This is a genomic window from Desulfitobacterium dichloroeliminans LMG P-21439 (assembly GCF_000243135.2).
GTDB lineage: Bacteria > Bacillota > Desulfitobacteriia > Desulfitobacteriales > Desulfitobacteriaceae > Desulfitobacterium > Desulfitobacterium dichloroeliminans.
Genome location: NC_019903.1, coordinates 3,442,544 through 3,500,214, shown reverse-complemented (window position 1 = coordinate 3,500,214; position 57,671 = coordinate 3,442,544). Strand labels below are relative to the sequence as shown.

Here is a 57,671-nt window from a genome sequence, read left to right as displayed (position 1 = left end):
TCCGGGAAACTGTGGATATGTTTGGTGCCCAAAGCCCCTATCCAGAAGAATGGGATCTCAACAGCTTCCTCGAGTATGTGGAGAATCTCATCTTACCTAACCATGATATTACCTTTGATCAAGTGGCCAACATGGAGAAGGAAGAAATTGTTGAGATGCTGCTCGAAAGAGCGCGTGCACATTATAAAACCCGGGAAGAAGCCTTCGGCGAAGAGATAATGCGGGAAATCGAACGGGCTGTTATGCTCCAAGTTGTGGACAAAAAATGGATGGATCACCTGGATGCGATGGATATGCTCCGAGAGGGTATTGGCTTACGGGCTTATGGACAGAAGAATCCCTTGGTAGAATATCGCCATGAGGCTTATGATATGTTCCAAGGTATGATTAGCTCTATCCAAGAAGATACGATTCGCTATATCATGAGAGTAACTCCGCAAGTGACAGAGCAAAAACAGGAAGAACCTCAGCATGTTCGTACGAATCGAGATGAGGAACAAGCTGCCCGCCCAGTCCATAATGAGGGACCTCAAATCGGACGTAACGATCCCTGCCCTTGTGGAAGTGGGAAAAAGTATAAGAAATGCTGCGGAGCGTGAAGGGTCTAAACTATGTAGGATTAGAGATGAAGTAGATTAGAAAGAGTTGAGGGCGAAGCACCAGCCGAGGCTGTGCATCGCCCTGCCTTATTGAAAGCTGTAAATTAATTGGGTGGTGAATGTTTAAGTGATATTCGAATGGAAAAAGGAACTAGAAAACTTAGAAACGCGCTTGGCAGATTTGAGGGACTCTCTTTGACGTCGCTCAGCGAACAGATAAGATTAGCGTATTAGAGATTGAATTGCAGCGACCGGATTTTTGGGATCACCCGGAATCCGCCCAGAAGGTGATGCAGGAAATTTCTTATCATCAAGAGAAATTGAAAACCTACACCTCCTTGAGACAACAGTTGGATGATCTATTGACCCTCTATCAGCTGGCAGTGGAAGAAAACGATGAATCCTTGGAGCCGGAGATTGAAGAAGGGGTGAAGGCACTCCAACAAGTTCTTGAGGGTTTAGAATTAGAAATCCTTTTAAGTGGCCCTTATGATCGCAATAATGCTATTTTGACCCTCCATGCAGGGGCAGGGGGGACAGAAGCCCAAGACTGGGTCTCCATGCTCTATCGAATGTATGTCCGCTATGGGGAACGCCATGGGTATAAAGTAGAAACCATGGATTTACTGCCAGGGGATGAAGCGGGAATTAAGAGTGCTACCCTCTCTATCTCTGGGGAAAATGCCTACGGCTATTTGAAATCGGAAAAAGGGGTTCACCGACTCGTGCGAATTTCCCCCTTTGATGCTTCGGGGCGCCGCCATACTTCCTTTGCTTCAATGGATGTTATTCCTGAAGTCATGGATGATGGTGAGGAAGTCCCAATTCCCACGGAGGATCTTAAAGTAGATACCTACCGGGCTAGCGGTGCCGGAGGGCAGCACGTCAACAAGACGAGCTCTGCAGTTCGCATAACCCACTTACCCACGGGTATTGTCGTTCAATCGCAAAGTGAGCGTTCGCAAATCCAGAACAGGGCCTATTGCATGCGCATCTTGCAGGCCAAGCTCTTGGAGCTTAAACGCAAACAGCAAGAAGACGAGATCTCAGAGATTCGTGGGGAGCAGCAGGAAATTGCCTGGGGTAGCCAGATTCGCTCCTATGTCTTCCATCCTTACAATATGGTTAAGGATCATCGGACGAACGAAGAGACATCGAATACCGGAGCGGTGATGGACGGCGAGATTGATCAATTTATTGCCTCCTACTTGCAAAAAACTAAAGTTGTGAAATAATAAAAGGCTTGGCGCAAGCCAGGCCTTCTTAGAACCCAAGTGCCGAAAAATGTAGATAGTTAGGATTTTTGAGTAAGTAGGCTTTTATTAGGTCGTAAAATGTTAATAATAGAATCTAGGAGGGATTAGCGTGACAATTCTTGAACTGAAACGGATGGCCAACCAAATACGCCAAGATATTATTACCATGCTGTTGCCGGCCAAATCAGGTCATCCCGGGGGTAGCTTGTCAGCAGCGGACATACTTACGGTTTTGTATTATCATGAAATGAACGTTAAACCAGAAGATCCCCAATGGGCAGAGCGGGATCGCTTTGTCTTAGCTAAAGGACATGCCGCCCCAGTACTCTATGCAGCACTTGCGGAAAAAGGCTACTTCCCAAAGGAGGAAATTCTGGGACTTAGACAAACGGGTCGGATCCTCCAAGGACATCCGGATATGAAAAAGGTGCCCGGAGTGGATATGTCTACTGGTTCTTTGGGCCAAGGATTATCCGCAGCCAATGGTATGGCGCTGGCAGGGAAACTCGACAAGAAGGATTTTCGCGTCTATGTGGTACTAGGAGACGGGGAAATGGCGGAAGGCCAAGTTTGGGAAGCGGCTATGGCTGCAGCTCATTACAAGCTAGACAATGTAACCGCCATTCTCGATTACAATGGCTTACAAATTGATGGAACCACAGAATGCGTTATGTGCTCCGATCCCCTGACTGATAAATGGCGGGCCTTTGGTTGGCATGTCATCGAAGTAAATGGTAATGATATGGTCGAGCTTTTATCTGCCTTAGCAGAAGCTAAAAAGATCAAAGGAAAACCCACCATTCTTATTGCCCGAACCATCAAAGGCAAAGGGGTATCCTTTATGGAAAACCAAGTAGGCTGGCATGGTAACGCTCCTAATGCGGAACAAGCAGAGCAGGCCTTAAAGGAATTAAGAGAGGAGGCGGCTCACCTTGGCTAAACAAGCGACACGGGATGCTTATGGTAAGGCTTTAGTAACCTTAGGGGCAGAAAATGAAAATATTGTCGTCCTGGATGCGGATTTATCCAAGTCCACGAAGACTGCAGATTTTGGCAAACAGTATCCGGACCGATTTTTTAACATGGGGATTGCTGAAGCGAACCTGATGGGCACGGCGGCCGGTCTAGCAGCTGCTGGGAAAATTCCTTTTGCCAGTACTTTTGCTATCTTTGCCACGGGTCGGGCCTTCGAGCAGATCCGCAATTCGATTGCCTATCCCAAACTAAATGTCAAAATCGCTGCCACTCATGCCGGGGTTACCGTCGGTGAAGACGGGGGCTCCCACCAAGCGATAGAGGATGTAGCGATCATGCGGGCTGTTCCGAATATGACAGTTTTGGTACCGGCTGACGGAGAAGAGACACGGCAGGTCATTCGAGCTGCAGCTCAATATAAAGGACCGGTCTATATCCGTATGGGACGCCTCGATGTTCCTATACTTTTTGATGAGAATTACCAGTTTGAGATTGGTAAGGCCAATATCCTTCGGGAGGGCTCTGACTGCGTAATTTTTGCTAACGGCGTCATGGTGGCAGCTGCTTTGGAGGCTGCTCAAGAGCTAGAGCAAGAAGGTTTGAAAGTAGCTGTCGTCAATGTGGCTTCAGTCAAGCCCATCGATGTAGAAACCGTTGTTGCCTGTGCTAAAAAAGCAGGTGCAGTGGTCACCGCCGAAGAACATAATATTATCGGTGGCTTGGGAAGTGCAGTGGCTGAGGTTTTAGGCGAAAATGCGCCAACTCCCATGGTACGAGTGGGCCTCCAAGATACCTTTGGAGAATCCGGTCGTCCCCTCGAGTTGTTAGAGAAATACGGTTTAACTAAGAAGGAAGTCTTAGCAGCCGTAAAAGCAGTTATGGCGAAGAAATAAATAGTCACTATATTCGATGGAGTCTCGTTCAATAAGACCAACCGGCCTGTTCTTTTTTAGGACAGGCCTGTTTTTGCTTCCAACCTCATGCTGTCCGTAAGTTTTTAGCTTGCTTTTCGTCATTAATAACAGGAAATCCACACCTCATGTCGAATAGTCTTATAGATTTGGATAAGGAAACTGTAGGCAATATTCAAGGAGGACTTGGGAAAAAATGATCCAATTGACCAATGTATCGAAGATATATCCGAATGGCTCACGAGCCCTTGTCGATATTAGTCTAAAAATAGACAATGGTGAATTCGTTTTTTTGGTTGGGCCCAGTGGGGCTGGGAAATCAACCCTCATTCGCTTGCTCTACCGTGAGGAATTGCCAACTCGTGGTCAAGTGACCATGAATGGTAGGAGTATGATTCGCGTGCGTGAACGAGAGGTTCCGCAACTACGTCGAAACGTTGGCGTTATTTTTCAGGATTTCAGGCTGTTGCCCAATAAAACGACATTTGAAAATGTTGCGTTTGCCTTAGAAGTGATTGGGGTGGGCAGGCGGGAAGTGAGAAGCAGAACCAAGAAGGCGCTTGAGTTAGTGGGTTTGGCGAATAAAGAAAATTGCTTTCCCCATCAGTTATCAGGTGGGGAACAACAACGGGTGTCTGTGGCTAGAGCGATTGTCAATAATCCAGCCCTTTTAGTCGCGGACGAACCAACCGGTAATCTGGATCCAGAGACTGCCTGGGAGATTATGGAGCTTCTCTATAATATTAATCGCCGCGGGACTACCATTGTAATGGCTACCCATGCTCGCGAAATCGTTGATCAGATGCAGAAACGAGTTATTGCCATCGAAGATGGTAAAGTGGCACGTGATCAGAGGCAGGGGGCCTATGGGTATGGGACTTAATTCAGTAGGGTACATATTTCGTGAAGTGGGCAATTCAATCCGCAGGAACGTGTGGTTGAGCCTTGCTTCGGTGTTGACGGTTACCATCTCCATGGTGATTTTAGGTGCATCCGTTTTCTTTTTATTGAATGCCTCCAATCTAGCATCTGATTTCGAGTCAGAATTGGAAATAGCTGTTTTTGCCCAAGATAGACTAGGTACTCAAGAGATTGAAGCTCTAGGAGAAAAGATAAAAGGCTTGTCCGGGATAGATACCGTTGAATTTGTTCCCAAGGAGCAGGCATTAAAAGACTTCGCTAAGTCCATGAATTCAACAAGCATTGTCGAGGATATTGGAGATATCAACCCTTTTCCAGATAAGTATACTGTCCATGTGGTAGATCCTCAACAAGTAGAGAATGTAGCCGATCGCATCACGAAGCTGACCGGTGTGGATAATGTGGTGTATGGTAAAAATGTCGTCGAGCCCTTGCTCAAGTTCACAGAATGGTTGCGCTGGGCTGGAACGATTATTGTCGCACTATTTGCCATAGCCTCCCTTGTCTTAATCTCTCTCAATATCAAGATGAATGTGTTCTCACGTCGCAAGGAAATAGAAATAATGAAGCTGGTAGGGGCGAGCAACGCCTTTATTCGCTGGCCTTTTATTCTTGAAGGACTACTTTTAGGATTAGTCGGAGGGCTACTGGCGATTTTTGTTGTTGGTTTTGGTTATGGTTGGCTAGCGAAATACATTCAAGACACCCTAACCTTTATGCCCGTAGTTTATGAATCCGGACTGATTGGGAAGGTTCTCGGTTCACTTGTTCTTGTGGGGATGGGAATCGGTGCCTTGGGGAGTGCTATTTCTTTGCGCAGATTTCTTAAGGTTTAATTAACGCAATGAAGAGGAGGAAAAAGCATGGCCAAGAGAAAGGGGTTGTTAGCCCTTTTACTCACAACCGTATTGTTGGCTGGTTCAGTCATTCCACTTCAGGCTGGGGAATTAGAGGATGCCATCAACAAACAGAAAGAATTGCAAAAGAAAGAGGAACAAGCTCGTAGCCAGCTAAATAAACTCACGTATACAGCGGATAAACTCCAAGGCCAGATTAAAGATTTAGCTACGCAAATTTCCGTAGCTAAGAACACACTGGACTCGACCCAAGTGGCCTATAATCAGGCAGCAGAAGCAGTCTCATTGTCTGAGCAAGAGCTAGAAGAGCGAGAAGAAGAGCTGGCTAATCGCCAAATCGTCTTGCGTCAGCGTGTCCGGGAAATTTATGAAGCAGGTCAAGTTAGCTATCTGGAGATAATTTTTGAAGCGGAGGACCTCAGCGATTTTATCACTCGCTTGGAGTATTTTAATCGCTTGGTTACCAATGATCAAAAGATTCTTACCGATATTAGCATAGAAAGAGCCAAAATCGAAGAAGAAACCAAACTTCTTCAAGTGCGTCGTGATGAGGCAGCCCAATTGAAAGTAGCAGCTGAACAAGCAAAAGCAACGCTGGATGGGAAGAAACGAGAACATCAGGTGGCGCTAAATTCTAATAAAAAAGCTCAAGAAGATATTTTTGAACAAATTGAACGAATGGAAGCAGACTCGAATGACATTGCTGATAAAATCCGCAAATTAACGGCCAATTCCGATGTAGTTCATGGAACAATCAGCACCTATCCCTTGCCAGGGTATAAAGAAGTGAGCAGTTCCTATGGTTGGCGGATTCATCCTATCACGAAAAAGAAAAGCTTACATACAGGAACGGACCTTCCTGCTCCCACAGGGACGAAGGTTTTGGCTGCCGGCAATGGTGAAGTGATTATGGCCAGCTGGTATGGCGCCTACGGAAATGCCGTTATCGTCGACCACGGGGGCGGGTACACCACCCTTTATGGGCATAATTCTAAGCTTGCAGTTAAGGTGGGAGATAAGGTCAAGGCGGGTGATGTGGTGTCTTATGTGGGTTCAACAGGCTGGAGTACGGGTCCGCATCTCCATTTTGAAGTTCGTCTCAAAGGGGAAACAACTGATCCTCTGCAATTTTTTCGCTAGGTAGGAAAATATACGTCTGTCTGCGAAGGCAGAAAGACAACAACAAGGGTCGAGTTACTGCCTTCGTTGCGCAAGCTAAGTTTTCTTTGAATAAGTATGTCCCGAAGTGGATAGGCATATAATAAAAGAGACTTGCTTCTGATGGACATTCATCAGAAATTTAGCAAAGTGAACGAGTCGCCGCCACTTATCTCCTACCAAAGATCAAGAGGTGAGTCAGGTGTTGCTAAAATAGGGATCAGAGTAGGAAGGGGATATCGCTTTGCAGGAGAGCAGATGGAAAGAATATTTGAGAAATTTCGGATGGGTTGTCGCGATTGCCAGTTTGCTGTTTACAGTAATCGTCGGAGGATTCATCGTCACTAACTTAGATCATGTGGGCCGTTTAGGTCGGGTGTTACAGCTCATCCAAAGTGACTATTTAGAAGATGTGCCAGTAGATACCCTGATTGATGGAGCCACGAAAGGAATCGTGGACTCCTTGGGAGATCCTTATTCAGCCTATATGAATGCTCAAGAGAACGCAGAGCTCATGCAGCAAATCGAAGGAAAATTTGGCGGTGTCGGAATTATCCTTAGTCTCAAAGATCCCCAGAAACTCGTGGTGCTAAGACCCATCAAGAATACCCCTGCGGCCAAGGCGGGGCTGCAACCCGGTGACGTCATCGTCAAAATCGATGAGGTGGATGCTGCCACGATCGACCAAGAAAAGGCGGTGTCCTTGATGCGTGGAGATCCGGGGACGCAGGTCACTCTAGTAGTGTATCGTGAAAGTATCAAAAAAAGTGTGACCGTACCGATAACCCGAGAGCATATTACGGTTCCCACGGTGGAAGGCATGCCCTTGCCGGGGAATCCAGATATAGCCTACATCGGCATCTCGCAGTTCTCCTCCAATTCAGCCTATGAGCTGAATGAAGTTCTTACAGGCATGAATATCAGTAAATATAAAGGGGTTATTTTGGATTTGCGCTATAACCATGGCGGCGAACTGGAATCTGCCGTGGGAGTATCTAGCTACTTCGTTCAACCAGGTCCCATTGTCTATATTGTTGAAAAAGATGGCAATACTATAACCAAAGCTTCGGAAGGTAACTACTTAGGCATTCCTTTTGTGGTATTAGTCAATGAAGAAAGTGCTTCGGCAGCGGAAATTGTTTCCGGAGCGATTCGAGATCGCGGGACGGGGACACTGGTCGGGGTGAAGACGTTCGGTAAAGGGATTGTCCAAACGATTTATCAGCTAGATAAAGGAACCAGTGTAAAGTTGACCACAGCGAAGTACCTTACTCCTAATAAGATAGATATTCATAAGAAAGGTATCGAGCCGGATGTAGCTGTGGAGTTAAAGGAAGGGGAAGAAGCAACTCTTTCTCCTACAACGTCGGAATTTGATACACAGCTTAGAGAAGCACTGAAGGTGCTTCGTCAACAGCTTTAAATCTTAGGAGCGGGACAGGTTATCTGTCCCGCTTTTGTGAACTGGGGACAGGTCCCTCTTTTCAGAGAGGGATCTGTCCCCAGTTCACATTTTTTTTGGTTGTGCATACACTACACCGCAAGCGAAATTCAAGGAGGAAAGGGCATGGGGAATAAACCCAATGGGCGACATTACTTTGCAGAGGGAATTACCAACCGCGGCTACATATCACTCTTGCCCAATATGATGTCAGAATGGGAACGTACTTATGTCCTGATGGGTGGGCCGGGAACTGGTAAATCTACTTTAATTAAAATGATTGGGCTGGAGCTACTGGACCGGGGGCATGACGTAGATTTCTTCCGCTCTGCTTGGGATTCGGACTCGATGGCCGGTGTGCTTATCAGGCGCTATAACTGGGCCATACTGGATCAGTATGAGATAGCCCCTTTACACTGGCGTGTTCCTGGAGTGATAGAACACTTTATTGATTTTTCTAAGTTTTGTGATCAAGCAAAGCTGAGACAAAAGAGGCCAGTTATTCTTGAAGTTGAAGCTAAGATTAATAAAGGACAGCAACAGATAAGTGAAATTCTCGCTGAGGAATTTGGCGAACGAATGCGCGAAAAAAAATATTCATCTGCTCAAAATGAGGGGCGACCATGGTTGCCTAAGCTCCATGCTGCAGATCTCTTCAAGGATGCAAAAGGACCTTGGACTAAGGCCCAAGATGCGCTAAGAAAGATACAGAAAAGCGCGGTCCAATCTTATTTTCTCCACGGATTTCATACTGAGGGTTGGCTAAATCTTGCACCTTATTTTTTAATGGATTATGATCAGATCCGTTTTAGCGGGGAAGAAGCCTATGAAGCTATGGAATGGGTTCTAAAAGAATCGGAATCACTAGGTCAGGTCATTGATATTGTTTTACACCCCCTTTATCCCGATGAGATACTAGGCATTGTATTTTCTGAGCGGAATTTAGTTATATGGCAGGGTGACCCAGAGTGTCTCGGAGATCAAGGCTTAGGTCGTCCTTTTAGTCATGATTTAAAGGAGGCCCTCCTTACTACGCAGAGCTTCAGAGATCAGTTGAAAAAAATGTATACCGAAACGGTTGATTTTGACCAAGTGGATGGAATAAGAGTTGACTTAATAAATTCTATCCTTAGAGATATGACCTAAGGTGTTAGGCAATCGATTTTCAATACTAGTGTTTGACAACATTTAGCTTTCATATTTATGCAAATCAAGGGAAAACTAAATTTACGCAAAAGCACCATAGAAAAGGTGCTTTTTTGTTACCAGAAAAATGGAGTAGGTTAAGATAAAAATGGATCGAACCTGGAAAGGAGCGTGTTCCATGAAAAGATATCTATGGCTTGTCCCTTTCATCATCTTGAGCGTGATCTTGACTGGTTGCAATATGCAAAACATGCTAGGTAACTTAATGGGAAACAAAGAAAAGACCTCAAGCAAATCCTCGCAACAGCAAGAAGAGAAAAAAATTATTGCAGTTGCCTTGAATGAGGAAGACCCTAACAAAGCCATGTTTCTGCTTGGTATTCAGGAAATGGCTGCGAAAGAAGAAATAGAAGTTAAAGTCCTCACTGAAAAAGAATTAGGGGACTCAGAGGCTCTGAAAGAGGCCAAAATTCTCATTTATCAAGATGGCGAACAGTCCTTTTTAAAGGATGCCGAAAAGAATGATATTCCGATTTTAGCCCTGAACAGTTTACCCCCGGGAGTTAAGGCGCAAGGGGTTATTCTTCCGGACCCAAATCAGGTAGGTACCTTAATGGCGCAACAAATTCAAGGGAGGATTTCGGAAGGACAGGTAGTTTACTTGCAAGGAGAGTCCGAGGATCCACTAGCCCAGACGAGCTTAGCCGCCCTCAAACAAGAATCCGGGAAAAACTCAAAGATCACCATACATAGCTTCGCGAACCCCCCGGAATCAGAAGCAATAGCTATTCAAGGCCTCAGAGAGCACTTGCAAAAAAATCCCGGACAAGTGAAGGTCATCTGTGCCCAAAATGAAAAGTTAGCATCCCAAGCCTATGAACTGCTCAAGTCCCTGCAACTCACTGAGAAGATTTATCTCATGGGTGGACAAGCCAACCCCAAGTCGCTACAGCGGATTGCCTCAGCCGGCCAGATTGCCGATATTGATACGGCGCCCTATGTTCAAGGTGTCAATGCTTTACAATGGGCTCAGAAAATTATAAACAAAGAATCCATCGACATCACGCAATCCATTACCGGAGACCAAGGGGAGGTAGCAGCGAAGATCATCCCTGTAAAATCCGTCACCGCAGAAAATTTATCCTTAATTCAAAAAAGCTATACCAAGGCGGCCCAAGCACAGAAGGAACTGGAAAAGAAGCAAGAAGAATCTCAAGAGAAGAGTGCAGGAAGTAAAGGAGATAAGAAAAGTAAAAGTAATGGAGATGGTGAGAGTAGCGGAGATGAGAAAAACAGTAAGAGTAAAGAAGGAGATTCCCAGAGCCAAGAGCAGGAAGGCGCATCCTCTCAAGGAAAAGAAGGAAGTCATGGTGTTATGCCTGAAGGGGTAAAGAAAGTGACAGAAAAGGTACATACAGAGATTACCCGTGAGTACCTTGATGAACAAGGTAAGGTTCTGGGAATAGAGAAGAGTGCCAATGACCAAGTTCGAACGATTCCGCCGGAAATGCTACTTAAAGAGCAGCAAAAGCAGCAAGACGGGCAGCAAGGACAACAAGGGACACAAGGGACACAAGGGACACAAGGTGAAAAGTCTTCGGGCGCAGAAAAGAGTGGTAATAAGAAGTCCTAAAATTTCCATTGAAAATTACAAAAAAACCGAACATATTTTCGGTTTTTTTGTTTGTTTCCCGTACAAGAAGTGGTATAATTTTGTTTAGAATGATTAAAAGATTGCCGAAGTACTCATGAGAAACAGTTATGAATAGTGTATTTGGAAAGGAGATTGGGGCACCCCATGGAGTTTCGTTTACATTCACCCTATAAGCCCTCCGGGGATCAGCCGCAGGCGATTGATGCTCTGGTCGAAAGTATAAATACAGGCAGACGTCATCAAACCTTGTTGGGGGTCACTGGTTCCGGTAAAACCTTCACAATGGCCAATATTATTGAAAAAGTGCAGCGCCCTACACTTATTTTGGCCCACAATAAGACCTTAGCCGCTCAACTCTACAGCGAGTTCAAGGAATTCTTCCCTGAGAATGCTGTGGAGTATTTTGTGAGTTACTATGATTATTATCAGCCGGAGGCCTATGTTCCCTCCAGTGATACTTATATAGAAAAGGATTCCTCGATAAACGAAGAGATTGATAAAATGCGCCACTCTGCTACGGCGGCCTTGTTTGAAAGGCGAGATGTAATTGTGGTGGCCAGCGTATCCTGCATTTATGGTTTGGGTTCTCCCGAGGAATATCGTGATCTAATGGTTTCCCTGCGACAAGGACAAGAGATTGATCGCAATGAGATCTTGAAAAGGTTGATTTCAGTCCAATATAATCGCAATGACATAGCTTTTGAACGAGGGACCTTCCGAGTCCGTGGCGATGTCGTTGAAGTCTACCCTGCTGGATCCAGTGATCATGCCGTGCGCATCGAAATGTTTGGCGATGAAATCGAACATATTTACGAAATCAATGTGCTTACGGGCGAGATTATCGGCGAACGGCGCCATATCTCCATTTTTCCGAACTCACACTATGTTACTGCTCGTGATAAAGTTTTGCTAGCTGCCGAGAATATCGAGCAGGAATTGGAATCGCGACTCAAGCTCTTCAAAGAAGAAAATAAGCTACTGGAAGCTCAGCGCTTAGAGCAGCGAACACGCTATGATCTGGAGATGCTGAGAGAAATGGGTTTTTGTAATGGCGTGGAAAACTATTCGCGACATTTGACTTTTCGTGAGCCAGGAGACACCCCCTATACCCTGCTTCACTTTTTTCCTGAGGATTATCTTCTGATGATTGATGAATCCCATGTGACTCTGCCCCAAGTACGTGGAATGTATGAAGGGGACCGCTCCCGTAAGTCCACCTTGGTGGAGTTTGGCTTCCGACTTCCTTCAGCCCTAGATAACCGTCCGTTAAAGTTTGAGGAGTTTGACAAGTTAGTCCCCCAACGGGTGTATATCAGTGCTACCCCTGGCCCCTATGAGTTGGAGCATTGCCCGCAGATTGTGGAGCAAATCATTCGCCCCACAGGACTACTGGATCCGGAAATTTCTGTCCGGCCGACGAAGGGTCAAATTGATGATCTGGTGGGTGAAATCAACCGAAGAATTGAGCAGGATGAGCGGGTCCTGGTCACCACACTTACCAAGAAAATGGCTGAGGATTTAACGGATTATCTGAAAAATCTTAATTTGTCGGTTAAATATCTCCACTCCGATATTACGACCCTTGAACGGGTAGAAATACTTCGGGAACTGCGCCTAGGGGCAATTGACGTCATTGTCGGGATCAACCTTTTAAGGGAGGGGCTAGACCTTCCGGAGGTTTCTCTAGTGGCGATTCTTGATGCGGACAAAGAAGGCTTCCTGCGTGCCGAGCGCTCCCTCATTCAGACAATCGGACGCGCCGCCCGAAACGCCCAAGGGAAAGTTATCATGTACGCCGACCAAATGACACGATCTATGAAAGTAGCCATTGAAGAAACCGATCGACGCCGAGAAATCCAAAAAGCCCATAACGAGAAGAACGGAATTACCCCGCAAAGCATTCGCAAAAAGATCTACGAAGTCCCCGAAGCCACCAAAGTTGCGGAAAGGAAAGCAGCCTACGCTGCTAAATTGCCTGCCGAAGAACTGAAAGAGCTGCTGAAGAGCCTTGAACAAGAAATGCGCTTGGCTGCCAAGGATATGGATTTTGAGCGAGCAGCTCAAATTCGTGACGCCATCATCGAGCTCAAAGGGGAAGAAAACAAATACAAGCGGCCGTCCCAAGGACGCGCTCGTAAGAAGAAGTAAACGACTCCTGGGGCTCGGAAGAGGGGCGAGGAAGCAAGGCATTTGGCTTTGTCGATGACATCTAGTCTCCAGGATTTTGAGTTACACCGTTCGCTCAGTAAGCTGCGCGGTGCCAAACTAACGCTCAAGCTCCCCGCTCCGAAAGGTGCCCGGCCAAATCGCTCCTGCTCTGAAGGCATTGAGCAGCTTTTTGGACCAAGTCCCTCCAATCCTAGCAGACAGCTCTTATTGAGCCCAGATTCTCCTGTGCCTAAAAGCTATCCCTAAGCATAATCAGAATAAAACAGCCCAAGGGCTTTGCTTTACAGCAGAGAACGGATTTAAGCGAGCAGGTAAGCAATCTTCGCGAAATGTCTGCAGCGGAGTCGGGTTGGAAACAGGACGTTTCCAACCGGCTACGAGGCAGGAGCCGATTTAGCCGGGAACCCGACGGAGCGAAGGATATGAGCGATTAGATTGCTCCGCGCAGCTTATAGAGTGAACGCGTAAAGCAAAGCCCTGGAGACAGACTCTGACAATAGAGAAATACCCAAAGCGCCCCATATATGTCCCACAGCAAACTAACCTGAGGAGGACCACAATGACCCAGAACTTCATCAAAGTACGCGGCGCCCGCGCCCATAACTTGAAAAATATTAACGTCGATATCCCCAGAGACCAGCTCGTCGTTGTCACCGGTCTATCCGGATCGGGAAAATCCTCGCTTGCCTTTGATACTATCTATGCGGAAGGTCAACGACGCTATGTAGAATCTCTCTCCGCTTATGCCCGGATGTTCCTCGGACAAATGGACAAGCCTGATGTGGACTACATCGAAGGGCTTTCTCCGGCTATCTCCATCGACCAAAAGACCACTAATCGTAACCCCCGTTCTACTGTGGGAACGGTTACTGAAGTATACGATTATCTGCGTTTGCTTTATGCACGGATTGGCCATCCCCATTGCCCAAAATGCGGCATGGAAATTAGTCAACAGACCGTACAGCAGATGGTGGATCAGATTATGACGTATCCGGAGCGGACCAAGCTTCAGATTCTAGCGCCCCTGATCAAAGGAAAAAAAGGGGAGCATGCCAAAGTGTTTGACGATGCCCGCAAAGCGGGCTATGTGCGGGTGCGCGTGGACGGCGAGGCACGGGATTTAAGTGAAGAGATTCAACTGGAAAAGAACAAAAAGCATTCGATCGAAGTCGTGATTGACCGTATAGCCCTTAAGCCCGAAAGCGCCGTTCGCTTGGCGGATTCCTTAGAAGTGGCATTGAAACTGGGGGAAGGTAATGTCCTCGTGGACATCATCGGGGAAACGGAGATCCTCTTTAGCGAGAATTTTGCCTGCGCGGAATGCGGCATTGCCCTTGAAGAAGTCTCCCCGCGGCTTTTCTCCTTTAATAGCCCCTTTGGAGCCTGCCCTGATTGCACAGGCTTAGGTGCTAATTTAGAAGTGGATATAGATTTAATCATTCCTGATAAAAAGCTGACCCTTAAGGGAGGAGCCATCGCGCCTTGGGCCAAATCTCAATCCAATTATTATCCTGCTCTGCTAGCCGCTGTTAGCGAGGCTCTCGGTTTTACTATGGATACTCCTTTGGAAAACCTCTCAGAGGAACAATGGAAGGGTCTGCTTCATGGTATAGAAAAGCCGATAAAGTATAAGTTTATGAGCTTCTTTGATGACAAGCCGAAAGTACACTCAGGACCTTTTGAAGGTTTGATTTCTTATTTTGAGCGCCGCTACAAGGAATCGTCTTCAGATTATGTGAAGAGCGATATAGAAAGCTTTATGAGCGAGCGAGCTTGTCCCGCCTGTAAGGGAAAACGTCTGAAGCCGGAGGCTTTAGCCGTCACAGTGGGGGATTCTTCCATCGATGATTACACTCGACTGCCCATCACTGAAGCACTGGAGTTTATCAACCAACTGCAACTCAGTGAAAAGGAAGAAACCATTGCCCGGCAAATTCGCAAAGAGATTCGTGATCGGTTGGGATTCTTAATCAACGTCGGCCTCGATTATTTGACCCTACATCGAGCTGCAGGGACACTCTCCGGAGGTGAAGCCCAGCGGATTCGCCTTGCCACCCAGATCGGCTCGAGCTTAACGGGAGTCCTCTATGTCCTAGATGAGCCCAGCATCGGCTTGCACCAGAGAGATAATGAAAAGCTTTTGGTTGCCTTAGAGCATTTAAGAGATCTAGGGAATACTCTCGTGGTGGTTGAGCATGATGAAGATACCATGATAGCTGCCGATCATATCATCGATATCGGCCCGGGAGCGGGAGTTCATGGAGGGCAAATTATTGCCGAAGGGACCATCGAAGATATCAAAGCTAACCCCGCTTCGATCACCGGCCAATACCTGACCGGTACGCGCAGAATTCCCGTTCCGGAGGCGAGAAGGCAATTCAACGGCAAGTGGCTGGAAGTGAAAGGTGCCCGAGAAAATAATCTAAAGAATATCAATGTTCGCATACCCCTTGGGGTTTTCAATGTGGTTACCGGTGTATCGGGTTCAGGGAAAAGCACCCTCGTCAATGAGATTATCTATAAGACCTTGGCCACAAAGCTTAACCGTGCGACTAAACTCCGGCCCGGCCTCTTTAAAAGTATGGAAGGCATAGAGCATCTGGATAAAGTCATTGATATTGACCAATCTCCTATTGGTAGGTCGCCACGTTCTAATCCCGCGACCTATACCGGGGTATTTGATTATATACGTGAGCTTTTCTCCCAGATTCCCGAGGCCAAGATGAGAGGCTATGCCACCGGACGATTTAGCTTTAATGTAAAAGGTGGCCGTTGTGAAGCCTGCAAAGGAGATGGCATCATCAAGATTGAGATGCATTTTCTCCCGGATGTTTATGTTCCTTGTGAAGTCTGCCGTGGAGCTCGCTATAATCGTGAGACCTTGGAAGTGAAGTACAAAGGGAAAAGCATTGCGGATGTCCTCGACATGACGGTAGATGAAGCAGTGGAGTTTTTCCAAGCCGTCCCAAAGATTCTCCGCAAGATTCAAACCCTCCAGGATGTAGGTTTAGGATATATTCGTCTTGGCCAACCTGCCACCACTTTGTCCGGTGGGGAAGCTCAGCGGATTAAACTAGCTACTGAACTAAGTCGGCGCAGCACCGGCAAAACTATTTACATTTTGGATGAACCCACTACAGGACTGCATATGGCGGATGTGGACCGTTTGCTGGAGGTTCTGCATCGTTTGGTGGATGGCGGCGATACTGTCCTGATCATTGAGCATAACCTCGATGTCATCAAGACAGCTGATTATCTCATTGACCTTGGTCCTGAAGGGGGCAATGGGGGTGGGCAAATCCTCATCACTGGAACTCCCGAGGAAGTCGCCGCTTGTTCCAAGTCTTATACTGGGAAGTTTTTGAAGAAGCATTTGAACTGACACCTGGTAATTTATGCTAAACAACTAACAATAGGCCGTTGTTCTTCGTACAGGATTGTTGGAAGAGCAACGGTCTAATTCTGCGTAAAAACAAAGGGGCGTCGCTCACTACGATTAAAAATAGTGGTTGGAGGAACGACCACGATCATGGATTACGTCATCCAGAAAAAGGGTAATTCACTTTTAGAGACTGCAAACCAATGGAAGGATCATGCCAAACAATCAGCCATAGATTATGGATTTCACCTTATCATTACACAACCGAACGAGACGAGCTCCCAAGAATTAGATGCTCTCGTGGAACTAGGAATTACTTCCTTTAAACTCTTTATGGCCAACGAGATTGCCATGTCGGATAGAGAACTTTTTAGCATGATGAGAGAATTAAGAAGCGGGGAGTACTGCAGCGATACATGCAGAAAACAAAGATATCTTTGCAACTTTGCAAGAAGAATATGTTGCCCAAGGAAAGACTTCACCAGTTTATCATGGCAAAACCCGTCCTGAACTGATGGAAGTTGAAGCTATTAATCGGGCTATTACTCTCGCAGAAATTACGGGGTGCCCAACACTTATAGCCCACATCAGTACAGCTAAAAGGCTTCAGTTTGTTCAAGAGGCCAAAGCAAGAGGGGTGCAAGTTTATGCTGAAAGTTGCCCTCATTACCTGGTGTTATCCGATGAAAACTATGAGTTAGAAGGACATGAAAGGCCAAGTTTGTCCTATCACCACCCTTGAGAAGTCCAGAGAATTTTAATGGGCTTTGGCAAGGTATGTTGAATGGCGCGGTAAAGCACCTACCCTTTGAAAGCGAAATGATTCATGCTCGTTGGAGTGGGGAGGCAACTTGGATTTCTCTCGGAAACTCGGAATTTGGGGTATCTTACGAAAATCATACAAGCCGTCCTTCAAAAGGCGGAATTTTACTCTATCCAGGTGGAATCGGCGAAACAGAGACCCTTATTCCCTATAAAAGTACTCAGTTCTCGAGTAAGGTCTGACAACTCGCCGGCAACCACTTCTTAACTATTGTTGATGGAATGATTAAACTATCTGATTTAGGTCATACCGTGCTCTGGGAAGGGGTACAAAATTTACGAATTGAAAAGCTACTTTGAAAGAGAGCAACTAGGAATAATAGTTTTGTATAACTATTTATTTTTAGGATGACGCTACCACGATTATGGGTCAAGAGGATTCCCTCTTCCACTTGTCGAAGTAATTCCAAGAGGAGATGAGAGATTTGAGTATTAAGCTGGTCGCAACAGATTTAGATGATACATTATTACGAAATGATTTAACCCTATCCCAACGCGTTATAACAGCCATTCATCAAGCTAAGGAGCAGGGAGTTTATGTGACCTTTGCCACCGGGAGAATGCCCGTGTCAGCCAGGCCTTATGCCGAACAGCTGGGGTTGGACGTTCCGATTATTACTTCCCTGATGTTGCGTAATAAATTCCTGGACGCAGGAATTTGTGACCAGTCTACTTCGTTACCCAAACAAGAAGTGGAGTTATGATTTTTCATAACTCCACTTCTTGTTTTTTGAATGATTAGCCCTTCTTTGGGGGAAAATATTCCTTTAAGGAGGGTTATGATGTGCTGAACCGTCGAGAATTTCTTAAGCTGGTCGTCAAAGGAGCCATTCTTGGCAACTTTATCAGCTTAGTAACCCCCGAATTAGAAAAAGCCTTAGCTCAAGGAGATATTAAAAAGAAGCTACCCATTCTGATGGTAGAGACGGGAACCTGTACCGGAGATAGTATCTCTTTAGATAATATTTGGACACCGACACTATCCGATATTTTTACCAACATCACTGAATGGCGTTATGACTGGACCATGATGCAAACCCAAGGGGAGTCAGCCTATAAGGTCTTATTGGATATGGAAGAAACTCTAGCCCATGAATTCATACTTATTGTCCAAGGATCTATCGCGCGTAGAGATAATGGTCATTATAATTACGCCGGCCTCGAAAACGGCCAAATGGTCACAGGCCTGGACCTGGTTCGTAGGCTGGGTTTAAAAGCTAAATATATCGTGGCCATAGGTAATTGTGCTACTTATGGGGGGCCTGCCTCTGGGTATCCTAACCCGTCCCAGAGTACCGGTACACAAACGATCCTCCCCGAACGCCGAATTATCAATGTCTCCGGTTGCCCTGCCCATCCGGATTGGATTATGGGTACCCTTCTGCATTTGGCTCTATATGGGGAGCCTGAACTAGAAAAATTCGGCCGTCCCAAAATGTTTTACGGAGAAACCATTCATAACAACTGCCCGCGACGTCGTTACTACGACCAAGGTATCTTTGCTACAGATATCGGTCAGAAGGAATGTCTTTACCGCGTAGGCTGCAAAGGACCCGTCACCTATGCCGACTGCCCTATCCGTCGCTGGAACGACCGCTACAACTGGCCAATCGGCTGTAACTCTCCCTGCATCGGCTGCACCGAGCCCGGGTTTCCTGATCTTATGGAGCCTTTTACCAATCATTTTTCCGACATCACCTTCCCCGGAGGAACCCGCGAAACAACCGATCGAATCGGTAGAGGGGTCTTAGGCTTAGCTACCCTAGGGATTGGCGGACATTTTCTAAGCTCACTTTATAAAGGACGTCTTCATCGGAATCTAATTCAATCGACGAACCAGGTGAAGAAAAAGATCCAGCTGAAGAAAGCCAAGACGTATCATACCTATCGGCCCAAGAAATCTCAGCAATGACCAAAAGTGATGCCGCCAATCGACATGGGCGGTTGATTTTACAAGTGAACGAGGAGTGAGCTTACTGGAGAAGAAGGTTGTTTTTCCGTTTACCCGAATCCACAATCCGATGTTGGTAGAGGCCCATCTAGAAAACGGAGTGATCCAAGACGCCTTGATCGCGGATACCCTCTACCGAGGCTTTGAGCAAATTCTCGAAGGTCGATCCGCTTTTGATATGCCTTATTATACGCAGCGCATCTGCGGCATCTGCTCCTCAGTTCATGGGGTGGCGGCGTCTTATGCAGTGGAGCAAGCCCTGGGGATGGCCGTTCCACCGAACGGATTGGTCCTCCGCAATCTTATTATGGGTAGTGATTTCCTGCAGAATCATCTCCGTCATTTCTACCTTCTGAGCATGCCTGATTATTTCAAAGGCCCCGACATCCCCCCCTTCCTACCTCATTTGGAGGGAGATATTCGCCTTACTCCCCAAGAAGATCAACGTATGACTGATCATTATTTCCAAGCCATCGAAGTTTCTCGGTATGCACATGCGGCGTTCGGAGTTTTCGGGGGCAAGGCTCCCCATGGGCACGGGATTGTACCCGGAGGGTGTACCATGCACGTGGATGCCGATAAAATCAACCGCTATCGCGGTTATCTTATCACTATCCTCGAGTTTATTAATAATGTACCTAAATTCCACGTGTGTTTTTATTAGCTTCAAAAATCACTATTTCACGAAGAATTTAGACTGCTTCTCACACATTGTAACATTATTTACAACCACCTTTCAATCATTTTTGATAAATCATTGATTTCATCTTTGCTGCAATGATACTTAATAAACTCTGCAAGTTATCCACAGAGCAACACTCAATTTTATTGATGATATTCTTATTATACCAGACATTTTTCATACACTCCCTTGTACGGATAGTTTTCCGACAACTTCATGATTACATATCTTGCGGTTTTGATTATTTTTGCTGCAAGAAATACATACTTCAAACGAAAGGTCTTTATTTGCTGTCTGTATTCTGAAGAGTCCAAGGAATCAAACTTGAACAACAAAAATAGGTTATATGAAAGCATCATCATTTGAAACACGGCTTCATTCGCCCAAAATGACTTTAGCAAGAGATGACCCACCGCCATGTCGTATTTGGCTTCTTTGATATAGTTTTCAGCATTACCACGCTTTTCATAGTATATAACTACTTTTTCAGAAAGCAAGGTAGTATTTGTTACAAAGAAAAAGTAGTCGTATTCGGAACCTTCTAAAAGTGATAATTGTGCTCTTTCTTTTTCTGGTTTCAGTACGCGAGATACGACAAATCTTCTGTCTTTTTCCCATTTAACTAATTTTGTATACAGTTCTGTAGTTTCTCTACCTTCTTCTCCTTTAACGAATACAATTGATGAATTCGTTGCTTGTGAGGTGAGTGTAGAATAACTTTTGGCTTTAATTAAATATTTGCATCCAAGAGATTCTATCGTTTCGATAATTTTTTCATCAAAGTAGCCACTATCCATTCGAAATAAAATTTCTAAATCGTCTGATTTGATGTTAGCAACAATTTCTTTGATCATTTCCGCAGCACCGTTTGCAGTGTAAGTATTGCCACTTCTTACAAATCCGGTAACATATGCTTTTAATTCGTCGCAAAATGCAAATTGGATATTGTAGCATCGGTTTCCCAGTTTCTTAGGATTATATCCTTTTGACGCACCTTCTTGATGACCTTCTACGTTAATTACACTACTATCAATATCAATCGTAATGGATGTCAATTTACTTTTAGTGAGCAGTTTTTTAAAGACTTTAAAATTAATGTCTCTAAACATTTGGGTTGTCTTGAAGTTGAAGTTTCCTAGAAACCGTGACACTGTTTCAGGTTCTTTTACGGAAATATCAAACTCGTTGACGAGGGGATCATTTTGAAGTAGCTTTAGACGTTCTAACTTATCAATGCCAATGAAGTGACCGCAGAGCATGGTCTTTATATGATTCATCTTGATTTTATTTGTTGAGTCATTATCAAATACGAGGTCATTTTCAATAAAATCAAAAATCCCATTGCTTTTTGCATTCTCAAGGAGCAGAAAAAGACCTGCATTTGATGTTAGATTCTTAGCTTTGAAATCAATTTTATTAATCATAATTAGAACCCCTTTTTACTACTTTTCTTACTATTATTTTACCATATATCGAGTCATAAAAGCTGATAATTTAACATATTTTTGAGCACTTTTCTTTCACCCAATGGGTGAAAGCTGAATTTCGAAGGAACGCATATTTATCAAGGCTTTGATTATGCTTTTTGAAGTACTGACGTAGAATCTAGGTACTTATAATGGGGCGATGATTCAGGAGGCTATAAGCCGTAAAATTCTTTATCGTAAGGTCATCTCGGTAGAGGTAGCCCGCGAAGTTATACGGTTTTTGTTGGGCGAAGAACTTTATCTTCATATGTATCAAGGGGACCAAGTTTTCGTGCAAAAAACGAATGAGTGGTCTGAGGCCTATGGGCAGAAAACCGGAGTTAGGGTGGAAGAAGCTGATCTTCTTGAGATTCTCGAAGAAGAAAAGGAAGGGGTAGAGAAGATCATTATTTTTGCTCATCCTGATGAACTAAAAATTTGGCGAGAGAAGCTCCATGTTATGTTCCCCAAGATGCTCCATCTCACCTCATCGAAGCCATATTTTCTTGAAATAAATCATCCGGAAGTCAATAAGGGCAATACTCTACTGAACTTTGCCAAGGGATTAGGCATTAAACCGGAAGAAGTTATGGCTATTGGCGATAGCCTGAACGACCTCGAGATGATCCGCTATGCAGGTCTTGGGGTAGCTATGGAAAATGCACATCAAGAAGTAAAGGATGTCGCGAAAGTTATAACATCCTCCAATGAGGAGGATGGTGTGGCAAAGGCTATTGAGGACTATGTGCTTATAAGAAAATAGATTATCGTAGATAAAGTTAATATAGATAATGGCTAGAGGCTGATGCTTAACGAATACTTTTTGTTAACCATCAGCTTCTTAATTTGCGGATTCAGTAGAATTATAGCGCCGCGCTGCCCACCCTACACGCGTCTTAATGGACTTAAAAAATATTGAGAATTTTAGGGAAATTATATATTGACACCACTACTAGTGAAAGTGTATACTAATTCCAAGACCCCTATACCCGGAGGGGGTAGTAAAGATTTAAGAAGTTGTTGAAGGGGATTTTAAGGTAGGGAGTTGTTTACATGGCCTTAAGTGAAAAAGAAGACATTCTATTGCGATTGAAAACAATCAAAGGGCATATCAGTGGCATCGAGAAGATGATCGAAGAGGAAAAGGAATGCGCAGATGTTCTCGTTCAATTTTCAGCTGTAAGCGGTTCTATGCACAAAGTTAAGAACATGCTCAACAAACATTTTGTTGATCGCTGCTTGGACAAAGCGATATTAGAAGAGAAAGATATCAAAGAAGAAGTCACTAGGATTCTAAACAATATCCTTAAATTTAGTGAATAATAGGAAAGGGGCAGTTCTATGAAAAGGGTACTCATTCTAGGAGCAGGCACAGCGGGAACCATGATGGCTAATCACCTCAATAGAAAGCTGAATAAAAAGGAATGGGCTATCACCATAGTGGACCAATATGAAAAACATTACTATCAGCCAGGGTTCCTCTTTATTCCCTTCGACATCTATTCTGAAAGGGATGTCATCAAAAGAAAGACGGACTTTATTCCTAAAGATGTAGAATACATCAAATCAACTATAGAGTTGATTGAAGCGGATAAGAATCAAGTTGTCTTAAAAAATGATTGGGTGATTCCTTACGACGTACTGATTATCGCGACTGGATGTGAAATCGTTCCGGGTGAAGTAGATGGTGTAATGGAAGCATGGCGCAAAGACATCTTTGATTTCTACACCATCGAGGGGTCAGTTGCTCTGCGAGACAAGTTAAAGGATTGGCAGGGCGGAAAGTTAGTTGTTCATGTTACAGAAATGCCAATCAAATGTCCGGTAGCTCCTTTGGAGTTTATCTTTTTAGCGGATTGGTTCTTTAAAGAAAAGCTTAAAATGCGTGACAAAGTGGAGCTCATTTATGTTACTCCTTTGGATGGTGCCTTTACCAAGCAAACATGCTCGGATACCCTTAGCTATCTCTTTCCTAAGAAAAACATCAAAATGATCAATAATTTTAGCATCCCCCATGTCGATGCGAAAAACAAGAAGCTTATTTCTGTCGATGGCAAAGAAGTAGACTATGATCTTCTAGTGACTGTACCGGTGAATATGGGAAGCTCTGTGATTGACCGTTCGAATCTAGGTGATGAGTTGAACTTTGTCCCTACGGATAAGCATACGCTGCAATCGAAAAAGCATGAGAATATTTTCGTGATCGGAGATGCCACAGATCTACCTGCCTCTAAAGCTGGATCCGTTGCTCATTTCCAAGCAGAGATTTTAACCGAGAACATTTTGAGCTATATCGTCAACAAGCCCTTAAAAGCCCATTTTGATGGTCATGCCAATTGTTATATCGAATCCGGCTATAATAAAGCCCTGTTGATTGATTTTAACTATGATATTGAACCCGTAGAAGGAACCTTCCCCATACCTGGAATTGGGCCCTTCTCACTTCTCAAAGAATCCAGAATTAATCACCTAGGCAAATTAGCCTTTAAGACAATCTATTGGAACATGCTTTTAAGAGGAATTCCTATTCCCACAGTTACAGCCGAGCTGAAAACTAGCGGGAAAAAACTTAATAATCCAGCTAATCCATCCTAACCCAAAATAAAAAGGAGGACTAACCATGAAAAAGGACATTGCGGGCTTTTCAGTTGATGTAACAGAAGAAGGTTATCTGGTAAGCGGAGCTCAGTGGAACAAAGACATTGCCGAGGCTATTGCCAAGGAACTCGGGTTAGGGGATCTAACCCCCGGCCACTGGAAGATTATCGAGTTCCTGCAGAAGGACTTTGCTGAGACAGGCAAAATCCCAACTATTCGTAGAGTAAACAAGGTCGGCAACATTGGTACTCAAGAACTTTATGCTTTATTTCCTGAAGGTCCCCTTCTTAAAGCGACCAAGGTTGCTGGTTTAAGCAAACCCGTCAGTTGTGTCTAGAAAGGAGAAGGATTAATATGAGCGACGAAGGAAAGATTAAGAAGGTTTCAATTATTATCTCTCAAGGTTCCTTAGAAGGAGTATATCCGGGATTGATTATGGCCAACGGTGCTAGAATGATGGGAATCGAAGTGAATTTATTCTTTACCTTTTTTGGTCTGAACACTATAACAAAGAGTAAAATGAATAACATTAAAGTCGCTACGGTAGGGAACCCGGCTATGGGTATTCCTTCTCTCATCGGCATATTACCTGGAATGTCCTCCATGGCAACGAATATGATGAAAAAGCAGATGGAAGAATTAGATATTCCACCAATCGGGGAATTTATCGAAATGATTTCTGACGCCGGTGGAAAAATCTATGCCTGCCTGGCAACAGTAGAGATGTTTAAATTGAAGAAAGAGGATTTTTGTGATCAGTTGGACAGTGTCCTCACCGTGGGGGATTTCTACAATCTTTCCGCCGGTGGTCAAATTATCTTCACTTGATCAAAGCCTCTAGCATAGAAATGATATAAAGAGTATGATAGAAGGCGCAGGAGTTCCCTCGGGGAAATCTTGCGCTTTTTCCTCATAAGAAAATATTAAATTTCTATTAACTTGCATTTTCGAGTAACAAAACGACTGGGTTATACGTCTATTATTAATGAGTAAGAATTCTTGCTTTTTAGTAACTATTTGACAGATTATGATAAGACAGCAGAGAAGAGGGGCGTATAATTTGAGAAGAGAAAGCAGCATGTGGAGAAGATGCGGACTTATATTCCTTATCATGGGGGTACTTATCCTAGCCGGGTGTGACACATCCTTGAAATCTCTTGTTATGGTCAATGGAACTCCAGACGTTCAGGACAAGCAGAAGCCTGGGGAACCGGAAGGACCCACCAAAGAACCGTCAGAAGGGCCTTCAGCAGAACCCTTAGAAGACCCCACTGAGAAGGAGCAAAAGGATGATACTGATAACATAGATCCGAAGGTTAGTGATGAAGAAGGCACCCCAGTATTTACTGAGATACCCCCTTCGGGAATCCCCTCCAAAGACCCGCTGAAGCAAGCTCCGGTACCGGCGCCCCCGGGCACACCGATTCGCACCTTCTATGAATTATCCGGTACACCACCGACCGCTCCGGGGTTGGCCATGAAGCATCGGGTTTTTAAAGAAGAGCCTCCGAAGATAGTATATTTAACGATTGATGACGGTCCTTCAGAGAATACGGCTCCCCTATTAGAGATTCTCAAGAGGGAAGGGGTACAGGCCACGTTCTTTGTGATCGGGACTCAGGTGGAAAAATATCCGGAGTTATTCAAGCAGACCTACGAACAAGGCAATGTTATAGGTAATCATACCTATTCTCATAATTATAGTGAGATTTATCGCAGCCCAGAGGACTTTGTTGCCAACCTTAAGAAGAACGAGGAATTGATTTATCGACTCATTGGTGTTCGTCCGCAAGTGATTCGTACACCGGGAGGTACCCACGGTAACTTCCACGTCAGTTACTATAATGCGGTAGATGCAGAAGACTACTTAGTGTATGACTGGAATGTCAGCACCGGGGACTCCACTGCTCCAGTGGTGTCTGTAGAGACGATCCTTAAAAACGTCAAGGAGCAGGTCCCGGGTAGGGATCGTATTATTCTTCTTATGCATGACTCCTATGGCAAAGGTACCACAGTAGAAGCCTTACCTCAGATTATTCAGTTTCTTAAACAGCGAGGGTATGAGTTTGGTGTTTTATCCCCCGAAGTTGCTCCCATTCTCTTCCCGGGAGGGTTTCATAGTTAAGACTTGAGGGTTGAATGGAAAAGGCAAAAGGATTTAAAGAAGAATGGAAAAAGAGGCATCCAACGAGATATTTCTCGGAGGAGGCCTCTTCTGCATCATTTCATCCTAAAGGAGGAGTAGCCTGTGGATTACTGGAGTCGATCCTGAATCACTGTATAAATCTGTGGATCATCCCCGCCGGGATGCCATATAGAGATACCGCGGATATTATATTCATTGACAATATCCACAAAGGTTGCGAAGTTGACTGCGTTTGTGAACCAGACTTGGTGGGAAACTCCATTATCTGTATAGCTGAAGTGGGGACCATTTTGGGGATCTTGGATGATTTGAACTTGGTGTTGCTGAGCGAGACGGATGGCAGCATCATAGGTAACACTGCTTCGATTGGTCCCCCAATCATAACCATAGGTGGGCAAACCTGCTTCGAGCTTGGCACGAGGGATGACGGTTACTGCATAGTCCAAGACCTGGCGAATCCAGCTGGCTGGAGCAATCGATCCGGGAGTGTCCCAGCTGTAGTCGTAGAGCATGAGACGAACGACATCGACGGCACTCCCGATTCCCGGATAATCATGACCTGCACTGCTGCCAGGTTCATCAGCCCTTGTTTTTGCTTGAATGGCGACGTATAGTTTTTTATTATCGGGTGCTAGGGCTGCTTTAAGCTCTCTTAGAAATTCCACGAACAGGTAACGATCAGCGGCGGCGATATTTTCATAGTCAATCTCAATTCCCTCATAGTTCATGGTGCGAACTTTATTAACGATGGTTGTAATATGGTGTTGGCGGACGGTAGGGTTGTTGAGCATGGTCGAGACAAGTTGTCGATTGAAATTGTTGGCGATTAGGGGGATAAGGGCAATGCCTTGGGAACGCGTAAATTCAATCAGGGAGGAGTCTTCTCCATTTGGATAAACGATCAGATCGCCGGTGGGAGTGAGCTCATACCAGAAGGGGGAAAGAGTTGTAATCAGCTCAGCATGCTGACGAACAACAGCCATGGCCTCTTGTTGAGCCCAATAGGGGACCCAAGCAGAGAACGTATGGCGTTTGCCTGGGGCCTTGGGGATTCTTATGCGTTGTCCGATTCGTAATTGATAAGGATTCACCCCAGGGTTGGCGGCGATGATTTCATCCACAGAAACTCCATAGCTTAGAGAAAGCTTATAGAAGGTATCACCAGCTTTAATCGTATAGAGAATGTAGTCCGGTTGGGGTCCGGGTTGAAACAATGCATTGTAAGTAAGAGGGCCAACGATGCCGTCGGGAACCAGACCGCGATCCCTTTGAAATTGTTTGACTGCCGCCTCCGTCCTTACACCAAAGATGCCATCAACGGGTCCCGGAAGATAGCCAAGTTCACTTAAGCGTGCCTGGACTTCTGACACATCGCTACCTCGGGAACCCCTTCTTAAAATTCTCATAGTATCCTCCATTCCGCCGCTACCGCTGGCGGCACAAATAGTAATGAAAAATGGGTGCGCGGTTTTACCATTATTTGTTAAGACTATTCTAAGGAGAAGATACACTACAAAGCACGGCGAGGTGAGTCGTAGACTGTCCTTCGCGGCTTAAATCAGTATAGTAACCTGTGTGAGAATCGTCTTTCAAGCACAAATAAGTGGTTCCTTGAGACCGCACGCTAATCATTGTTTAAGCTATTCGCTAATGTGTGACGATTCAGTCAATGTCTTCCTCCTCGACAATGAAAGGAGGTTGTGCTATGAAAGTTGTTTACCCTATCTGCTGTGGTGTCGATGTGCATAAGACGTTTCTCGTCGCCACAATCATTACTTCACAGGGAATTATCCCTCACTATTCCAAAAAGAGATTCTCTACTTTTAACAAGTCCATTCTCCAATTTAAGCAGTGGCTAATTGAAAATAACTGCTTTGATGTGTGCATGGAATCCACCGGGAAATACTGGGTCCCCATCTTTAACCTTTTGGAAGATACCATTCGTACCACTGTCGCCAATCCCAAATGGGTAAGGGCTGTCAAGGGAAACAAGGATGATACCAAAGATTCCAAATGGATTGGAGACCTTTTTCGTTTAGGCTTAGTTCCAGGAAGTTATATTCCCCCTAAGCCCATTCGCATTCTGCGTGAATACACCCGCTATCGATTCAAACTTGTTTCCTGTAGAAGTAGTGAGAAGAACCGTTTTCAGAACGCTTTCACCATCTGTAATGTAGCCCTTGATGCTGTCGTTTCCGACATGTTTGGCAAATCTGCCTCTTCCATCACGGATTACTTAATTTCATCGGACTCTTTCAACCCGGAATACTGTTCATCCCTTCTCCAAAGGTCTTTGAAGAAAAAAGCAGTTACAGTGGTTGAATCCATTGAAGGGTATCAGATGACCAAGGAGCAAAAGGAACGTATCGTATTGGTTCGTTCTCATCTTGAATTCATCGAACAGTCTATCGCAAAGTTAGATAAAAAGCTGGATAAGCTGATCGAACCGTATGAGAGTGCGATTACTCTTCTTTGTACCATTCCCGGAGTTGACAGAGCTTCTGCTATCACCATCATCTCCGAGATTGGTACTGATATGTCTCAGTTTGCCAACTCCAAGCGGTTATGCTGCTGGGCGGGCTTAACGCCTGGCAACAATGAATCTGCTGGCAAGAAAAAATCGGTTCGAATAACACGTGCTGGTGTCTACCTCAAACCTGCATTGGTACAAGTTGCCCATGCAGCCGTGAAATCGAACATCTCTCCTTACTACAGAGTCAAGTATGAACGCATCAGTAAAAGAAGAGGCAAAAAAAGAGCCATAATCGCTATCGCAAGGATGATACTCACCGCCATCTACAACATGTTTGTTACGGGTGAAGAGTTTAATCCGAGTGATCTGTATAAAATTGATATGCCACATGAAATGGTGGAAAAGCAGAAAGAGAAAGCAGTTAAACAAGCAGCAAAACTTCTGATTTCTCTGGGTCTAATAAAAGAAACTGACATCTCTATGGTTTAAAACGAAGCTTAATTTTTTCTGGGCCTTAGAGGCCTTAGTTTAGTGTACCCATTTTAGAGCTGAGCTAAGTTATTTTTCACGCTAATCACCTCATACCTGCGCTATACCATAGAACAGTATATTCATAAGCTTCATAAAAGGGTGACACGACACCATGGATTAGACAGTCCATAAGGATAATTCTTCAGTATTAATCGATTTAACTATTAATAAATACTAAAATTCTGGGATGAGATAAAGTTTGGCATCGTAATTGCAAAGGACGCTGGTTAAAGCTATACTAGAGAGGAAAGGAGTCGATCCTTTTGCGAATTTTACTGGTCGCATTAAATGCGAAATATGTGCATACCAATTTGGCTATACGGTACCTACGTGAGAGTGTTAAGGGTGAGTTTCCTGAGGTTGAGATTCGTGAGTTCACCATTAACGAACCGATAGAGCGGATTGAAGCGGAGATATTTGAAGCCAAGGCAGATGTCATTGGCTTTTCCTGTTATATTTGGAACCTGAAGGAGACCCTCGCTGTGATCCGCCAGCTACGGCCGACGTCTCCCCGTACTCGGATTCTCGTTGGAGGACCGGAAGTATCCTTTGAGGCCGATTGTTTTTTGAGGGAAAATACTGAGATTGATGCAGTGGTTCTGGGGGAAGGTGAAGTCACTCTCCTTGAACTTCTTCGCGCTTGGGAGTTGGGAGCGAATCTGGCGGAAGTGTCAGGATTGGCTTGGCGGAATCCCCAGAACCAAGAAATCATGATTAATCAGCACCGCCAGCAACTTGCCATGACCAAGCTGCCTAATCCTTATGGCGGAAAAGAAGATTTTCAGGGACGCCTTGCTTACGTTGAGACCATTCGTGGCTGTCCTTTTAACTGTCAATATTGTCTTTCTTCCACATTCCAGGGAGTCAGATATCTACCGCCCGAACGTTTTCGAGAAATTATCCGTCGTGCTTTGAGCTGTGGAGCACGTACGATTAAACTGGTGGATCGCACCTTTAATGTAAATAAGGAGCATTCCTTTAGAATTCTTGATATTGCTCGGGAAGAGGCCGCTCACTACCCGACTGAGGCAGGGGTTCGCGTTCATTGTGAAATGGCCGGAGAGCTGCTCGATGAGGATTGGCTGGATTATTTACGGGATTACCCCAAGGATTTAGTTCAATTCGAAATCGGTGTACAATCCACGAACCCCGAGACTCTCTCGATAATCTGCCGGCCCCAGCATTTTGATCGGTGGGCAAAGTATATCAGAGAGATTCAAGAGATGAACAAAGCCCATCTGCATCTGGATCTCATTGCAGGGTTACCTAAAGAAGGTTGGTCTAGCTTTCGAATGTCCTTTAATGAGGTGTATGCAGTTCAACCAGATATGCTACAACTAGGTTTTCTAAAGGTTCTTAAAGGTTCCGGTTTACGAGAGAGAAGTGAGCAATATGGATTGATTTATGCTCCTGATCCTCCGTATTCAATTCTGCAAACAGCAGATTTAAGTCATGAAGAAATACTAAGACTGCATCGCTTGGAAGATATTCTTGATCGCTATTATAATTCGGGGCGGTTTGGCAGAACACTAGACTGGGTTATTCAGCAATACCCTACCCCCTTTGACTTCTATCATGAGTTTGCGGAATATTGGCGTAATCAAGGCTGGTTTAAGCAGAATTGGTCGGCTAAGGCCCTTTTTGAAAAGTTATGGCACTTCTGGGACTCGCAAAAATCCGGCTCTGAACCGTCAAGCTTAACCTCCATTCAGGAAAGGCTGAGGTATGATTATTATCTTTGGGAACGACCGAGCTTTTTCCCGGATTTTCTGCTTCCTTCTCAGGAGACTCTGCCACCGGATTATTCTGAGCAAAGACAAGCTCTTCAACGGGATCGACGCTGGGAGAATCTCATCGCAGAGTATAACCAGATGGACCGTCGTCAATGGCAAAGGGCTACTGCCGTGGACTATTTCTGTGAACCTCAGCCCCAGTGGGTGCTTTTCTTCTATAAAAATGGCAAAGCCAGTTGTTATCCAATAGATAACCCAATATAACAGATTAACGAATCCACATAACAGGTTAAAGGAGCATTTTTATGGTTAAGGGTTTGGCCAAACGAGTTCTTCATAGCATCCTCATCATCGGACTTCTAGCGCTCCTGCTCACAGGCTGTGGTGAGGATCCACAGCAAGGCTTGCCGGGAGGAGCTGCACCAGCAGTGATTGAGTTGTGGCATTCTTTAACGGGAGCGGAAGCTCAAGAATTGGGAAAACAAAGCCAAAGAGTTATGGACGCACACCCGGAAGTGATTATCCGACTAGAATATATTGAAGAAGAGAAGATGGCTAATCTTGCTTATCTTGCGCAAGCGGGTGGGGAAGGACCGGAAATCTTTCTCACCTCTGCCAAAGCCTTAACCAATCTTTTTCATCAAGGGGCTTTAGCTCCGGTTATCGGTAATTCGGACCCGTTCCTTGGCTTAGTGACACAATTTAATTATGGGGAAAAGACATATGCCCTACCACTTTCCGTCGATGTTCCTTTATTCTATTATCGTACTGATGTCGCCCCGTTGCCTGCTAATTTGGCGGAGTTTTCAGCGGCCAAGGGAGTGATTGCGTTATCAGCGCTGGATACCAAGACTTTAAGTCCTTGGTGGTTAGCCCAAGGGGGGAAGTTTGCTAGTAATGGACAGCCTGCACTTCAGGACCCGGCAAATCTTATCTTTCTTCAACAGCTTTTAGCCTGGCGGGAGGGGAATCTTTTATTAGTTGACCCCAATGCTTGGAATTTATTCGTGAATGCTCAGGTTGCTTATACCGTAGCCTCGGCCAGTCAAGCTCAGGGATTGGCAGCGACTATTCCTTGGGGAAGCGTGCCCCTTACTCAGTTGACAGGCGGAAAAGGGGAAATTTTGACGGGAAGAACCATCGGCATCGCTAACTCCTCTATCAAATCCACAGAGGAGCTGAACCCACTCATCCGCTTGGTAGAAGATGAGCTGCTTTCCCCGGATGCCCAGTGGGCTATCGCTAAGGCCGGAAAACGTTTTCCTGCCAGTAGCTCTTTTTATAGTCGTGAAGAAGCCCAAACAGGACTTCTTCGTCAAGTGGGGTTAAGTCTAGCTAGAGTCTGGTCCTTGCCGGGTAATGCTATGGAAGGGAAGCTTTTGCCCCTCCAGGACCAAGCTTGGCAAAAGGCTTGGAGTGGGGTAAAGCCAGAGGATGCTCTTAGTTGGGCACAGACGGAAGCTGTGAAAGTGCTTCAAGCGAAATAATCAATAGAGAAGGGGGAGTAGCTATGTCGTCAAAGCAAGTACGATTATTGGTTATCACAGGACTCTCGGGAGCGGGTAAGACCCAGGCAATGCAGAGTCTCGAAGATCAGGGTTTCTTCTGTGTGGATAATCTGCCCCCATCCTTGATTCTAAAATTTGCTGAACTCTGTGTTCAATCACAGGGCAAGGTGAGCCGCGCGGCCATCGTTTGCGATCTGCGCGGGGGGGAGTTCTTTACTTCCTTGGCTGAGGCTCTAGAAGATTTACAAAGGTCTGGATTCCAGTATGAGATGCTTTTTTTAGAAGCCTCAGATGAAATTCTCGTTGGACGGTATAAGGAATCCCGACGGAGACACCCCCTTTCCCCTAGCGGCGGAATTCTCGAAGGAATTCAAATGGAACGTCAAAAACTCACCGAACTTCGTGGTATCGCTCATAAGATTATTGATACTTCAAATCTCTCATCTCAGCAACTTCGCCACCAAGTGGCAGAACTGTTTGGCAATGAACACGCCTCTGGACCTTTAACAGTTTCTGTGGTCTCCTTCGGCTATAAATATGGTATACCCCTTGACGTGGACTTGCTCATTGATGTGCGCTTTTTACCCAATCCTTTTTATATTAGTGAACTTCGGCCACTCACTGGGGAACATCCACAAGTTCAGAATTATATCTTTAGTAATTCCTTGGCTCAAGAGTTCATAGAGAAGTATCTGGACTTGTTAGAGTATATTCTTCCTCATTATGTGGAGGAAGGGAAGCGGCATTTAGTGATTGGTGTGGGATGTACAGGGGGACAGCATCGTTCCGTGGCTATTGCTGAACGCATAGGTATTTTTCTTAAAGAGCATCATTACACCATGAGCGTTAATCACCGGGATGCTGCCCGTAATCGGAAGGGTGATAGGACTAAATGAAAAGTAAACTGGGCATATCACTCCCCAACTCCTTGAAATGGCTTTATCCTAATTTAGGGGTCAAGCGTTGGTTTTTTCTAGCAGTTCTCGGCGTATTTTTATTTGCAGCGGGGTTTTCCGTAATGAATGACGGCATAGCCCTAGGCTATCTAGAGTTGCAATTTCGCGAAGCAATCTATCGACTGACTGGAAGTGCTCCCCGTACTGCGGTGCCCATGGGTCTCGTAATCAGTGCTTTAGGGGCAACCGCTATGGTGATTGGTTTTAAGCGCATGCTTAATTCCATTATCTCTGTGTTATTACCCGATGAAGAAGCCCGAATTGTTGATGTCATGTATTCCCGGCAACATCTGGGTCGTGGTCCGAAAATTGTGGTGATTGGCGGCGGAACCGGCTTGTCCAACCTCCTAAGAGGTCTGAAAGGTTATACCCGCAATCTCACCGCCATCGTTACGGTAGCGGATGACGGTGGGAGTTCTGGGATGCTCCGTAGTGAAATGGGAATACTCCCCCCGGGGGATATTCGAAATTGCCTCGTCGCCCTCTCCGATACAGAAAATGTCATGGAGAAACTCTTCTCCTATCGCTTTGATACGGGTACCCTAAAAGGACATAGCTTAGGCAATCTATTTTTAGCGGGAATGGCTGATACCTTTGGAGATTTCCAAAAAGGGGTAGAGCAGGTGAGTAAGGTCTTCGCACTCAGGGGGAATGTCTATCCCTCCACCTTGGAACAGGTGGTCTTAGGGGCAGATCTGGCCAATGGAACCACAGTGAAAGGGGAAACCCAGGTCAGGGACACCCAAGGTCGCATTATCAGGGTTTACTTAGAACCCGAGGATTGTGAACCTATTCCAGAGGCGTTAAAGGCCTTGGATGAAGCGGATCTTATCGTCTTAGGTCCCGGCAGTCTTTATACCAGCGTTTTGCCGAATCTTTTAGTAAAAGGCTTAAAAGAGAAAATTCGCGATGTGGATGCTCCTTGTGTCTATATCTGCAATATTATGACAGAACCGGGAGAGACGGACAACTTTCAAGTCTCGGATCATTTGCAGTCTCTGATGGATCACTGTGGCCATGGTTTAGTGGATGTTGTCTTAGCTAATAAACAAGGGATACCCCAGGAGCTTTTGCAGCGCTATGCAGAGGAAGGCTCCTATCCGGTGAATGGCAATGCCGCCAGCGTGGAATGGCTGGGGGTTAAATATGTGGAAGCCGATCTTCTGCAAGAGGGTGAAACCATCCGTCACGACCCAGACCGGTTGGCGCGAATGCTCATTCGACTTCTCTTTCGCTTAAAGCCCATGGGTGAGCGGATTGCTCTGGTGGATTCCTATTTATTAAGTCAGAAATTGAGGGAAGAATCCTAGAAAGGAGGGGGGAGAAATGTCTTTCAGCGCCGAAACTAAGGATGAATTAGCGCGCATCGAAGAAAAGAAAAGATGTTGCAATGTGGCCGAACTTGCAGCACTTGTGCGCATGGATGGGACCTTGCAGATCTCTAATCAAATCTACGCACTGAACGTGACTACAGAGAGTGCTCCCGTAGCTCGCAAGGTATACCGACTGGCCAAGAACCTATTGGGTTTACCGGTGGATATTATGGTGCGCAGGAAGCTGCGCTTAAAAAAGAATAATTCCTATATGGTTAAAATCTATCCAAGAGTATTAAGCGATTTTCAAGAGCTGGGGCTCATTGATGAAGAAGGGGAAATCCTCCCGGGTATACCCAACTTTCTTGTCAAGAAGAAATGCGATAGAATTGCTTATTTACGCGGAGCCTTTCTGGCCGGTGGATCCATAAATAATCCTGAGGGAACATATCATTTAGAGATTATCACCAATGACGCTCTTCATGCGGATGCCCTCTGCCTACTACTCAATCGGTTTCAGTTGGGTGCTAAAGTGAGTCTGCGTAAAAATTGGCATGTGGTATATATTAAGGAAAGTGAACATATTGTTAAATTCCTTGCTCTCATCGGTGCTCATCGCGCACTTTTAGAGTTTGAGAATGTTCGCGTGCTTAAAGATATGCGCAATCAAGTCAATCGTTTAGTCAACTGTGAGACAGCCAATCTCAATAAGACAGTAGATGCAGCTGTAAGGCAAGTGGAAAATATCCAGAAGGTAGCGAATACTATTGGTCTTCAAGCGCTCCCGGATCCAATACGGGAAATAGCTGAGCTGCGACTGGAATATCCCGATGCAAGCCTCAAGGAATTGGGGGAAATGTTGAACCCGAAGGTAGGCAAATCCGGAGTGAATCATCGCCTACGCAAAATAGACGAGCTCGCTGATAAGCTAGAGGAACGGCATAAGCAGGTGGGGAGAGGAGGATAATTGTGCGCATAGGGTATAGTCTAAACCTAGAGCAAACACAGAAGTTAGTCATGACTCCGGAGTTGCGCCAAGCGATTGCTGTACTGCAGCTATCAGCCCTTGAACTTTCTGATTATGTGGAACAGCAGATGTTGGAAAACCCTCTCTTAGATGTCGTTGAAGATTCCGGTGACAAAGGAACGGACAATTCTCAAGAAGATACCCCCCCTCTGGAAAAGGAGGACAATCCGGCAGATAGCGACTGGGATATGAACTGGGAAGACTATTTTCAGCATCAGGAGGAACGGATATTCAGAGAGTATGACCCTGATGCCGGGCAGAACAAAAGGTTCGAGCCCTTTTTAGCAGCGGCCCCCTCCCTTCAAGAGCATTTGCTTGAACAGATTCATATCCAAAGGGCATCGGCCCCTCAAGATTTACTTGAATATATTATTGGGAATTTAGACGAAAATGGTTATCTGCCTCTTTCCTTAGAAGAAATAGCTAAGCAGTTTCAGCGCCCCCTTGAGCAAGTGAAAACGGGACTAACAATCATCCAAGGTTTGGACCCCTTAGGTGTGGGGGCTAGGAATCTCGAAGAATGCCTGAGACTACAGCTTCCTTTGCTTAACCACTACCCGCCCGAGATGCCGAGTTTTCTCAATCACCTCGAGGATTTGGCTGCTGGGCGTTTACAAAAGATTGCCAACCAACTTAAGGTAACTCCTCTGCAGGTACAGGCAATGTCAGATCTCCTCCGCACTCTTGATCCTAAGCCCGGTCGGCGGTTTTCCGGGCCGGGAGAGGTTCGTTATATTATTCCGGATGTGGTGATTGAGGAAGTCGAAGGAGAGTTTATTATCCTGATCAATGACGTTACCGTACCACGCCTAGGCATCAATCAAACCTATAAAAAAGCCTTGAGTCAGAACAGCGAATCAGAGACCCGTAAATTTGTGGAGCAAAAACTCAATGCTGCTGCTTGGCTCATTCGCAGTATTGAGCAGAGGCGTCTGACCTTATATAAAGTCGCTGATGCTCTTGTTCGGCGCCAAGAGGAATTTTTACGACAAGGTATTCGCTACCTAAGGCCTCTCAATCTCAAAGATATTGCCGAAGAAATTGGGGTTCATGAATCTACTGTGAGTCGGGCAACAGCCAATAAGTATGTGCAGACCCCCCGCGGGATTTTTGAATTCAAGTTCTTTTTCGCAACCGGTTTAGGAAGCGAGGAGGGCATGACCACAGAAGCAATTAAGCAAGCTTTAAAGGATATCATTGCTACGGAAGATCCTAAGGTTCCTTACTCAGATCAGAAGCTCACCGAAATACTCAAGGAAAAAAACATGAAGATTTCACGCCGAACCGTAGCAAAATACCGTGACGAACTAGGTATCCCTTCAACAACTTTGCGCAAGCGGTATTAATAGGTGGCTCGACGTTTGGATAGTGTGTATTCTAAAGATTCGGGAATATAATGAAAATAGAGCCACAGATTGGGTTAGATAATCTAGAACAATTTGTGGTTTTTTATCAAGACTGCGGACAGGTCCTCTTGAGCGACCCCTCCAAAGAGCAACCCCAGATGCTATGGGACGAGAAGATTTTATAGAGGAGTGTTGGGGATGATGTTTACGCGGCTGAGCGGGTATGATCGGGCATTAATGGAGATAAGGACGATGATTCTCGAGCTTGCCCAAGGGGTGGAGGATCTCTTGAGTAGAGTCCTCAGCAATCTAGAAACCCCTGACGCTTTGCAGGATATGGACTGGCGTAAAGAAGATGATCAAATCGATGCTATGAGAGACAAAGTGCTCAAGCGCATCCTCGAGATGATGACCCTTCAGCAAATCAGGACCCAAGACCTTTGTTTTTTACTGGGCTATCAGAGAATAGCCCAAGAGCTGGAAAGAATCGCCGATTATGCCTGTGATATTGCTGAGCTTGCTGTGCTCAGTTCTAATATGGAGCATATTGAGGAAGTTCTTCAAATGGCCAATCAAACCCAGCAGATGTATCTAAAAGTAAAAGAGACAATTGATAATGAAGAAGATAACGTAGAAGCTTTGGATCAAATGGACGATGTGTTGGATACTACTTATGGGTTTTTACAAAGGCAATTTCTCATGGGTGGCCAAAGTGAGAAAACAGGTTCGTTAGCATTTGCTCTAATTTTTGCGCGGACTATGGAGCGCATGGGTGATCATATCTTAAATGTGGCAGAGGCTCAAGTCTATATAAAGACAGGGAAAAAGTTCTAGCTAGGGGTGATCAACATCAATTTTAGTGCATGGGTTGCTTTCCTAGGTGGATTAGGAATTTTCATGTTTGGGGTACATACGACTGCTTCCGGCTTGCAGATGTTTGCAGCCAATCGACTTAAAGAACTACTTGAATCCCTCACCAAGAAGACCTACTTAGCAGTGCTATTTGGAATCATCATGACAGTAGCCTTTCAAAGCAGTACGGCTACCACCGTCCTTGTGGTGGAATTTGTCAATGTGGGTCTGATGAGTCTTGGTCGGGCCTTAGGGATTGTTTTGGGCTCAGCTTTGGGTACTTCACTCTCCATCCAGCTCATTGCCTTCAAAATGCTTAATGTGGCCTTGGGTTTCATTTTTGTTGGTTTTATCCTCTACCTCATTGTGAAAACGCCTCATATAAAGCCCTTAGGCCAGGCCATGATAGGTTTTGGTCTTATATTCGTGGGAATATCCATTATGTCCGGTGCCTTTGCTCCTTTAAAGGATGTGCCTCAGGTTCAAGAATTTCTTGCCCAATTGGGAGCTAAGCCCTTCTTCGGAATCCTTGTGGGTCTGGTTCTTACAGCCCTTATGCAGAGTAGTACTGCTACAGTAGCCATTCTGATTTCCTTGGCTGATCAAGGCTTAATTAATCTCGGTGCGGTTATACCTTTGGTTTTAGGAGCTCATATCGGTGGCACAGTGACGACGCTAATCTCGACATTGACGGCGCAGAAGCAGGATGCCCGTCGAGTTGCCTTGGCCAACACCCTCTACAAAGTCCTAGCCACCCTTCTCGTTCTCCCCTTTTTGCCTGAAGTTGCAGATCTATTAATCTGGATGGGAGGAGATCTTAAGCGTCAGGTGGCTAACTCTCATCTTGTCTTCTCAATCATGATGATCATCCTCTTTATGCCACTGAATAACTGGATTGCTAAAGTTATGGTTCGAATTTTGCCTGACTCTTCTCAAGGCATAAAAAAAGTTCAGTTTAAATATGTGGATGAAGCATCTCTGGAAGTACCCGCCATCGCCTTAACACAGATTCACCTTGAAATTCAAGGAATGGGCAAGGTCTTACGGGAGGAGCTGATGTCGCAGATTCCTACCGGCGTTTTAGAGATGCGTGCCCTGCCGGGTAAAGGTTCACCTCTAGAGCAAGAGTTCCAATGGTATTATCAGCATATTTTCCGCTTTCTGGCTGATTTGTCTGCTAAAGAAGTAACTGCCCAGCAACATGAAGAAATTCTTAATACCCAATTCATTCTCAAAGAATTTCAATATGTTGGGGATGCCTTATTTGACCTGTCCGATCATATTCAAAACGTAACGAAGGAAAACCGACTGGAAACCGAAGGAATTTGGCGAGATATGAAGGAACTTTATGAAACTGTGCTGAATAATTACAATCGAATGCTAGGAGCACTAAAGTCATGGGACAGGGATTTGGCAGGAGAAGTCATTCGTGAACACCCTGACGTTGTTCGTCTGCAGCGAGCTTTACAGTTTGGAATCTTGGCCAAAACAACGCAGTGGGAGAACCTAGATATCGTGAATTTGCTTTATCGCATCGATAAGCATAGTGTTAATATTGCCCAAGTCGTGATGGGATTGGTCTAAAGAGTAAGATTTTCCTTTGGCGGTATACTAAGATGATAGAAAGTGCTAAACTAATACACGGTGAATTCTTCGTTATGCAAGTCTACCTAAGGACTTTGCTTTACAAGGAACGACTTCTAGCGATTAGTTTGGTACCGCGTAGCTTATTTAGCGGACGATGTAAACAAAATCCTGGAGATACTCCTTAGGATATAACTCCGCTTAAGCGAACACCGCAGTACCCGATTAACGCCTACAAGCAAATATACATACACTTACATATAATAGCGAACTAGTGAAGCAAAAAAGGAAAGGAGAAACATATATAATGGTTAAGAAAGGGCTTAAGGATATCACGGTACAGGGGAAACGCGTTTTTGTGCGCGTTGATTTTAATGTGCCGATGGATGATCATGGAAATATAGCTGATGACACGAGGATTATAGCGGCTTTGCCGACGATTCACTATTTAATCGGAGAGGGTGCCAAAATCATTCTTGCTTCGCACTTAGGACGTCCCAAGGGAAAAGTGGATCCGGAATACTCCCTTGCCCCCGTAGCCCAACGCCTAAGTGAATTGCTTGATCAACACGTTTCCATTGCCCCGGATTGCATCGGACCGGAAGTAGAAAAGGAAGTAACGCAGCTAAAAGAAGGAGAGATCCTCCTCCTTGAGAATGTGCGATTCCACGCAGAGGAAGAAAAAAATGATCCTGAGTTTGTCACAAGTCTTGCCAGCTTAGCGGATGTTTTTGTTAATGATGCTTTCGGTACAGCCCATCGAGCCCATGCCTCTACGGAAGGAATCGCCCATCGAATTCCCGGTGTTGCCGGTTTCCTGCTTCAAAAAGAGATTGAGAGCATGTGCCACGCCATGGAAGCTGCAGAGCGGCCTTTTGTGGCGATCATCGGTGGAGCTAAGGTGAGTGATAAAATCGGTGTCATCGAGAACCTCCTTAACAAGGTGGACGTTTTGATTATTGGCGGAGGAATGGCGAATACATTTCTCAAAGCTCAGGGGTACCGGATGGGGAAATCCTTGGTTGAAAATGATAAATTGCCTTTGGCCCAGAAAATCCTCTCTAAGGCCCAAGAACGGGAAGTCAAGATTCTTTTGCCTCAGGATGTTGTAGTGGCTGAGGAATTTAAGGACGACGCTCCTTATCGCATTATCCCCATCACCGATATAAGTGAAGATGAGATGGCTTTAGATATCGGACCGGAAAGTGCCGGAGCCTTTAGTGAGGCCATAGTAGAGGCCAAGACGATTGTTTGGAACGGTCCCATGGGTGTTTTTGAGATGGACAATTTCTCCAGAGGAACTGAACGGGTTGCCCAGGCCGTAGCCAAATGCCCGGGCATGACCATTGTGGGCGGCGGAGATTCTGTGGCGGCTGTCGATAAAATGGGCGTCGCTAATCAAATGAGCCATATTTCCACAGGTGGAGGAGCTTCTCTAAAGCTCTTGGAAGGAAAAACCTTACCTGGTGTAGCAGCGCTTCAGGATAAGTGACTCTTAAGTCAACTAGGAGATTATTGAATCATTATTTGAAGGGAGCTAAGTCCATGTCCATACGACATCCTATTATCGCAGGCAACTGGAAAATGAACAAAACGATCCGGGAAGCTCAGGACTATGCGGGAAGGCTGCTCGGTCTTTTGGGAGAAACCACCGAGATTGATGTTGTGGTGTGTGCTCCCTTTACAGCCCTTAGCACCCTCAAGGATGAATTGGAGGAAAGTGTTATCCATATCGGGGCTCAGGATCTGTCCTTTGCTGGCAATGGTGCTTATACGGGTGAGATTTCCGCTGCCATGCTGGTGGATACAGCCTGTACTTATGTCATTATCGGACATTCAGAACGTCGGGTAATCCTCCGGGAAACCGATGAAGAGATTGCCAAGAAGGTGAAGGCAGCTCTCAAGGCAGGGCTTACCCCGATTCTCTGTGTAGGGGAAAACTTAGCACAACGTGAGGAAAGTAAGGCCTTTGCCATCGTTCGCAGCCAGGTGGAAAAGGATCTCCCTGATCTATCTCCCGCTGATTTGAAACGTGTGGTCATAGCCTATGAACCCATATGGGCGATCGGAACCGGTAAATCAGCCACCAGCGCTGATGCACAAGAAATGTGCACTATGATTCGTTCTACTTTAGCAGGAATTGCCGGGGCGGTTGCCGATGAAGTAAACATTCTCTATGGTGGAAGTGTTAATGCCGATACGATTGTCGAGCTCATGGCACAACCGGATGTGGATGGAGCCCTCGTGGGTGGCGCTAGTCTCGATCCGGAAGGATTTGCAAAGCTCGTTCTTAACGCGGTGACTGCCTTATGAAGCCACTTGTTTTAATGATTCTTGATGGATGGGGCTACAGTGCTCAGGCAGATGGCAATGCGATTGCTCAGGCCCAAAAACCCCATTTTGATCGCTTGTCTAAAGAATATCCTCATACGTTCATCGTAGCTTCCGGGGAAGAAGTTGGATTGCCCACCGGGCAGATGGGGAACTCGGAAGTAGGGCATTTAAATATTGGAGCCGGACGGGTAGTTTTCCAAGAATTCACTCGGATTTCTAAGGCTATACGAACTGGAGAATTTGCTCGAAATCCCGTATTGAAAGAAGCTATGGAGCGTGTCAATGATGGGAACAATGCTTTGCACCTGATGGGTTTGCTCTCTAATGGAGGGGTTCACTCCCATATCGAACATCTTTTTGCTCTCTTGGATATGGCGAAAGAAATCGGTGTGAAAAAGGTATTCATTCATGCTTTGCTCGATGGTCGGGATGTGCTGCCTCAAAGTGCTAAAGAATTTATGACCCAGCTCAATGTAAAGTGTCAGGAACTAGGTGTGGGGAAGGTTGTGACCGTGAGTGGTCGCTATTACGTTATGGATCGGGATCAACGTTGGGAACGCGTTGAAAAGGGTTACCGCGCCCTAGTGGATGGCGAAGGATTAAAGGCACCCAACCCCATGGCTGCTATTGAACAGGCCTACGATGTTCGAATCACCGATGAGTTCGTATTACCTACAGTTATTGTGGATGGGGAAGGCAAGGCGATTGGAACTCTGCAGGATGGAGACAGCGTGATCTTTTTTAACTTCCGATCGGATCGGGCTCGAGAGATTTCCAGCGCTCTTGTGGATGCGGAATTCGAAGGGTTTGCAAGAGGTAAAAGGAGAAATCTTCATTATGTAGGTATGACAGAATATGATGAGCGACTGAATATCCCTGTAGCTTTTCCTTCTCAGAACTTAGAAAACACCCTAGGAGAAATTCTGGCCTCTCATAATAAAAAGCAACTTCGTATTGCAGAGACTGAAAAATATGCTCATGTCACCTTCTTTTTTAATGGCGGTGTGGAGGATCCCTGTGAAGGGGAAACTCGCTGTTTGATACCCTCGCCACAGGTTGCTACCTATAATTTGCAGCCCGCCATGAGTGCCTTTGACATTACGGAGGAATTTTTAAGGCGGCTAGAAGCCGAAGAATATGATATCATTATCCTGAACTTTGCTAATTCGGATATGGTTGGACATACAGGTGAATTTGCAGCTACAGTTCAAGCGATCGAGGCTGTTGATCAATGTATTGGGCGAATTGTTCCGGAGGTTTTAAAGCGCCAAGGGGCGGTGATTATCACAGCAGATCATGGTAACGCGGAATCCAAAGTGGATTTACAAACGGGTCAGCCTATGACAGCCCATACCACTAATCCCGTGCCCTTTATCTTGGTCAGTAACCAACTCAAAGATAAAACCCTGCGTGAAGGAGGAGCACTTCAAGATGTGGCTCCTACTATTCTCGGACTCATGGGGATTGCACAGCCTCCTGAGATGACGGGGAAGTCCCTATTGGACGAGTGGTCTAGTAATTAAGTGGTTTTGTCTATATCAATCTTCTAGTGGAATACTATTATTGGGAGGATGGTTTTAAAAATGAGCTACATCGAAGAAGTCTACGCCCGCGAGATTCTTGATTCCCGCGGTAATCCCACCGTTGAGGTGGAGGTTGTCCTAGAAGACGGAGCTATGGGCAGGGCAGCTGTTCCCTCTGGTGCATCCACGGGAGCTTTTGAAGCTGTGGAGCTTCGTGATGGGGACAAGGGACGTTATCTAGGCAAAGGGGTTCTCCAAGCCGTAGATAATGTGAATGAAATTATTGCCCCAGAAATTGAAGGGCTCAATCCCTTTGATCAACCGGCTATTGATCGGGAATTGATAGCTCTGGATGGAACTGAGAACAAAGGTAAGCTCGGTGCCAATGCGATTTTAGGCGTTTCCTTAGCCACCGCGGATGCTGCGGCTGAATCCATCGGACTTCCTCTTTACCAATACTTAGGTGGCGTCAACGCTAAGGAACTTCCTGTACCGATGATGAACATCTTAAATGGCGGTCAGCACGCAGATAACAACGTGGATATTCAAGAGTTCATGATTATGCCTGTGGGGGCAAAGAGTTTTAGAGAAGCCTTGCAAATGGGAACCGAAGTGTATCATAGCTTAAAGGCTGTCTTAAAGGAAAAGTCACTGGCCACCGCCATTGGGGATGAAGGGGGCTTTGCTCCTAGCTTAGAATCCAATGCGGATGCACTTCTGGCGATTATGGACGGTATTCAACGTGCTGGTTATACTCCCGGAAAAGACATTGCCTTAGCGCTCGATGTAGCGGCTACCGAACTCTATAAAGATGGTAAGTATCATTTAGAGGGAGAAGGGCTGACCAAAACGACAGATGAAATGATTGCCTATTTAGAAGAGCTTACGGAACAGTACCCCATCGTTTCCATCGAAGATGGTCTATCCGAGGAGGATTGGGAAGGGTGGAAAAAGCTCACCGAGAGACTAGGAGATAGGATTCAGCTGGTGGGAGATGACTTATTTGTAACCAATCCGGCACGTCTGGCCCGTGGAATCAAAGAGAAGTGTGCTAATTCTATCTTAATTAAACTGAATCAAATTGGCACCCTTACGGAGACTCTCGATGCTATCGAGATGGCCAAGAGGGCCGGCTATACGACGGTTATATCCCATCGTTCCGGAGAGACAGAGGATGTCACTATGGCCCATGTAGCTGTCGCCGTGAATGCCGGTCAGATCAAAACCGGAGCTCCGGCTCGAACTGAGCGGGTAGCCAAATATAACGAGCTACTACGGATTGAAGAAGAACTTGGTGAAACAGGGATTTATCGTGGTCAAGAAGCCATAGGGCGCTGAACGAGACCTCAAGTCTGTTGCTAATCGTTTCAAATCTACTATTGACCTATCTTCTATTGCCTTTTGCCAAATTTCTGTGCTAAAATAGCGGTACTGACTATATCAAATAGAAAACCGCCACTTAAGCAGCCTAGGCAAGTCGAACAGGAGAGAAGTGGCGGTTTACCTGATATAGGAATATTAAAGGGTTCCGACTGGTTTTGTTTAATTTGTTTTGGAGGTGAATCTGATATGGTAATTTTCCTCACTATACTATTGGTCGTTAGTTCCTTAGGCCTAATCGCCACAGTCTTACTTCAATCCGGCGTTAGTGCAGGTTTGGGGGCGATTGGTGGAGCCAGTGAGTCTTTCTTTGGTAAAAAGAAGGGATTAGATGCTGTTTTTCAAAAGTTGAGTATTATCTCAGCCGTTGTTTTTCTGCTGAGTTCATTAGGGGTAGCCTATCTTATAAGATAAGTTAGGGCTCCTTTTCCTTTTTCACTATGGAGGGCGGCCACCTTCGTCTCAGGACAATAAGTAGGTCGGTAGTGTCGACCTGGTGCTGGCCAAGTTTACTTTAAACTTGGTTCATACATATTAATTAAGTTATTTTTAGGAGGTTTATTGACAATGGATTTTGCTTCAATGCCTGTTTGGGCTATCCTGGCAGGTTTTGTTGGGCTGGCGGTTGCCTTCTTCTTTGCAAGAAGCGTTTTAAGTGAAAGCCCAGGAAATACACGGATGCAGGAAATTTCCCAGTACATCCAAGAGGGTGCCATGGCATTCCTTAATCGCCAGTACAGGACATTAATTCCCTTTGTAATTATTATCTTTATTATCTTAACTTTTGCGAAGAATTGGCAAACTGCCGTTTCGTTCCTAGTAGGGGCAGTGCTTTCTGCTGTTGCCGGATATGTAGGGATGGGAATTACCACTCGCGCTAATGCCCGTACTACCGAAGCAGCGCGGACAAGCCTCAACAAAGCCTTGGGCGTATCATTCCGTGCCGGAGCCGTTATGGGTCTTTCTGTAAATGCTTTAGGTTTGATTGGTGTTGCGGCCCTGTATTTATGGTTTAAAGACGCTGAGATTATTAACTCCTTTGCCTTTGGAGCCAGTGCTATCGCCCTGTTTGCTCGTGTCGGTGGAGGGATCTTTACGAAGGCTGCTGACGTTGGTGCAGACTTGGTGGGTAAAGTTGAAGCCGGAATTCCAGAAGATGACCCTCGTAATCCCGCCGTTATCGCCGATAACGTGGGTGACAACGTCGGTGACACCGCTGGAATGGGAGCTGACCTTTTCGAATCCTATGGTGCAACCACTATTTCAGCAATGTTGATTGGTGTTGTTGTCTTCAATACTCTTGATGCCGGTGCACCCGGACTCATGCTTCCGCTGATGATCGGGGTTGTAGGACTTTTTGCTTCCATCATAGCTAGCTTCTTTGTTCGGACAGGGGAAGATGCGAATCCACAAACAGCCTTGAACAAAGGATTATGGGGTACTAACCTTCTAACAGCTATTGGATCTTTTGCAGTAGTCCATTGGATGCTTCCTGAATCCTTCCAAGTGAGCGATACTTTAACCTTAACCCCGAATGGCGTCTTCATCGCCATTATGAGTGGTTTAGTCGTGAATATCCTTATCGGTCTGTTTACTGAATACTATACCTCTAATCAGAAGCCCCCTGCTCAAGCGATAGCTAAAGCTTCTGAGACCGGAGCTGCTACCAATATTATTCAAGGTCTGGCAGTGGGTATGAAGAGTACAGCCCTACCGATCATCACGATCTGTGTTGCAATTTATGTCTCTTTTGAAGTGGCAGGAATCTTTGGTATTGCTATGGCTGCTATGGCTATGCTCTCTACAGCAGGGATAATCGTGGCCATCGACTCCTTTGGACCGGTTGCTGATAATGCCGGTGGTATTGCGGAAATGGCTGAGTTAGATCCCAGTGTCCGCCAAACTACCGATAAGTTAGACTCTGTAGGTAACACGACAGCTGCTGTGGCTAAAGGATTTGCCATCGGCTCTGCAGCCTTAACTGCCCTAGCCCTGTTTAGCGCCTTTTCTGAGCTTGCTCACTTGGAGCAGCTTGATCTTCTCGTCCCGACGACAATCATTGGTTTATTCATTGGTGCTGCACTACCCTTCCTCTTCTCATCCTTCTGTATGGAAGCGGTCGGGAAAGCTGCTTTTGAAATGATCGGTGAAGTACGTCGCCAATTCCGTGAGATTCCTGGTATCATGGAAGGAACAGGAAAGCCAGATTATCGGGCTTGTGTAGATATCTCCACGAGAGCTGCTATTCGTCAAATGATTGTTCCTGGTCTCTTAGCCGTAGGCTCACCCATCCTCGTCGGCTTCTTGCTTGGGAAAGAAGCCTTGGGCGGTATGCTGGCCGGTGGAACCGTTGCCGGAGTGCTCATGGCTATCTACATGGCTAATGCTGGTGGTGCTTGGGACAATGCTAAGAAGTACATCGAAGCAGGAAACCAAGGCGGTAAAGGAACACCGACTCATGCTGCTGCAGTTATTGGGGACACTGTCGGTGACCCCTTCAAGGATACAGCTGGTCCTTCCTTGAACGCACTGATTAAGGTTATGGGTACCATCTCGCTGATTATCGCTCCGTTCTTAATCTAAACGAAAATTGTTGAGTCGGGGGCATCGCAAACTACTTTAGGAAGTGGTTAGCGATGCCCCTTTTATTTTCATCAAGATGACAGAGCCTACGAGTGGTTACAAAATTATGACAGTACCACTTTGGTTCCTCTTAGGGTGAAGTAGCCATACTGGAAAAAACCGAGAGTCTATGCTATACTAAATACCTAGTTTTCAGTAGGTCATACTGATTTGTGAGGAGGGTTCTTGTGGCATCTGAAGGAATTAAAGTCATCTCCGATAACCGAAAAGCTTACCATGATTATTTCGTAGAGGAAAAGCTTGAGGCAGGAATTATTCTCACAGGAACCGAGATCAAATCCATTCGTAACGGGCGTGTGAACCTTAAGGACGGCTATGCGCGCATTGAAAACGGAGAAGTATGGCTTTATCAGATGCACATTAGCCCATACGAACAAGGGAATCGCTTCAATCACGAGCCTTTGCGCAAACGCAAGCTCCTCTTGAATCACTCGGAGATTATTAAACTCATTGGAAAAGTACAGCAGGAGGGCTTGACCCTTATTCCCACTAAGATCTACCTCAGGCGTGGCCTAGCAAAGATCGAACTGGGCGTCTGCCGTGGGAAGAAGAATTACGATAAGCGTCAGGCTATTGCCGAGCGTGATGCTAAACGTGAGATTGAGCGGCATTTTAGAGAAAAGTAAGGTATGGGATATTAGATAAAGAAGCGCCCCGCGCAGTTTAAGAAAAGGCTGCGGCTGGGTGCTTTATTTTTTTCCGACATCTATAAGACAAATAAGTCTGGAGATTTAAAATATTAACAAAAATTAATAAATCTTAAACTATTTAAAATAGCAATCCGCATAGGGATTTGTTACTATTCACGCAAAGAGTTCTTATTCTTGTACGTTTACGTTTGTTCCGGGTATGGAGTTGTGTCGATCAGGGTGCAAGATCAAATGAAGGAGGGTGTGTCTAATGACTATTTCAAGGCGTACTTTTATTAAAGCCAGTGGAGGAACCATCGCGGGATTAGGAATTTTGGGTACTTTGAACTATAAAGACTGGATTCTCCCTGCGCTAGCAGAGGAAGAAGGAGAAAAAGTAGCATATACTTTTCATCCGCCGAATTGCGGGGGACGTTGTTCTTTTAAATGCACAGTTCGTGAAGGGAAATTAGTTAAGATTGAACCTAACGAATGGCCGGACAGCGTCCAAAACAAAATCTGCCTTAGAGGACTTAGTGAGGGAGAAAGAGTTTACAGCCCAGATCGTTTGAAAACCCCCATGAAAAGGGTAGGAGAAAGAGGCGAAGGAAAGTTTGTCCCCATTTCTTGGGATGAAGCACTCGGAACAATTGCTGACAAGCTTCTAGAATTAACAAGTAAATACGGTGGAGAATCTATAATATGGGCGGGCAGTACCGGAGTTCACTATCCCATGCTACTACTGCCACAGCTATTGGGCAGTCAAATAATAACTATGTATGATATAGGGCTGGATACAACGGCGGCCGGCGGTCAATCAATGATTATGGGTTTTGCCTGGTCAACTACCAATGAAATAACCGATAGCGTTAATTCCAATATGGCCATCTTTTGGGGAAACAATGTATTGGAAACATCGATGACCGATTCTGCCTTCTTCTTTGATGCTAAGGAAAGCGGAACTAAGATGGTATGTATTGATCCTGTTTATTCTACAACAGCAGCCAAATGCAATCAGTGGATTAGCCTTCGTCCTGGAACCGATAGTGCTCTCTTATTCGGGATGATTCATTTAATCCTAACAAACAACTGGTACGATAAACAGTACGTAAGAAAAAATACAAGTTCACCTTTTTTAATTAGAGCGGATAATAAAACTCTTTTGCGAGAAGAAGGTACTAATAAATTTTTAGTTTGGGACAAAAATTCAAATTCGCTTCAACCATACGATACTCCTGGTATTTATCCCGAATTAGAGGGTGAATATACTGCAAACGGGATTAAAGTAAAAACAGTGCTGTCAGCTTATATTGAACATGTCAAAGATTATACTCCTGAATGGGCGTCTAAGATAACTGAAATACCAGAGAAAGTTATTTTCGAATTAACTAAAGAATACGCTCTTGGTGGACCGGCTAACATACAATGGGGTATGGGAGGTACAGACAAGTGGTATCATTCAGATACAATGGGACGTTTAGCTACAATAATGGCTGGCCTAACTGGAAATATCGGTCGAGTTGGAGGAGGAGTAGGTCAGGGCACGCAACATGGGACATGCTGGTCTATGGATGTAGAGTTCGGGGGCTGGGAATTACCACCTGAATTTAAGGCAGCGGATCTTGAGGGGAAGTTTTTTGAATATGTGAATAAACCAAATGCAGTAAAAGCTGGTGTTTTTCAAGGTAATCCTATTCATCAGTATTTTCCGGATTACAACAAAGCAAAGGAATGGTTTAAAGGTTTTGAATTTATCGTTGCTGTTGATTCACACCAATGTGATACTGTGAATTTTGCGGATATTGTCCTACCTGCAGGGACCTGCTTTGAGTCGGAATATGATATTGGTTATTTAATTACCGAACGCAATCATGTTTTACTACAAGAAAAAGTTATTGAACCGTTATTTGAAAGCAAGTCAGACTTCCAAATAGAAAAAGAATTAGCCGAACTGATGGGATTTGCACAATATATGCCTGAATCACCGGAAGAATTTGTGCGGGCCCAATTGAACTCACCTGATCCTTCCTTGCAAGGAATTACTGTCGAGAGCTTAAGGGCTAATAAATGTGTAATGAGGCTTAATGTGCCAAACGAGCCTTATCGGGCTTTTATGGATCACCAATTTTACACTGAGTCAGGCAAATTGGAGTTTTATAGCGAAGATTTCATTGAAGAGGGTTATGCGTTACCAATATGGGAGGAACCTAATGAGGCTAGTCCTAGCAATCCTCTTTATGAAAAATATCCACTAGCACTAGGTACACCTCATACTCGTTTCCGTGCCCATTCCACTTATTCTAATGCCCGTTGGCTATTGCAAATCAATGCTGAACCATTGGTTAGAATAAACCCTAAAGATGCCCAAGCCCGGGGATTAAGTGATAAGGATTTTGTTGAAGTGTTTAACGATCGTGGAAGTTTCCAATGTAGATGCCAGTTAGCTAATGATATGCGTCCAGGGATGGTTCAAATAAGTGAAGGCTGGTGGTCCCGTTATTTCAAAAAAGGGGATCTACAGGAACTATTAAACCCTAATATCAATCCTAGAGGTAATAAATTAATTTTCGGACCACATATTGCTTTGTTAGATACACTGGTAGAAGTAAAAAGGGTAGAGGAGTGATAGTATGACTAAATTGGGAATGACAATCGACCAGAGTCGCTGTATTGGGTGTCATACTTGTTCAGTCGCCTGCAAAGCGCAAAACAATGTGCCGATGGGAATGTTATGGAATCGGGTTCTCACCGAAGGAGAAGTCGGGCTGGATTGTGCTCAAGGGGAGTTTCCTAATCTTACCAAGAACTGGTTACCTATGGCCTGCCAGCATTGTGAAAATCCTGCTTGTTTAAAAGTTTGCCCCGTAGGTGCAACCTATAAGAGTGATGACGGCAGGGTCTTGATTGATTACGATATGTGCATTGGATGTCGATATTGTATGGCTGCCTGCCCTTACAATGTTCGAGTATTTAATTGGCAGGATCCTGTGCGCCAACCGGATTTTAATTACGGAGATGCCACGTCCCGACCGATAGGGGTTGTAGAGAAATGTTCCATGTGTAGCGAGCGGACTGATCAGGGTCTTGAGCCGATGTGTGTAGTGGTTTGCCCTGCTAAGGCACGGAAATTCGGTGATTTGGATGACCCGGATAGCGAGGTTTCCAACCTCATTCGAGAAAAAAATTCCTATCAGTTACTTCCACATATGGGCACAAAGCCCCAAGTCTATTATTTGAAATAGAGGAGGATTAAAATGACAAGTAAAACCGAACGACACTACCCAGTTTGGCTCGGGATTTTGTCTTTCCTTGCCCTTGTTGGTTTCGGAGCATGGATCTACCAGTTGTCTAATGGCCTGATTGTAACAGGCATGCGTAATATCGTCTCTTGGGGCCTCTATATTACTGCCTTCATGTTTTTTGTCGGATTATCTGCGGGAGGATTGATCGTATCCTCATCAGCCACCGTTTTTAATATTCCTTCATTTAAAAAAGTGGCCATACCGGCCGTAATTCTCTCCACGGTATGCATCATTGTAGCCCTCTTGTTTATCGTTATCGATCTTGGAAAACCTCAAAGATTCCTTAACCTTATTTTATCTCCGCAGTTCAACTCCCCCTTAATTTGGGACGTGGTTGTGATTGGATTATACTTATTCGTTTCTATCGTATACTTGTATTTTATGACGCGCCCTAATCCTGATGAGGGTAAAATTGCGGTCATCTCTCGAATTGCCTTGCCTGTGGCAATACTTGTGCATTCAGTTACGGCGTGGATATTTGGCTTGCAGATTGCACGGGTCGCCTGGCACAGTGCCTTAATGGCCCCCTTATTTGTAGCCTCTGCTTTAGACTCCGGATTAGCTCTTCTTCTCATTGTTCTTTGGATCTTGAAGAAATTCGATGTGTATAAAGTGGAAGAAAAATTGTTTACTAGCCTAGCCGGGCTGCTTGCAGTATTTGTAGCAGTAGATGCATTTTTTGTTGGTTGCGAAATCCTGACCTTCGCTTTCCCCGGAGAGGAAAATGTAGCAGCCGCCCTGTCCAATCTTTTAAGTGGTTCTTTGGCACCTTTCTTCTGGGGGCAAATTCTTTTGGGTATAGTTATTCCATTCCTGATTTTGGTCTTTGCCAAGAACCGTGCTAATCATAAACTTGTGTTACTAGCCTCTATTCTAGTTGTGATTGGCGTGTTCTTTAAACGGGTTTGGTTGCTTTTCTCATCTTTTGCCTTCCCGCTGGTTCCTGGTCACTTAGGAGTGACACTTGGAGAATTCGCTGAAAGTGTAGATTCAATCGTTATACCCAATATATGGGCTACGAAAGGGGTCTATTTCCCAAGCATCTTTGAGGGTCTAATATTCGTAGGGATTAGCTCATTTGGAGTAATTTTGTATGCGGTCTTAGTTCGAAAGTTTATGGTTGACCCTAAGAGCAATCCGATGCAAAAAAAGGTAAACATGACAGGTAGCTTACAAGGAGGTAAGTAATATCATGGCTGTTTCTTGGGAAGAGGTATGCAGCTTGCGGTCTAGACTCTATAGTTTTTTAGGTAATTGCTTATTGGAGCCTATACAAATAGATAATGAGGAAATTATCCGAGGACAGTTCTGGCTGGAATTCCCCCTGGACGCTGCTAATTTACAAATGCAGAATGGCTTGAATAAGTTAATTCGATGTACAGAAGAGTTAGAAAGATTATCAGCTTCCCAAGCCATTCAAGAAATACACTTCGAATACACTGACCTTTTCTTGGGGCCTGGTCAACCCAAAGCTCCTCCTTGGGAATCAGTATACCGTACTCCGGAAAAGTTAGTTTTTGGTGGACCCACCTTGCAAGTCAGAGAGCTATTTCGGCAAAATGGATTTGAATTCAAGTTTAAACATAGGATGCCGGAAGATCACATGGGATTAGAATTGATTTTTCTAGCCTCGGCAGGTGATCGGTTATGCGAGGCTTTAACCTCGGATAGTGAAGAGACCTCTACGAAAGCAGTAATTGAGAGTCAGATCAGCTTTATAAAGGATCACCCCTTGACTTGGATTGCTGATTTTTCCAAGGATGCAAGCTTGCATGGTTCAATTGGTTTCTATCCTGGGTTAATAGAGTTAATCTGGGGAGTGCTTCTCTGGGACTTAGAACTGTTAGAAGAAATGAATGAAGAAACAACTTAATCTGATCTTTCTAGTATCGAGGAAGTACAGGGTTTAAAAGCGAAAGAGGTCGTCTGATGAAGATGACTCTTTCGCCATTTTACGTTGCCACAGACAAGACGTGACAATCACTTGGCACGAAGAAGGCTGGAAGAATAATCTTATCCTATAGAGCACGGAATAAATGCTATACTGTAAGCATGTGTTGGACAGTAGGGGGTGATTGGGCTGAAGTTTAAGGATACGAGGATAAGAACTCGATTTATCATATTATTTGTCGGTATTTTGGCTGTTTCACTCCTATTGAATGTGGTTTGGATTGGCATAACCCAAGAAAACCAAGCAGAACGCGAGATGCATGAAAAAGCATATGTTCTATCTCAGCAAATGGATGCTGTGTGGGAGTTCATGGTTATCAATCAAGACCTGATTAATTACGATGCCAATGGTGAGTACAATTTTAAAAAGCTACACTGCTCTATAGTTGGTAAAAGTATAGGGAAATTGTTTGGGAGAAAGACCGGCTACACTATTCGTTATACTCACTTTAACCCCCGTAATAAGGCTGATGTTCCTGACGAATTTGAATTAGAGGCTTTAAACCAGTTTTCTGCAGATGATGAAGTTATGGAATTTTACAAAATAAGTGAGTATGACGGAGAAAATACCTTTCGCTACACTGCTCCTATGCGGATTGAAGAAAACTGTTTGGAATGTCACGGCGACCCTAAGGGTGAGCTTGATATCTTAGGCTATCCCAAGGAAGGTTGGAGAACAGGTGACCTAGCGGGTATTGTTAGTATCGTGATGCCTATAGATATGTATACTGAAAATATTCAATCGAATGTCATTAAGCAAGTAGCCTATATTTCTCTGCTGACGTTGCTTCTCGTGATGCTCATCTATTATGCCATGTCTAAACTGGTAACAAAACCTTTGAGCCAATTAAAAGAAGCAATAGAACATGTTAGAATGGGGAATTTAAGGGTTGATTTAAACGATATCGAAGCGCAAGCGGAAATTAGAGATTTAGCCGATCATTTTGAGGTTATGACGGGAGAACTACAAAATCTTTACGATGACCTAGAAAAAAAGGTAGGACTAAGAACAGAGGATTTGGCACGAGCTATGGATGTTTTAGAGTCCCAGCGACTTCAACTTGAAGAAGCCAATCGTCGCTTGCGTGAGGATAACCAGTATAAATCTGACTTCCTAGCTATCGTCAGTCATGAATTGAGAACGCCTCTGACTTCAATAATTGCTTTTGCAGAAGTGCTTGAGCGGGGTAAGACCTCTATAGCAGACAAAGAACAGAAGATGGTTCAGGAAATTAAAAGTAATAGTTTGGTTCTTCTCAGTATGATTAACAACATATTAGACATGGCACGTATAGAAGCGGGAAGAAAAGAATTGGTTCTAGAACCAATAGATCTAGTGGACGTGATTAATGCGGTGGAAAGTGTCATTGAGCCCTTGATCGAGAAAAAGGGGATAAGTTTCTCAAGCCTTGTCAGTTCGGATGTCCCTGTCATTGAGGGGGATCGAGAAAGTTTACGACGGATTGTCGAGAATTTAGTTAGCAATGCTATAAAATTCACCCCAACTGGTGGGAAAATTGAAGTTAGGGTGAACTATGATCTAGACAAAAATGAAGTCCTTATTAACGTTCAGGATAATGGAATTGGCATCCGTAAAGAGGACCTGCCCTATATCTTTGACAAGTTTGTTCAGGGTGATTCTTCTATTCATAGACAGTATAGCGGAAGCGGTTTAGGGTTAGCTTTGGCCAAGGAGCTAGCTGAACTCCACGGGGGTTGGATTAAAGTAGTCAGTGAATGTGGGCAAGGCAGCTTGTTTGCTGTAGGAATTCCCGCAGGAGAAGATAAAGGAAACTTGTGTAAGATGGATTTTTGAGTCTATTTGAGTAAATTTAAGAGGTTTCACCTGTCAGACGAGGGAGGGAATTAGATGAAGATTATGTTGGCCGATGATGAAGAGAGCATTCGTATTGTGGTCGAACACATTGTCACAGATGATGGCTATGATTTTTGCTACGCATTCGATGGTGTTGAGGCTATAAAGGTTTTTGAGGAAGAACAGCCAGATCTGGTGATTTTGGATGTCATGATGCCGAAAATGAATGGGTTTGATGTCTGTGCTAAGCTTCGTGCGGGGGGAAGTAATGTCCCCATCATAATTTTGTCTGCCAAAGGGGATATTGTGGACAAAAGCGTAGGCTTTAAAGCGGGAGCTGATGATTATCTTGTCAAACCCTTTAGTTCTCTAGAGTTATCTTTACGAATCGAAGCGCTTCTCCGCCGAAGAGATCATCCAATAGGAGCAAGCGGTGATGTTGAGAAAAAGGAAAGCGCTAGATTGGGAGACTTAGAGGTTTTTTTTAACCGATATGAAGCAAGATTAAAAGACAAACGTATAGAACTGACACCGAAGGAATTTAAGATTCTTGCTTATATGGCCAGTCACCCGGGGGAGGTCTTTACTCGGGAGCAGCTGCTAACGTATGTTTGGGGTGAAGATTATGTGGGTGAATTGACCGGCATCGCTGTCTTTATCCGTAAGATACGAGAAAAGATTGAGGATGAGCCCTCAAAGCCCAAGTACCTACAAACTGTCTGGGGTATTGGGTATAAGTTTGGTGATAAGAAGTAAAAGCGGGTCTAAGCCCCTGCAACATGAAGTATAACATATAACCTAGAGAAGAGAACAAAAGTAACGATTAAGTAACGATTAAGTGTAACAAGACAATTTTCGATGGAGAACCCCAAGTAGAAATACTAAGGGTTGCCAACTCACACACCCGAGAGTCTCTACAGCTTTTGCTTCAGGAGGACGAAAACCTCTTTGATAGGCACTTTAAGGTTTTAAGTGCGCTGGCTGAAGCAATGGAAATGAATGTCCGTCGGGCTTATCTGAAATACAAATTCTTGCCTTCAAACTATCCTCATGAGGCCGATGACCATATCGGCTTAAAACTGGACTTCATGGCTCATTTATCACAACTGGCTTAGGAGTACTTTGAAAAGGGAAGTTTTGAGGAATTTAAAAGGATCCTAGAATATCATACACAATAGGTTTGTACGAACACAAGGAATCTCTATATATGGGGGTTCCTTTTCTTGTTTAAGTCGCTTTAGCTTAGGATAGGAATGTGCAATCAGCTGCGCGGGCAAAATGGATATATACGAACTTGGCAATGGAGGAAGGCTTTATGGGTAGCCGATCAATTATGGAATTCTTTCAAGTACTCGATGAACTTAATGATAAAGAGTTTCTTCTGTATAAGATAAAGTATTACGCTGCCCCGACTATAGCTGGGATAAAACCATCGACCTTAATGGCGTTTACCAATCTCAAACGCAATACCTATGCGCTTTGGGAATACTATAAGGATGAGGTATGTGCTCCCTTAGGAATCAGATACTATGAACTTTGGCAGAAAAGGGATCGAATATTTGTCCTGTTTTACAAAGACGAGGTTTTAGTCGAGTATTTATCTGGCAGGGAAAATAGAAAATTCCTGCAGGGGCTGGGCTATAATGGGACTAAAGCTTTAGAGGATGATCTAGTTATGCTAGAAAAACGTTATCAAATAAGCTGTCCTCATGAGTTAGGTCTATTTCTCGGTTATCCTTTGAAAGATGTCATTACTTTTATGGAAGACAAAGGGGAACCTTGTCTTGCCAGTAAGTACTGGAAAGTTTATCGAGATATCGAGAAAGCTCTTCAGACCTTTAATGCCTATGATAAAGAACGGGAAAAAGTAATCGAAACAGTTATGTCGGTTGGTATATAAGAAGACAAGTAACAAACAGGAGGTAGTAGCCTCCTGTTTTGTTATTTCCTAACATAAACTGTTTTATAGCATAGGATGAAGAGATGGATGGAGGTGATCGATTGCATTTTGACAAGAATTTAAGGGAATCTTTAGATAAAGCTACGCGTTATGTATCTGAAGGTGTGGAGCAGATTTTAGCGGATAAGCTAGATCAACACCATGGCGTCTCTCTTAGTCCAGGGGCAACGGCGCTAGCTTCATTAGCTTTGCTAGCCTTGGGGCGAGAATTCAAAGGTGCTCAACAGCGAGGTATACAGTGGTTATGGCAGAATAACAGAGGAGGCTGGGGGAAGGTCCCCGACAGTCAACCCGATGAAGAGATAACCAAGATTGCCAGATTAGCCCTGCAAGGGAGCCAAGGGGGATGGATGGCCAAGCTCCAGATTTTATCTCAGGCAAGGCAATTCTCTCAAATGATTTTAACTTTAGGGCAGAGGGTAGTGCCCGGTCTGGAAGGGCCGACTCCTGAAGAGATTGTGATTCCCAATATTCTAGAAGAGAAGGTTTTAGCCAAATTGCCGATCTATGGCCGACCGGTTGTAGTAGCAGCGTCACTTCTTGCCACAGAATCTCAAGAAGGACTAAGGGTAGGAATACAGTATCTCCTCAGTACCCAAATGCCGGATGGCTCATGGTCTGAGGATATTATTGGTACCAGTCTAGCCGTACTTGCAATTATGCGTTTGAAAGGGTATTCA

Annotated in this window: 49 protein-coding genes and 3 pseudogenes (2 of these 52 running past the window's edge); 50 read left to right on the top strand and 2 right to left on the bottom strand. The window is 44.9% G+C overall.

Annotation, left to right across the window (positions count from 1 at the left end):
- From secA to DESDI_RS16430, 18 genes and pseudogenes are all read left to right on the top strand, one after another.
- Positions 1 to 599, top strand: the end of a protein-coding gene (secA, locus tag DESDI_RS16515; protein WP_015263747.1) for a preprotein translocase subunit SecA. Its footprint begins 1,900 nt before the window's first position; only the last 599 of its 2,499 coding nucleotides appear in the window; its start codon lies beyond the left edge, outside the window; it ends in the stop codon at positions 597 to 599.
- Between the two features lie 127 nt (positions 600 to 726).
- A protein-coding gene (gene prfB, locus DESDI_RS16510; RefSeq protein ID WP_015263746.1) for a peptide chain release factor 2 occupies positions 727 to 1,834 on the top strand; the annotation gives its coding sequence in 2 pieces (ribosomal slippage) (positions 727 to 795 and positions 797 to 1,834; 1,107 coding nt in all).
- A 130-nt stretch (positions 1,835 to 1,964) separates the two neighbouring features.
- Positions 1,965 to 2,795, top strand: coding sequence for a transketolase (locus DESDI_RS16505; protein ID WP_015263745.1), 831 nt, complete (start codon positions 1,965 to 1,967; stop codon positions 2,793 to 2,795).
- A complete protein-coding gene (locus tag DESDI_RS16500) occupies positions 2,788 to 3,723 on the top strand; it encodes a transketolase family protein (protein WP_015263744.1) in 936 nt (311 codons plus the stop codon). Before DESDI_RS16505 ends, DESDI_RS16500 begins: the two co-directional genes overlap by 8 nt.
- A 214-nt stretch (positions 3,724 to 3,937) precedes the next feature.
- Entirely contained in the window at positions 3,938 to 4,624 is a 687-nt protein-coding gene (gene ftsE / locus DESDI_RS16495) for a cell division ATP-binding protein FtsE (RefSeq protein ID WP_015263743.1), read from the top strand.
- Positions 4,614 to 5,498: a permease-like cell division protein FtsX gene (gene ftsX, locus DESDI_RS16490; RefSeq protein ID WP_015263742.1), complete on the top strand. Its 885-nt coding sequence runs from the start codon at positions 4,614 to 4,616 to the stop codon at positions 5,496 to 5,498. Before ftsE ends, ftsX begins: the two co-directional genes overlap by 11 nt.
- A 27-nt stretch (positions 5,499 to 5,525) precedes the next feature.
- Positions 5,526 to 6,659 (top strand): murein hydrolase activator EnvC family protein, encoded by a 1,134-nt coding sequence (locus DESDI_RS16485; protein WP_015263741.1) that lies wholly within the window; start codon positions 5,526 to 5,528, stop codon positions 6,657 to 6,659.
- A 256-nt stretch (positions 6,660 to 6,915) separates the two neighbouring features.
- The gene (locus DESDI_RS16480) at positions 6,916 to 8,100 is read left to right on the top strand and encodes a S41 family peptidase (RefSeq protein ID WP_041219559.1); all 1,185 of its coding nucleotides are present in this window, start codon (positions 6,916 to 6,918) and stop codon (positions 8,098 to 8,100) included.
- A gap of 144 nt (positions 8,101 to 8,244) precedes the next feature.
- Positions 8,245 to 9,264: a hypothetical protein gene (locus tag DESDI_RS16475; RefSeq protein WP_015263739.1), complete on the top strand. Its 1,020-nt coding sequence runs from the start codon at positions 8,245 to 8,247 to the stop codon at positions 9,262 to 9,264.
- Positions 9,265 to 9,442: 178 nt separating this feature from the next.
- Positions 9,443 to 10,897, top strand: coding sequence for a sugar ABC transporter substrate-binding protein (locus DESDI_RS16470; protein ID WP_015263738.1), 1,455 nt, complete (start codon positions 9,443 to 9,445; stop codon positions 10,895 to 10,897).
- Between the two features lie 165 nt (positions 10,898 to 11,062).
- Complete coding sequence (uvrB, locus tag DESDI_RS16465; protein WP_041220062.1) at positions 11,063 to 13,066, top strand: excinuclease ABC subunit UvrB; 2,004 nt, start codon at positions 11,063 to 11,065, stop codon at positions 13,064 to 13,066.
- Between the two features lie 54 nt (positions 13,067 to 13,120).
- Positions 13,121 to 13,333, top strand: coding sequence for a hypothetical protein (locus DESDI_RS18145; protein WP_172635918.1), 213 nt, complete (start codon positions 13,121 to 13,123; stop codon positions 13,331 to 13,333).
- Between the two features lie 313 nt (positions 13,334 to 13,646).
- Entirely contained in the window at positions 13,647 to 16,469 is a 2,823-nt protein-coding gene (gene uvrA, locus DESDI_RS16455; RefSeq protein ID WP_015263737.1) for an excinuclease ABC subunit UvrA, read from the top strand.
- Between the two features lie 442 nt (positions 16,470 to 16,911).
- Complete coding sequence (locus DESDI_RS17400; protein ID WP_051015690.1) at positions 16,912 to 17,208, top strand: hypothetical protein; 297 nt, start codon at positions 16,912 to 16,914, stop codon at positions 17,206 to 17,208.
- The gene (locus tag DESDI_RS17395) at positions 17,205 to 17,471 is read left to right on the top strand and encodes a DUF3830 family protein (RefSeq protein ID WP_051015689.1); all 267 of its coding nucleotides are present in this window, start codon (positions 17,205 to 17,207) and stop codon (positions 17,469 to 17,471) included. Before DESDI_RS17400 ends, DESDI_RS17395 begins: the two co-directional genes overlap by 4 nt.
- A 242-nt stretch (positions 17,472 to 17,713) precedes the next feature.
- A pseudogene (locus tag DESDI_RS16440) lies at positions 17,714 to 17,908 on the top strand (HAD family hydrolase); the annotation flags it as partial.
- Positions 17,909 to 18,072: 164 nt separating this feature from the next.
- Complete coding sequence (locus DESDI_RS16435) at positions 18,073 to 19,200, top strand: hydrogenase small subunit (protein WP_015261419.1); 1,128 nt, start codon at positions 18,073 to 18,075, stop codon at positions 19,198 to 19,200.
- A 55-nt stretch (positions 19,201 to 19,255) separates the two neighbouring features.
- A pseudogene (locus DESDI_RS16430) lies at positions 19,256 to 19,876 on the top strand (nickel-dependent hydrogenase large subunit); the annotation flags it as partial.
- Positions 19,877 to 20,082: 206 nt separating this feature from the next.
- Here DESDI_RS16430 and DESDI_RS16425 read toward each other — a convergent pair.
- Positions 20,083 to 21,345: an IS1380-like element ISEcp1 family transposase gene (locus DESDI_RS16425; RefSeq protein ID WP_000608644.1), complete on the bottom strand. Its 1,263-nt coding sequence runs from the start codon at positions 21,343 to 21,345 to the stop codon at positions 20,083 to 20,085.
- 199 nt (positions 21,346 to 21,544) lie between these two features.
- Between DESDI_RS16425 and DESDI_RS16420 the strand changes: the two are divergent.
- From DESDI_RS16420 to DESDI_RS16395, 6 genes and pseudogenes are all read left to right on the top strand, one after another.
- Positions 21,545 to 22,150: pseudogene (locus tag DESDI_RS16420) on the top strand (HAD-IIB family hydrolase); the annotation flags it as partial.
- A gap of 290 nt (positions 22,151 to 22,440) precedes the next feature.
- Complete coding sequence (locus tag DESDI_RS16415) at positions 22,441 to 22,710, top strand: metal-sensing transcriptional repressor (protein WP_015263736.1); 270 nt, start codon at positions 22,441 to 22,443, stop codon at positions 22,708 to 22,710.
- A gap of 18 nt (positions 22,711 to 22,728) precedes the next feature.
- Positions 22,729 to 23,982 carry a type III sulfide quinone reductase, selenoprotein subtype gene (gene sqr / locus DESDI_RS16410; RefSeq protein WP_015263735.1) on the top strand — a complete coding sequence of 418 codons (1,254 nt, stop codon included), beginning with the start codon at positions 22,729 to 22,731 and terminating at the stop codon, positions 23,980 to 23,982.
- 25 nt (positions 23,983 to 24,007) lie between these two features.
- Complete coding sequence (locus DESDI_RS16405) at positions 24,008 to 24,322, top strand: TusE/DsrC/DsvC family sulfur relay protein (RefSeq protein WP_015263734.1); 315 nt, start codon at positions 24,008 to 24,010, stop codon at positions 24,320 to 24,322.
- 17 nt (positions 24,323 to 24,339) lie between these two features.
- On the top strand, positions 24,340 to 24,813 hold the full coding sequence (locus DESDI_RS16400) for a DsrE/DsrF/DrsH-like family protein (RefSeq protein WP_015263733.1): 474 nt from the start codon (positions 24,340 to 24,342) through the stop codon (positions 24,811 to 24,813).
- A gap of 283 nt (positions 24,814 to 25,096) precedes the next feature.
- Positions 25,097 to 26,110, top strand: coding sequence for a polysaccharide deacetylase family protein (locus DESDI_RS16395; protein WP_427846157.1), 1,014 nt, complete (start codon positions 25,097 to 25,099; stop codon positions 26,108 to 26,110).
- Between the two features lie 128 nt (positions 26,111 to 26,238).
- Here DESDI_RS16395 and DESDI_RS16390 read toward each other — a convergent pair whose 3' ends face one another.
- Complete coding sequence (locus DESDI_RS16390) at positions 26,239 to 27,537, bottom strand: glycosyl hydrolase family 18 protein (RefSeq protein WP_015263731.1); 1,299 nt, start codon at positions 27,535 to 27,537, stop codon at positions 26,239 to 26,241.
- A 299-nt stretch (positions 27,538 to 27,836) separates the two neighbouring features.
- Between DESDI_RS16390 and DESDI_RS16385 the strand changes: the two genes are divergently transcribed.
- From DESDI_RS16385 to DESDI_RS16265, 26 genes are all read left to right on the top strand, one after another.
- Positions 27,837 to 29,093, top strand: a complete 1,257-nt coding sequence (locus tag DESDI_RS16385; RefSeq protein ID WP_015263514.1) for an IS110 family RNA-guided transposase — start codon at positions 27,837 to 27,839, stop codon at positions 29,091 to 29,093.
- 305 nt (positions 29,094 to 29,398) lie between these two features.
- On the top strand, positions 29,399 to 31,132 hold the full coding sequence (locus tag DESDI_RS16380) for a B12-binding domain-containing radical SAM protein (RefSeq protein WP_015263730.1): 1,734 nt from the start codon (positions 29,399 to 29,401) through the stop codon (positions 31,130 to 31,132).
- 41 nt (positions 31,133 to 31,173) lie between these two features.
- A complete protein-coding gene (locus tag DESDI_RS16375) occupies positions 31,174 to 32,355 on the top strand; it encodes a type 2 periplasmic-binding domain-containing protein (protein WP_015263729.1) in 1,182 nt (393 codons plus the stop codon).
- Between the two features lie 23 nt (positions 32,356 to 32,378).
- Positions 32,379 to 33,272, top strand: coding sequence for an RNase adapter RapZ (gene rapZ, locus DESDI_RS16370; protein WP_015263728.1), 894 nt, complete (start codon positions 32,379 to 32,381; stop codon positions 33,270 to 33,272).
- Positions 33,269 to 34,642 carry a gluconeogenesis factor YvcK family protein gene (locus tag DESDI_RS16365; protein WP_015263727.1) on the top strand — a complete coding sequence of 458 codons (1,374 nt, stop codon included), beginning with the start codon at positions 33,269 to 33,271 and terminating at the stop codon, positions 34,640 to 34,642. Before rapZ ends, DESDI_RS16365 begins: the two co-directional genes overlap by 4 nt.
- Before the next feature lie 16 nt (positions 34,643 to 34,658).
- Positions 34,659 to 35,612 carry a DNA-binding protein WhiA gene (whiA, locus tag DESDI_RS16360; protein WP_015263726.1) on the top strand — a complete coding sequence of 318 codons (954 nt, stop codon included), beginning with the start codon at positions 34,659 to 34,661 and terminating at the stop codon, positions 35,610 to 35,612.
- A gap of 2 nt (positions 35,613 to 35,614) precedes the next feature.
- Complete coding sequence (gene rpoN, locus DESDI_RS16355; protein WP_015263725.1) at positions 35,615 to 37,018, top strand: RNA polymerase factor sigma-54; 1,404 nt, start codon at positions 35,615 to 35,617, stop codon at positions 37,016 to 37,018.
- 50 nt (positions 37,019 to 37,068) lie between these two features.
- Positions 37,069 to 37,203, top strand: a complete 135-nt coding sequence (locus tag DESDI_RS18475; RefSeq protein ID WP_015263724.1) for a hypothetical protein — start codon at positions 37,069 to 37,071, stop codon at positions 37,201 to 37,203.
- A 13-nt stretch (positions 37,204 to 37,216) separates the two neighbouring features.
- Complete coding sequence (locus DESDI_RS16350; protein WP_015263723.1) at positions 37,217 to 37,852, top strand: phosphate signaling complex PhoU family protein; 636 nt, start codon at positions 37,217 to 37,219, stop codon at positions 37,850 to 37,852.
- Positions 37,853 to 37,858: 6 nt separating this feature from the next.
- Positions 37,859 to 39,454, top strand: a complete 1,596-nt coding sequence (locus DESDI_RS16345) for a Na/Pi cotransporter family protein (RefSeq protein WP_015263722.1) — start codon at positions 37,859 to 37,861, stop codon at positions 39,452 to 39,454.
- Between the two features lie 307 nt (positions 39,455 to 39,761).
- The gene (locus DESDI_RS16340; RefSeq protein ID WP_015263720.1) at positions 39,762 to 40,946 is read left to right on the top strand and encodes a phosphoglycerate kinase; all 1,185 of its coding nucleotides are present in this window, start codon (positions 39,762 to 39,764) and stop codon (positions 40,944 to 40,946) included.
- A gap of 53 nt (positions 40,947 to 40,999) precedes the next feature.
- Positions 41,000 to 41,767, top strand: coding sequence for a triose-phosphate isomerase (tpiA, locus tag DESDI_RS16335; RefSeq protein WP_015263719.1), 768 nt, complete (start codon positions 41,000 to 41,002; stop codon positions 41,765 to 41,767).
- A complete protein-coding gene (gene gpmI, locus DESDI_RS16330; RefSeq protein ID WP_015263718.1) occupies positions 41,764 to 43,311 on the top strand; it encodes a 2,3-bisphosphoglycerate-independent phosphoglycerate mutase in 1,548 nt (515 codons plus the stop codon). Before tpiA ends, gpmI begins: the two co-directional genes overlap by 4 nt.
- 60 nt (positions 43,312 to 43,371) lie before the next feature.
- Positions 43,372 to 44,649: a phosphopyruvate hydratase gene (gene eno / locus DESDI_RS16325; RefSeq protein ID WP_015263717.1), complete on the top strand. Its 1,278-nt coding sequence runs from the start codon at positions 43,372 to 43,374 to the stop codon at positions 44,647 to 44,649.
- Positions 44,650 to 44,880: 231 nt separating this feature from the next.
- A complete protein-coding gene (secG, locus tag DESDI_RS16320) occupies positions 44,881 to 45,105 on the top strand; it encodes a preprotein translocase subunit SecG (protein ID WP_015263716.1) in 225 nt (74 codons plus the stop codon).
- Between the two features lie 153 nt (positions 45,106 to 45,258).
- Positions 45,259 to 47,274, top strand: coding sequence for a sodium-translocating pyrophosphatase (locus DESDI_RS16315; RefSeq protein WP_015263715.1), 2,016 nt, complete (start codon positions 45,259 to 45,261; stop codon positions 47,272 to 47,274).
- A gap of 227 nt (positions 47,275 to 47,501) precedes the next feature.
- Complete coding sequence (gene smpB / locus DESDI_RS16310; protein ID WP_015263714.1) at positions 47,502 to 47,960, top strand: SsrA-binding protein SmpB; 459 nt, start codon at positions 47,502 to 47,504, stop codon at positions 47,958 to 47,960.
- A gap of 274 nt (positions 47,961 to 48,234) precedes the next feature.
- Positions 48,235 to 50,589, top strand: coding sequence for a molybdopterin-dependent oxidoreductase (locus DESDI_RS16305; protein ID WP_015263713.1), 2,355 nt, complete (start codon positions 48,235 to 48,237; stop codon positions 50,587 to 50,589).
- 4 nt (positions 50,590 to 50,593) lie between these two features.
- Positions 50,594 to 51,205, top strand: a complete 612-nt coding sequence (locus DESDI_RS16300; protein WP_015263712.1) for a 4Fe-4S dicluster domain-containing protein — start codon at positions 50,594 to 50,596, stop codon at positions 51,203 to 51,205.
- A gap of 12 nt (positions 51,206 to 51,217) precedes the next feature.
- The gene (nrfD, locus tag DESDI_RS16295; protein ID WP_015263711.1) at positions 51,218 to 52,453 is read left to right on the top strand and encodes an NrfD/PsrC family molybdoenzyme membrane anchor subunit; all 1,236 of its coding nucleotides are present in this window, start codon (positions 51,218 to 51,220) and stop codon (positions 52,451 to 52,453) included.
- A 4-nt stretch (positions 52,454 to 52,457) separates the two neighbouring features.
- Positions 52,458 to 53,138, top strand: coding sequence for a TorD/DmsD family molecular chaperone (locus tag DESDI_RS16290; protein ID WP_015263710.1), 681 nt, complete (start codon positions 52,458 to 52,460; stop codon positions 53,136 to 53,138).
- Positions 53,139 to 53,336: 198 nt separating this feature from the next.
- A complete protein-coding gene (locus DESDI_RS16285) occupies positions 53,337 to 55,031 on the top strand; it encodes an ATP-binding protein (protein WP_015263709.1) in 1,695 nt (564 codons plus the stop codon).
- Between the two features lie 54 nt (positions 55,032 to 55,085).
- Positions 55,086 to 55,787 (top strand): response regulator transcription factor, encoded by a 702-nt coding sequence (locus DESDI_RS16280; RefSeq protein ID WP_015263708.1) that lies wholly within the window; start codon positions 55,086 to 55,088, stop codon positions 55,785 to 55,787.
- Between the two features lie 167 nt (positions 55,788 to 55,954).
- On the top strand, positions 55,955 to 56,146 hold the full coding sequence (locus tag DESDI_RS17390; RefSeq protein ID WP_051015687.1) for a molecular chaperone TorD family protein: 192 nt from the start codon (positions 55,955 to 55,957) through the stop codon (positions 56,144 to 56,146).
- Between the two features lie 200 nt (positions 56,147 to 56,346).
- Positions 56,347 to 56,931 (top strand): DUF3793 family protein, encoded by a 585-nt coding sequence (locus DESDI_RS16270; protein WP_015263707.1) that lies wholly within the window; start codon positions 56,347 to 56,349, stop codon positions 56,929 to 56,931.
- 83 nt (positions 56,932 to 57,014) lie between these two features.
- Positions 57,015 to 57,671, top strand: partial view of a prenyltransferase/squalene oxidase repeat-containing protein gene (locus tag DESDI_RS16265; RefSeq protein WP_015263706.1) — the 5' end (the start) only. Its footprint extends 939 nt past the window's final position; 657 of the gene's 1,596 nt are visible here — the first part of the coding sequence; it begins with the start codon at positions 57,015 to 57,017; its stop codon lies beyond the right edge, outside the window.

What these genes read in the sequence shown, in the direction of transcription:
- ftsE (WP_015263743.1), top strand. Translation starts at nt 3,938, where the DNA reads ATGATCCAATTGACCAATGTATCGAAGATATATCCGAATGGCTCACGA.
- ftsX (WP_015263742.1), top strand. Translation starts at nt 4,614, where the DNA reads ATGGGACTTAATTCAGTAGGGTACATATTTCGTGAAGTGGGCAATTCA.
- DESDI_RS16485 (WP_015263741.1), top strand. Translation starts at nt 5,526, where the DNA reads ATGGCCAAGAGAAAGGGGTTGTTAGCCCTTTTACTCACAACCGTATTG.
- DESDI_RS16475 (WP_015263739.1), top strand. Translation starts at nt 8,245, where the DNA reads ATGGGGAATAAACCCAATGGGCGACATTACTTTGCAGAGGGAATTACC.
- DESDI_RS16470 (WP_015263738.1), top strand. Translation starts at nt 9,443, where the DNA reads ATGAAAAGATATCTATGGCTTGTCCCTTTCATCATCTTGAGCGTGATC.
- uvrB (WP_041220062.1), top strand. Translation starts at nt 11,063, where the DNA reads ATGGAGTTTCGTTTACATTCACCCTATAAGCCCTCCGGGGATCAGCCG.
- DESDI_RS18145 (WP_172635918.1), top strand. Translation starts at nt 13,121, where the DNA reads ATGACATCTAGTCTCCAGGATTTTGAGTTACACCGTTCGCTCAGTAAG.
- uvrA (WP_015263737.1), top strand. Translation starts at nt 13,647, where the DNA reads ATGACCCAGAACTTCATCAAAGTACGCGGCGCCCGCGCCCATAACTTG.
- DESDI_RS16425 (WP_000608644.1), bottom strand. Translation starts at nt 21,345, where the DNA reads ATGATTAATAAAATTGATTTCAAAGCTAAGAATCTAACATCAAATGCA.
- DESDI_RS16415 (WP_015263736.1), top strand. Translation starts at nt 22,441, where the DNA reads ATGGCCTTAAGTGAAAAAGAAGACATTCTATTGCGATTGAAAACAATC.
- sqr (WP_015263735.1), top strand. Translation starts at nt 22,729, where the DNA reads ATGAAAAGGGTACTCATTCTAGGAGCAGGCACAGCGGGAACCATGATG.
- DESDI_RS16405 (WP_015263734.1), top strand. Translation starts at nt 24,008, where the DNA reads ATGAAAAAGGACATTGCGGGCTTTTCAGTTGATGTAACAGAAGAAGGT.
- DESDI_RS16400 (WP_015263733.1), top strand. Translation starts at nt 24,340, where the DNA reads ATGAGCGACGAAGGAAAGATTAAGAAGGTTTCAATTATTATCTCTCAA.
- DESDI_RS16395 (WP_427846157.1), top strand. Translation starts at nt 25,097, where the DNA reads ATGGGGGTACTTATCCTAGCCGGGTGTGACACATCCTTGAAATCTCTT.
- DESDI_RS16390 (WP_015263731.1), bottom strand. Translation starts at nt 27,537, where the DNA reads ATGAGAATTTTAAGAAGGGGTTCCCGAGGTAGCGATGTGTCAGAAGTC.
- DESDI_RS16385 (WP_015263514.1), top strand. Translation starts at nt 27,837, where the DNA reads ATGAAAGTTGTTTACCCTATCTGCTGTGGTGTCGATGTGCATAAGACG.
- DESDI_RS16375 (WP_015263729.1), top strand. Translation starts at nt 31,174, where the DNA reads ATGGTTAAGGGTTTGGCCAAACGAGTTCTTCATAGCATCCTCATCATC.
- rapZ (WP_015263728.1), top strand. Translation starts at nt 32,379, where the DNA reads ATGTCGTCAAAGCAAGTACGATTATTGGTTATCACAGGACTCTCGGGA.
- DESDI_RS16365 (WP_015263727.1), top strand. Translation starts at nt 33,269, where the DNA reads ATGAAAAGTAAACTGGGCATATCACTCCCCAACTCCTTGAAATGGCTT.
- whiA (WP_015263726.1), top strand. Translation starts at nt 34,659, where the DNA reads ATGTCTTTCAGCGCCGAAACTAAGGATGAATTAGCGCGCATCGAAGAA.
- DESDI_RS18475 (WP_015263724.1), top strand. Translation starts at nt 37,069, where the DNA reads ATGAAAATAGAGCCACAGATTGGGTTAGATAATCTAGAACAATTTGTG.
- DESDI_RS16350 (WP_015263723.1), top strand. Translation starts at nt 37,217, where the DNA reads ATGATGTTTACGCGGCTGAGCGGGTATGATCGGGCATTAATGGAGATA.
- DESDI_RS16340 (WP_015263720.1), top strand. Translation starts at nt 39,762, where the DNA reads ATGGTTAAGAAAGGGCTTAAGGATATCACGGTACAGGGGAAACGCGTT.
- tpiA (WP_015263719.1), top strand. Translation starts at nt 41,000, where the DNA reads ATGTCCATACGACATCCTATTATCGCAGGCAACTGGAAAATGAACAAA.
- gpmI (WP_015263718.1), top strand. Translation starts at nt 41,764, where the DNA reads ATGAAGCCACTTGTTTTAATGATTCTTGATGGATGGGGCTACAGTGCT.
- eno (WP_015263717.1), top strand. Translation starts at nt 43,372, where the DNA reads ATGAGCTACATCGAAGAAGTCTACGCCCGCGAGATTCTTGATTCCCGC.
- secG (WP_015263716.1), top strand. Translation starts at nt 44,881, where the DNA reads ATGGTAATTTTCCTCACTATACTATTGGTCGTTAGTTCCTTAGGCCTA.
- DESDI_RS16315 (WP_015263715.1), top strand. Translation starts at nt 45,259, where the DNA reads ATGGATTTTGCTTCAATGCCTGTTTGGGCTATCCTGGCAGGTTTTGTT.
- DESDI_RS16305 (WP_015263713.1), top strand. Translation starts at nt 48,235, where the DNA reads ATGACTATTTCAAGGCGTACTTTTATTAAAGCCAGTGGAGGAACCATC.
- DESDI_RS16300 (WP_015263712.1), top strand. Translation starts at nt 50,594, where the DNA reads ATGACTAAATTGGGAATGACAATCGACCAGAGTCGCTGTATTGGGTGT.
- nrfD (WP_015263711.1), top strand. Translation starts at nt 51,218, where the DNA reads ATGACAAGTAAAACCGAACGACACTACCCAGTTTGGCTCGGGATTTTG.
- DESDI_RS16290 (WP_015263710.1), top strand. Translation starts at nt 52,458, where the DNA reads ATGGCTGTTTCTTGGGAAGAGGTATGCAGCTTGCGGTCTAGACTCTAT.
- DESDI_RS16280 (WP_015263708.1), top strand. Translation starts at nt 55,086, where the DNA reads ATGAAGATTATGTTGGCCGATGATGAAGAGAGCATTCGTATTGTGGTC.
- DESDI_RS16270 (WP_015263707.1), top strand. Translation starts at nt 56,347, where the DNA reads ATGGGTAGCCGATCAATTATGGAATTCTTTCAAGTACTCGATGAACTT.